We start from the raw sequence: 42362 nt of genomic DNA on the forward strand, positions 1-42362 counted from the left end.
GGCCAGCCCGTGTGGGTCACCATGACCATGCCCATCACCTTCCGGGCGCTGTGACGCTGCGCTTAATAGGGGAATGTGAATGCGCAGACGGAACGTCATGTCGAGCTTGCCGAGACATCTCGCGTGGGGGAGTAATCAAAACCGGCGCGCGATTGGATTACTCCCCCACGCGAGATGTCTCGGCAAGCTCGACATGACGTTCCGTCTGCGCATTCCTCATTCCCCTATTAAGCGCAGCGTCACAGCGCCCGGAAGGTGATGGGCATGGTCATGGTGACCCACACGGGCTGGCCGTGGATTTTGCCGGGGTTCCACCAGGGCATGAGGCGCACGAGGCGCAGGGCTTCCTCGTCGAGGCCAGAGCCGAGGCCGCGCACTACGCGTGGGTCGTGCAGGTGGCCTTCGGGGTCGACGGTGAAGGTGAGGTACACTTTGCCCGACAGGTTGCGGTCGAGGGCGGCGGCGGGGTAGTTGAGCTTGCTGCTCAGGAATTTCACCAGGCCGGCGTCGCCGCCGGGGAAGGTTGGCATCTCGTCGGCCGTGAAATAGACGGTCGGTGCGGCCGGGGCCGGCGCCGCGGCGGCCGGCGCGGTAGTCGACCGCGACGCGCCGCTGTCGGTTTGGGCCACAATGGCCACCGAAGCCGTTTGGGCCCCGGCCTGGCCCGCCGCTGCGGCCACTAGCCCACAGGCAAGAGTGAAATAGCGAAGCATGGGCAAGACCGGGTAAAAATGAAGTATCACAAAGCTACCGCATGGTTAAAATGGTCGAGCTTGGTTGAAATTATCCTTTTGTTGCGCTTTTGTTGGTAACGTGCCCGCGGGCGGCTGGGTCGGGCATCCTTTCGGGGCCGGATGCAGTACAATGACCGATTGTTTCTGCTCGCTTGACCGCTTCCCATGTCCACTGCCCTGCCCCCCGATTCTGCTGCGCCGCGCGACCCGCACCTGTCCGAAACGGCCCTGCGCCAGGCGCTCGACGAGCTGGACGCCAAAATCCGCACCCTGCACAACCGCACCCACGCCACGGCCGCCGGCTCGCCCAACACCTACGCCGCCCACGCCGCCGCCCTCGAAGCCAAACGCGCCCGGCTGGCCGAGCAGCTCGGCCAGGCCCCCGCGCCCGCCGGCGGCCCCGAGCCCAGCGTGTGGGAACAAATCCGACGCGGCATCGAAACGCTGCGCGACGACGTGCGAGCTCTGCTGTAGGCAAAGGCCCGCTGCTTCTGACGAAGCAGCGGGCCTTTGCCTACAGCAATGAGGAATGAAGAATGAGGAATGAAGAATTGTCATCTGCTAATTCCTCATTCTTCATTCTTCATTAAGCGCAGCGTCTAAGCCGGTTCGCGGAAGCCGACCCAGGTGAAGCGCTTGATGACGAACTCCGGGTTGGTGAAGCTGGCGTTGCCGGCGGGGTTGCCGCCCGTCACGTGAAAGTCGGAGAAGCCGGCGTTCTGGTTCACGTAGATGCCGCCGGTGAGGTTGAAGCTGACGGGCGTGCCGGCCAGGCTCATTTCGTCCATAATCTGCTCCTTGGTGGCGGGGTCGGTGGTGTAGGCACCGCAGGAAATGGCGCCGTGCTCGCGGGCCAGTTGGGCCGCCAGGCGAATGCTCTCCTGGGTATCCTTGGTCTTGATGACCAGCACGATGGGCCCGAACAGCTCCTGGCTGAACTGCTCCACCTTATCAGAGCTGATTTCGTGGATGCTCGGCGAGCAGGTGCGCGCGTTCTGGAACAGCGGGTTGTCCACGGTGCCGTGGGCCAGGATGCTGCGGCCGCCATCGAGGGCCAGCTGCTTCACCCGCTCGTGGGTGGCGGGGTTCTGAATGGCGCCGAACACGTGCGGCCCCGCCTTGGGGTTGGTGGCCAGGCCCGTGACGGCGGCCGAGAGCTTCTGCACCACGTCCTCGTAAGGCACCATTTCCTCGCCCACTTTCACGCCCGTTGCGGGGATGAAGAAGTTCTGCGGGGCCGTGCACATCTGGCCCGAGTAGAGGCTGACGGAAAAGGCCAGGTTCTGGACCACTTTGTCGAGGTCGTCGCAGGAGTCGAGGATGATGCTATTGACGCCGGTTTTTTCGGTGAACACGGTTTTGCCCTTCAGCCCTTCCACGTACTCGCCGAACTGCGAGCCGCCGGTGTAATCAATTAGCTTCACGGCGGGGTCTTCGGCCAATTCCTTGGCGATGAGGCGGTCGTCAGCGTCCACGGCCAGCTGGCAAATGCCAGGGTTCAGGCCGTGCTCTATCAGCACTTTCTGCACCTCGGCGATGACGATGGCAATGGGCAGCACCGCCTTGGGGTGGGGCTTGACGATGGTCGGGTTACCGGTCACGAGCGAGGCGAACATGCCCGGCACCGTGTTCCAGGTCGGGAACGTAGAGCAGCCGATGACCAGGGCCAGGCCCTTGGGCACGGCGCGCCAGGTTTTGTGCAGGGCGATGCTGTACTTGCCCATGGGCTTCTCCCAGCGGGTGTCTTCGGGGAAGCGGGTCTGCTCCTCGTAGCCGGCCGCAATGGCCTCCAGGGCGCGGTCGGCGGCGTGGGGGCCGCTGGCCTGGAACGACATCATGAAGGCCTGCCCCGTGGTGTGCATGGTGGCGTAGGCAATCTCGAAGAAGCGGCTCCTCATACCTTCCAGCGCCTCGGTGAGCAGAGCCGCGCGCAGGGCGGGCTTGAGCTTGCGCCACTCGGCGAAGGTTCCTTGAGCGTTGGCAATGAGCGTTTCGGGAGAATAAAACGGGTACTTGATGTCGAGCGACACCTGCTCGTAGGGCGACTCTTCCTGGCCGGCCCAGCCCTGGGGCTCGCCCTGGTGCAGCTCGGTGAAGTGCGGGCCGCGCAGGGCCGCGAACTGGGCGCGGCCCTGCGCGTCGGCGTCGGCCCCGTAGATATCGGGCGAAGGGTTTTCGGGGAAAGCGGCGAAGAACGTGCGCCCGTGCAGGGCCTGCACGGCGGCGTCGAGGGTGGCTTGGTGCTTCTGAATCATCGGGGTGGGACGGGTTGATTACGGGGGGAAAGGCGTGGCCGGAGGCCCGCCGCGCAAGTTACGGCGGGGCCGCCCCTTTCCCCCGCCGGCGCGCGTCTCCGACGCGCTGCCAACTGGTTCCGGGTCTCTGACGCGGTCGTTGGACGAAGCACGCGCGACTTGTTTCGGCAACGACAACGAGCCCGAAGGCTCGAAGCCAGTGGGCAGCGCGTCGGAGGCGCGGGCCAGCAGGCACTGTTGAAAACCAGCTTGGTCAGGTTTTTGTCGCCGTTGGCCGTCCAAACGCCTTGGCAATTACGTACGGAGCTTACATTTACCGTCGCTATAACCTCCACCTATCAGGCTGATGAAAAACGCGTTACGATTATTATTTTTCCTGTTATCGATTGGATTGGGCCGGCCCCTGGTGGCCGCCGCCGCGCCGCCCACCGTGCCCGGCCGCCTGGTGCTGAAGCTACGCCCCGGCCAGCAGCCCGCCGCTTTGGAAGCGGCTTTTCGCACGCTGGGGGCCCGCGATGTCCAGCAGAAATTCCCCCATACCCAGGCCCCTAACCCGGACATAGCCGGCAGCGTGGACCTGCGCGGCATCTACCAGTTTCAGATTCCGGCCACCACCCCCCTGGCCCGCGCCCGCGCCGTGCTGCTGGCCACCGGCGTTGTGGAGTACGTGGAGCCGCTCTACATCCGGCTGCCCCAGTACCAGCCCAACGACCCGATGGCCGACTCCACGCTGACCAGCCTCACGGCCAGCCAGTACTACCTCAAGCAAATCGGTGCCTACCGCGCCTGGGACGTGACCCGCGGCGACAGCAGCGTCGTCATCGCCATCGTCGACGGCGGGGCGCGGCTCACCCACGAGGACCTGCGCCCGCAGCTCAAGCACAACTACGCCGACCCCGTGAACGGCCGCGACGACGACGGCGACGGCTACGTGGACAATTTCACTGGTTGGGACCTGGCCAACAACGACAACGACGCCGGCTACGACATCACCATCGTTCACGGCTCGCTGGTGGCGGGCGTGGCCGCGGCCCGGGCCGACAACGGCGCGGGCATTGCCGGGGCAGGCAACCAGTGCCGCTTCCTGCCCCTCAACATTTACCCCAACACCCCCGGCGGCACTTTTGCCGGCTACGAGGCCGTGGTGTACGCCGCCGACCACGGCTGCCAGGTCATCAACATGAGCTGGGGCGCGCCGGGCGGCTATTCCCGCTTCGAGCAGGACGCCCTGACCTACGCCGCCGTGAACCGCGACGCCGTGCTGGTGGCCGCCGCCGGCAACACCAACGCCGACCTGCGCTTCTACCCCGCGTCCTACGACCACGTGCTGTCGGTATCGGGCGTAAACAGCACCGACCAGAAAAACGCCAGTGCCACGTTTTCTTACCGCATCGACCTGGTGGCGCCGGGCATCAGCATCCTCACCACCTACGGCTACCACGGGCCCACTTCGAGCGGGACGGCCGACGCCGACTACATTGCCGTGGGCGGCACTTCGTTTGCCGCGCCGCTGGTGAGCGCGGCGGCGGCGCTGGTGCGCTGGCAGTTTCCGCGGCTCACGGCGGCCCAGGTGGGGGCCCAGCTGCGCCAGACCACGGACAACATCGACGCCCTGCCCGCCAACGCCGCCTGGGCGGGCCGCCTGGGCACCGGCCGGCTCAACATGCGGCGGGCCCTGACCCAGACCACCGGCCGGGAGGTCCGCGTGGCCACCAGCGCCTTTGCCCCCGCCCGCGTGGCCTACGCCCCCGGCGACACCCTGCGCCTGACCGCCGACGTGCAGAACTTGCTCCAACCCGTGGCCGGCCTCACGGTCACGCTCACCTCGCTCTCGCCCTACCTCACGGTGCGGCAGGGGAGCTTCGCGGTGGGCGACCTGGCCACCCTGGGCCGGGCCACCAACGCGGCCGCCCCGTTTCGGCTGGCCGTGGCCACCAGCGGCATTCCGCTGAACACCACGGCCACGCTGCGCTACCGCCTCGCGGCCAGCGACGGCTACCAGCGCGACCAGTACGTGGACGTGCTGCTCAACCCCGACTACGTGGTGCTGGACGCCAACGACCTGGCCCTGACGCTCACCAGCCGCGGCAACCTGGCGTTTGATAACCTGGCCGGCACCGTGGGCACGGGCCTTGCCTACCGCGGCGGCGTCGGGGTTTTGTACGAAGGCGGCCTGCTGCTGGCCACCAGCCCGACCCGGGTGTCGGACCGGCTGCGCACCCGCAACGGGCAGTCGCGGGAGTCGTTCTTCAGCCTCGGCCAGGCCACCCGCCAGCAGCCCGGCCCGCGCGCCGACCAGGAAGCCCGCGTCGCGTTTCAGGACACGGTGCCGGTGGCGGGCAGCCGCGTGCGGAGCGTGGGGGTGGTCGTGCGCCAGCGGGCCTACGCCTGGGCCACGCCCGGCCGCCGCGACTTCGTGGTGCTGGAGTATTCGCTGCGCAACCTCACCGCCGACACGCTCAAGCCCCTGCTGGCGGGCCTGTTCATGGACTGGGACCTGCCCACGCCCAACGGAGCCGGCCGCAATGCCGCCGCCTGGGACAGCACCCGCGCCCTAGGCTACTGCTACGCGCTGGACCCGCCAACGGTGCCCGCCGTGCCGGCCCAATACGCCGGGGTCCGCTTGCTGCGCGGCGGCGCGGCGGCCACCTACGCCCTCGACAACAACGCCCCGGCCGGCGCCCCCGTGCGCTTGCTGGACGGCTTCTCGCTCGCCGAAAAATTCCTGACCCTGAGCAGCGGCACCGCCCGCGCGCAGCGCAGCACCGGCCTGCCCAGCGGAACCGACGTGTCGCAGGTGGTGGGCACCCGGCTGGCGCAGCTGGCACCCGGCGATTCCGCTACCGTCGTGTTTGCGGTGCTGGCCGCCCCCACCCTGCCGCAGTTGCAAGCCGCGGCCGATGCGGCGGCGCAGGTCTACGCTACCCTGCTGCCCACGCGGCCCAAGACGGCAGTAGCAGGCTTTGCGGTGTATCCCAACCCAACCGCTGGGCCGCTGCGGGTGGAGCTGCCCACGGGGTTTGGCTTGTCGGCGGTGCACGTTTTCAACACCTTGGGGCAGCAAGTTCTGCGCAAGGAAGCGGGGGGCGCTTCGGTTGGCGTAAGCCTGGCTGGCTTGGCACCGGGGCTGTACACGCTGCGGGCCCAGGGAACAAGTGGCGTCTTGACACGGGCGGTGGAGGTGCGCTAGGGCCGTTGCCAAGACAGGAATACGGTTTTGGCGAACGACGTTTTATTTGCCGGCCATCGGTGGCGGGCCATTTTGTTAGCCCAACTGCCACAGGTCATCCCAGTCGGTGGTGTAGAGCGGCGAGCGGTGGGCCGAACGTCCGGTCCAGGTCGGTGGCTTGGGCTGGCCATCGGCCGTTTTGGAAACCCCGGCGGCGGCCAGGCGCACCGTTTGGCGGCCGAAGCTTGCGTTTAGGTTGTCGAGGGCGCCCATGAGCTGCTGGCGGCGCTGCTGGTCGGCGGCACTGCCCGCAAACAGGCCGAGCTGGACCTGGCCGGCGGGTTCCAAGCCGCTGAACAGCACGCCGGCGCGGTGGTAGGCCACGCCGGGCCGGCGCAGTTGGCGCAGGCCGCGCAGGGCAGCCCGTGTGAGTTCGCGGACATCTTGCGACGCGGTACTCAGGCTGACCACCGCGGTGTGCGTTTTGGGCCCGGCCAGCGGCGCGTACTTGTCCGTGCCCAGAATCACCGTCACCAAATGGGCCGCCAGGCCGTGCCGCCGCAGCTTCTCCGCCGCTTTGGCCGCGAAGGTGGCCAGGGCTTCGGCCAGCACGGCGGGGTCGTGCTGCGGCCGGCCAAAGGAGCGGGTGCAGGTGACGCTATGGCGGCTGGTGGCATTGGACTGCAGCTGGTCGTCGTCGTCCCACTCGGCGGGGTTCCACTCTTGGCAGGGCTGGCCGTGCAGCTCACGCCACAGCCGCTGCCCCACCACCCCGCCCAGGTGGCGGCGCAGCCAGGCCTCGGGCAGGGCCGCCAAGGCGGCCCCCGTGCGGATGTCGAGGCCGTGCAGCTTGCGGGCGTAGCGCCGGCCGATGCCCCAGATGTCTTCCACCGCCGTTTGGGCCAGGGCTTCCTGCCAAGCCGCGGGCGTGCCGAGCACCAGCACCCCCTTGGTGCCGTGCTTGCCGGCCAGGCGGTTGGCCAGCTTGGCCAGGGTTTTGGTGGGCGCAATGCCCACGCAGGTGGGAATGCCAGTATCCCGCGTCACGGTATCCTTCACTTCGGTGCCGTAGGCTAGCAGGTCCGGTTGCAGCAGGCGCAGGCCCCGAAAATCCAGAAAAGCTTCGTCGATGGAATACACTTCCACGCCCACCGTGAACCGGCTCAGCACCTGCACCACGCGGCGGCTCATGTCGCCGTACAGGGCGTAGTTGGACGAAAACACGTGCACCTGGTGCTGCTCCAGCAGCGGGCGCACCAAGTGGTAGGGCTCGCCCATTTTCAGGCCGAGCATTTTGGCTTCGCGGGAGCGCGCAATCAGGCAGCCGTCGTTGTTGGACAGCACCACCACGGGCCGGCCCTCCAGGTGCGGCGCAAAAACCCGCTCGCAGGACACGTAAAAATTATTGCAGTCGACCAGGGCAAACATGGCGTTTGTTACCGGCGCACAGGCCAGTGTGAGCATGAAAGCAAGACAGAAGTCCTTGGAAAGCAGAAGTTCCTGAAACAAAGCCGCCGCCGCACCGGCCCTTGCTACACCGCGGCCACCTGGTGGTCGCCCAGGGCGTGGATGACGTGCGTGACCACGCCCCACACGGCCAGCCCCTGCTCCTCGCCCACGGCCAGGGGCGGGTAGCGGGCGTTTTCGGCCACCAGCCAGGGCCGGCCGGCCCGGTACCGCAGGCGCTTGATGGTGTGCTCGCCTTCTACCACGGCCACCACAATGCTGCCCTCCCGGGCGCGCAGGGCCCGGTCCACCGCCACCAAGTCCCCGGGGTGGATGCCCGCCCCCAGCATGGAATCGCCGCTGACGCGGGCCAGGAAGGTGGACGCCGGGTGCCGGAACAAGTGCCGGGTGAGGTCGAGCGGGGCGTCGAGGTGGTCGTCGGCGGGCGAAGGAAACCCGGCCGGTACCGGGCAACCAAACAGGGGCAACTCCCGAGTGGTGAGGTGAGCCGAGGCAATAAAATCGTGAAGGGAGGTAAGCATAAGGACGCCCGCCCGTCTGACCAGACGGCTTGGGGCTGCTATTTACTAATTAATTTAGTAAATTGTTTTCCAACCCTTGCTGAATCCAGCTTTTCACTCGCAACGTACATGAGACAGGTTCGTGGGATAGTAATGCTAACCGGCGCAAATCAAGGGAATTACCCCAAAAAAAGACTAAAATATTGTTTCCAAATTTTTTAGTCTATCGCATAATCCGTATCTTTGGCCATGTCGAAAGTTAAACTCCCCACGCCGCTGCCTTTGCAGCAATTTGCTCGTTGCGTGAACGACGCGCAGCGCCCGGCCGACTACGTTGGCGACTGGCCCGAAGCGGGCCGCGTGTATGCCGTGCGCGTGCTGCCGCACGTGCGCACCGGCCAGCCGCAGGTACACGTGCTCGGTTTTTATGCCGAGCGTCCGTACGGCGCCTTTGCCGCCCACCGCTTCGAACAAGTGGCCGACGTGTGGCTTAACTAGGCCGCGCCGGTTCGCTAATCTCGTCTTGATGGCCCCGTCGGCTCAGCGGCCGGCGGGGCCGGCTTATGTCCGGGCCAGCAGCTCACTGCGGACTGCGCACGAGTTGCCACTACCGGCCGTACTGGTGCAAAATACCTTTGTCGGAGGGTGTCCAGAGGCAGGCCCGCTGGCCGCTGGCCTTCAGGGCGTTGTTGGTCCAGGTGTTGCAGGTATACAGGAAGCTGTACACGCGGCGAGCCTCGTAGAAGGCGTCATCCGGGCCGTAGCTGTGGCCCTTGATGTGCTGCACGCGGCCGGCGGCATCGTACCGAAAACTGTTCTGGATGTAGGCGATGAGGCGGGCGTACTCGGCCCGGCTCAGGTGGAGCGGCACGGTGTCGGGACCGGGCGTGAGGCCGTGCAGGTAGGTGGCGTGCACGGCCGAAGAGCCCAGCCAGAACGCCGCCACGAACGCCGTGCTGAACTTGAGTTCGGCCCAGGTGGGCGTGTCGAGGTAGAAGCCCTTGTCGCCCCAGCCGAAGGCGATGTAGCGCATGGTGGTGTCGCCCGACGGGATGTTGCTAAACGGCAGCTGCTGGCTCCAGTCCAGCTGGTCGGTTTTGATGGGCACCACGATGTCGGTGTGCACGCCGTTGGAATGCAGGAACACGGGCACGTCGGGCGCGGCCTGGGGCTGGGTTTTGGCGACGGGGATGCGCGAAAAGACAAACGCCGAGGCCACGTACAAACCGGCTACGCCGAGGAGGGCACCGGCCGTGTAGCCGGCAGTTTTTAGCACCTTACGAGCTGCGGAGGGCATTGAAAACCGAGTGGGTGGGGACAAACGGCGGCGGGCCGCTACTGCGCGGCGCCGGCCCGCTGGGCGTCCCGCGTATTTTTCTGCACGGCAATGGCCGCGAATAGGCTCAACAAAAACGACATGGCGTAGAAGCCCTTTTCGCTCAGGGCCAACGTGGCGTTCCACAACCCGATGACCAGCAGCAGAATGCACAGCAGGGTGGAAAACCAGCTCAGCCCGTAGTAAATGTTGGTGACGGGAATGCCGTCGAGCCGGTCGCGCACGCTCTTTTGCAAAGAAATGGCCGCGAACAGGCCGTACATGAGCACCGTGAAGTAGTAGCCCTTCTCGTTGAGCGGCATCTGCGCGTTCCACAGCCCGATGACGAAGGCGGCCATGCCGGCTAATAAGGCAATCCAGGAAGCGGCGATGAAGGCATTGGACGGTTGTGGCTGAGGGTTCATGGGGCGGCGCGGTGGCGGTGAGTTTGGGCTGCCAAGTACGACAAAAATTCGGCTGGGGCCTATACCGGGTCGGCAGTTGCGCCAGCAATCACCCCTAAAATCAACGCCCGCCGGACGCGCGGGCTCGCCCGCAGAACGCAAAGCCGACGGCTCCCGGGTGCCGCCGTTGGCAATGCCGGCCACGGGCACCACGCCCGCGGTCATTCCCGCAAAACAGGGCCGTTGGGGTTGCTTAGCAGTGCGTAAAAGTCTGCTTAATGCCGCAGGAGACGACTTTTTTTGCTGAACCCTGGGCAACCCACAGCCGCAAAGGCCGGTAGAGTAGCGCAGTTCCACGCTGTTCGCCACTTTTGCGGGCTGCTCCCCTATCCCATGCACTTTTCCGTCATCACCCCCACCCACCAGCGCCGGGCGCTGCTGCCCGAAGCCGTGGCCAGCGTGCGCGCCACCGTGCGCGCCCCGCTCGATTTCTCCTTTGAACACCTGGTGTACGACAACGGCTCGCGCGACGGCACGGCCACCTACCTGCGCGAGGCCGCCGCCCAGCCCGGCCCGCCGCTGCGCCACTGGCACCACCCGGCGCGCCAGCTTGCCGGCCGGGCCCGCAACCGCCTCATCCAGGAAACCGCCCCCGACGCCTGGCTGGTGCCGCTGGACGACGACGACCTGCTGCTCCAACGCACGCTGCACCACTACGCCGCCCACATCCTGGCCCACCCCGGCCGGCCCTGGCTCGTGGCCGACTTCCTGCGCGTGGATGAGCAGGGCCGCTATTTGCCCAACGAGGACTACTACGCCTGGCAGTTCGACACGCCCGCCGCCATGCTCCAGGCCATTTTTCGGGCCGAGCACTTCATTCAGGGCAACGTGTGCTACGGCCGCGCGTTCGTGGACCAGGTGGGCGGCTACGACGCGGAGCTGCCCATGGCCGAAGACCTGGACCTGTACGTGCGCTTCCTGCTGGCCGGGCAGCTGCCGGTGGTGTGCCCGCACATCAGCCACCTGCACCGCTTCCACGCCCGCAACGTGAGCATCGGGGTGGACGCGGCCAAGCACAACGCCGACTTGCGGGTGATTTACCGGAAGTACCAGCCGCAGCTGCGGGCCCTGGGCGTGGCCGAGCCGGCGTAGCGCGCCAACGCCTGGCCCCGCGAGTGTTCGTAGTTTCGGGCATGCCTACTCACCCCCACCAACCCATGCCTTCGGACGAACAGCAGGCCCGCGCCGAGGTGCAGGCGTGGCAGCAGCAGATGCAGCGGCCGCCCTCGTTCATGAACCGCTTCACGCGCCGGGTGCAAATTCGCCTCAACGCGCTGCTGCCCGAGCGGGTGCACCAGGCTATTACCACGGCCATCAAGCAGATGGTGCGCGGAGTACTGTTTGGCTCCATTCACACCACGCGCCGGCCGCTGCTGGCAGGAACCTTGCCGGCGCGGGAAGCCGCCGTGCGCACCCAAATCATCAACTACCGCACCATGGCCACGGCCGAAGGCGCCGTGACGGGCGCCGGGGGCTTCCTGCTGGGGTTGGCCGATTTCCCACTGCTGCTCAGCCTCAAGCTCAAGCTGCTTTTTGAAGTGGCCGCGCTCTACGGCCACGACGTGCAAGAATACCCGGAACGGGTGTACCTGCTGCACGTCTTTCAACTGGCTTTCAGCAGCCAGCACGCCCGCAACGCCACCTACCGCCGCCTCGCCGACTGGGACGCCTACCGCCATACCCTGCCCGCCGACGTGCACGAGTTCGACTGGCGCACCTTCCAGCAGGAGTACCGCGACTACATCGACCTAGCCAAAATGGCCCAGTTGGTACCGGTCATCGGGGCGGCCGTGGGCGCGGTGGCCAACTACAAACTCATCGAGCAGCTCGGCGAAACGGCCATGAACTGCTACCGGATGCGGCACTTTGCGGCCGCAGCACCGGGGTTGAAGTAGGGCAGCAGCAAAAGCTCCCCGCCGCCAGCCCCGCAGATGCGGACCGGGCGACGGGGAGCCAGGACGACAAAACGTTTATCCGACTGGTTACTTGCCGGGCATCAGCACGGCGTCGATGGAATGCACAACGCCGTTGGTGGCTTGAATATCGGCCTTGTTCACGGTGGCAGAACCGCCCTTGGCGTCTGTAATCGTCACGGTGCCGTCTTGCTTTTTCACCGTCAGGGTCTCGCCCGTTACGGTCTTCAACTTTTGCCCGTCTTTGAGGGCCGCCGCCTTGTAGCTACCGGCCACGACGTGGTACGTGAGCAGGCCGCTGAGCTTGGCCTTGCTGGCGGGCAGCAGCAGCTCGTCGAGCGTGCCGGCGGGCAGTTTCTCGAACGCCTCGTTGGTGGGCGCGAACACCGTGTAGGGTCCTTTGTCTTTGGCTTTATCGGCCAGGCCGGCGGCTTGCAGGGCCTTGAGCAGCGTGGTGTGGTCGGGCGAGATGGCGGCACTGGCCGCTAAATCTTTGTTGGTTGCCTGGGCAGCGGCGGTCAGGTGGGTGCCCAGCAGCAGAAACAGGGCTAGAAAAGCGGCGAAAAATGATTGCTTGCGCATACGGAAAGGGGGGTAGGTAAAACAAAAAGTTTGGTACAAACGGCTTGTTCATACGCAATCGCCCGGAGGTAGTTGGCGTAATACCGGAAATTATGTTGACCTCCGCCTCACTGGGCTGGTCCCCAACGCGTCCGGCCAGCGCGCGTTCCGGCTGAAATCCGGGGGCTAGAGAGGCACGGCAACCGGCAGCACGGCCCGGATGAGCCAGTGCCGTAAGAAGGACGAAAAAGGTATTGCTCATCCGGCATCCGCACGCCGCGGCATCTTGCTCGCAGCAGTAGCCCAATCGACCGCAACGAAGCAGTTGGAACACCCCGCCGTTGCCTAGAAGCTGTTAGAGTTAAGTTTTAAGCCATCCGAACGGGGTAGAGACGCATCATTGCGTCTCGTCGTCCACGCCGGTTCAACGATTACCGTTCAACCGAAGGCCAGTGAAGCTAACGGCGAGACGCAAATATGCGTCTCTACCCCATTCGAAAGATAATCCAAACAGCCTCTCAGAGGAGTTCTTAAGCGAGCGGCGCATCACTAGGCTGTACTGCCACTCCATTGGAGCTGTTCTTACTGCTTCGGCTCGGGTTCTTACGGCTGGTACTGGCTGAACATGCCGCCGGCCAGCGGCGTCCAGAGCACGGCGCGCTGGCCGGCGGCCTTCAGGCCGTTGTTGGTCCAGGTGTTGCAGGTGTGCCAGAAACTGTAGGCCCACTGCCCCTGGTAGAAGGCGTCGTGCCCGGCGTAGGTGTGGCCCGGCAGGTACTGGACCCGGCCGTCGGCCGCGGGCTGGAAGCTGCCCCGCACGTAGGCCACCAGCCGGGCGTACTGGGCGGGCGTGAGGTCGAGCCGGACGCACCGCGGGCCAGGCTTCAGCTCCGCGGCCGTGTGAAACGTGGTGTGCATGGCGGCCGTGCCCAGGTGAAACGCGGCCCGGAAGGCAATGGGCGCGGTGAGGTCGCCCCAGCCGGGGATGTAGAAGAACCCCTTATCGCCCCAGCCAAAACCCAGATAATCGTAGCCGGCGCTGTCGCGGCTGGTGGTGTGCGCGTACCTGATTTGCCGGCTCCAGTTGGCCTGGGGCGAACGCACGGGCAGCACCAAATCGGTGTGCACCCCGTTGGCCGAAAACAGGTACACCGGCACCCGCGGCCCACCCGCGGCCACCGGCTCGGCTGCCACCGGCACCAGGGGCAGCGTGAAAGCCGCCGCGGCGTAGAGCACTAGAAACAGCACGAACCCGCCCAGCGCGTACAGGGTGAATCTAACGGTTTTGCGAAGAAGTGGGGGCATTGCGGTAGTCGGGGGAAATTACGTCCCGAAACTACGGCCGGCGAGCCATTCCCCGCGCGGCAAGTCCTCTGGCCCTGCGGCTGCACCCACCGGCCCTATTCCGCTACCCGCGGCGCAACGGGCGCAAATCGAGGACAACGCCCGGCGGCACCAGTTCCGCGTTTAAGGTCCGCTCGAAGCCAATCAGCTCCTCCGACGCCTGCTCAAACGCGGCCTGGCTCAGCCACGTTGCATCGGGCGAGCACACCGAGTTGTAGGGCAGCGTGAACCCGGCTGACGACTCGTAGACATGACCCAGCCAACGCTCACCGTTTCAGAGCATGAGGAAATGACCTCGCTGGACTTGCGGCTGGACTCGGCACCGACGGGAGCACAAAGATGATATTGTGTTCGGCCGCGCTCCAGACGCGCGGCGGGGTTGCGCTGGCAGAGGTCAAAGAATTCTTCCTCCCTGCGATGGGCTTCGCAGCACTACCAAGTTGTCGAGAGCGACGAGGGTCATGGAAAGAATTGCAGTTCTTAAAAAAAAATGTCGCATATTATGCAATTTGCATCACCGTTCAATAATCCCGTTGATTCTCTAATGAATTTATTTGAGTTTATAAATTGGCTCAATTATTCGAAATTTAATCACCGACGGATTAGTTATTGGATTTGTATAGCCATACTCTTCAAAAGCGCCCGCCCACAGCGTTTTTGGCTTTTTAACAAGCTTCTCAACAATCATTACGGACGCTGGATATGGTATTGTGTCCTTGATTTGATTAAAGTTAAACCATTGAAAATGACCTGCTTTTTTGAAAGCATCTTCATTGGTAAAACCAGCGAAAACCATGGTGAAATAAGGCCGGATAATCGTTTTGTATCGATTGGGATAATGGTAAGTAAATAACCCTCCCAAGCTAAACTTGGTGTATTTAATACCAAACTCCTGAGCCGCTTTGTCTGCCAGTTCTTGAAAGCTAATTGGCCCGGCGTACTGCAGCCCTGGCACTTCCCATGCTTTGCGATTCTCGTCGTACACCAATAAGAGTTGCCCTTTCTGATTGCGAACGAGAAATTTAGGATTCGTAGTACTAATACTATCAACTATAGTTTGAGCGTACAACGGATTTGTAAGGCTAAGCAAATAAAAAACCAGGGAGCTTAAGTACCCAAACAATGTGCTTTTTTGTAACATAAGTTTGTGTTTGGTTCAACAAGTCCATCTTCCTGTATTGCTTTGCGAGGCGTAATCTTAACCCACAACGGCCGCCCCAGATTCCTCTAAGGCGGCCGTTTCAATTAACCGAAAAGCGACAGAATTACTGCTGCGACAGTTGCGCGCCGCCGCTCTCTTTCAGCCGAATCAGGTTCAGCGCCGAGCCGGCCTTGAACCACTCGATTTGGCCCTGGTTGTAGGTGTGATTCAGCGTAATCAAGTCGGTGTCACCGTCGGCGTGGTGCAGGCGGGCCTGCAGGGGCTGGCCGGGGGCGAAGGTGGTCAGGCCGAGGATGTCGATGAGGTCGGCTTCTTCCACCAGGTCGTAGTCGGACTTGTTGGCGAAGGTGAGGCCGAGCATCCCCTGCTTCTTGAGGTTGGTTTCGTGGATGCGGGCGAAGCTCTTCACAATCACGGCGCGCACGCCCAGGTGGCGGGGCTCCATGGCGGCGTGCTCGCGCGAGCTGCCTTCGCCGTAGTTCTCGTCGCCCACCACCACCGTGCCGATGCCCACGCTCTTGTAGACGCGGGCGGCCTGGGGCACGGTGGTGTAGCCGTCGCCCTGGGTCACGTAGTCCTGCACCTCGTTGGCCTTACCATTAAAGGCGTTAGTGGCCCCGATGAGCATGTTGTTGGAGATGTTGTCGAGGTGGCCGCGGTACTTCAGCCAGGGGCCGGCCATGCTGATGTGGTCGGTGGTGCACTTGCCCTGGGCCTTGATGAGCAGGCGCAGGCCCTTGAGGTCGCTGCCCTCCCAGGGGCGGAAGGGTTCGAGCAGCTGCAGGCGGTCGGAGGCGGGGCTCACCAGCACCTGCACCCCGCGGCCGTCGGCGGCCGGGGCCTGGAAGCCGGCGTCCTCCACGGCGAAGCCGCGGGGCGGCATCTCCACGCCCTGGGGCTCGTCGAACTTCACGGGGCCGTGGGTGCCGGGCAGCGTGTCGGTGAGCGGGTTGAAGGTCAGGTCGCCGGCAATGGCGAAGGCCGTCACGATTTCGGGCGAGGCCACGAAGGCGTGGGTGTTGGGGTTGCCGTCGTTGCGCTTGGCGAAGTTGCGGTTGAAGCTCGTGATGATGGAGTTCTTGCGCTTGGGGTCGTCGGTGTGGCGGGCCCACTGCCCGATGCACGGGCCGCAGGCGTTGGCCAGCACCACACCGCCCATCTGCGAGAACGTGTCGAGCAGGCCGTCGCGGGCCACGGTGTAGCGCACCAGCTCCGAACCGGGCGTGATGGTGAACTCAGCATTGACGGTCAGGCCTTTGGCCACGGCCTGGGAGGCGATGCTGGCGGCGCGGGTAATGTCCTCGTAGCTCGAGTTGGTGCAGGAGCCGATGAGGCCGACTTCGAGCTTTTCGGGCCAGCCGTGCTCGCGCACGGCGGCGGCGAATTCCGAGATGGGCCAGGCCGCGTCCGGCGTGAACGGGCCGTTCACGTAGGGCTCCAGCGTGTTCAGGTCGATTTCGATGAGCTGGTCGTAGTAGCGCTCGGGCTGGGCGTACACCTCGTCGTCGGCGCGCAGGTGGGCGGCCACGGCGGCAGCGGCTTCGGCGATTTCGGCACGGCCGGTCCCGCGCAGGTAGTCGCCCATTTTCTCGTCGTAGGCAAACACCGACGTGGTGGCCCCAATCTCGGCGCCCATGTTGCAGATGGTGCCCTTGCCGGTGGCGCTCAGGCTTTCCGCACCGTCGCCGAAGTACTCCACGATGGCGCCGGTGCCGCCCTTCACGGTCAGGATACCGGCCACGCGCAGAATCACGTCCTTAGCCGACGTCCAGCCGCTGAGCTTGCCGGTCAGCTTCACGCCGATGACCTTGGGAAACTTCAGCTCCCAGGCCATGCCGGCCATCACGTCCACGGCGTCGGCGCCGCCCACGCCGATGGCCACCATGCCCAGGCCGCCCGCGTTGGGCGTGTGCGAGTCGGTGCCAATCATCATGCCGCCGGGAAAGGCGTAGTTTTCGAGCACCACTTGGTGAATGATGCCGGCGCCAGGCTTCCAGAAGCCGATGCCGTATTTGTTGCTCACCGAGGCCAGGAAGTCGTACACTTCCTTGTTTTCGGTGTTGGCTTCGGCCAGGTCGGCAGTGGCGCCGTCCTTGGCCTGGATGAGGTGGTCGCAGTGCACGGTGCTGGGCACGGCGGCCGTGGCCTTGCCGGCCTGCATGAACTGGAGCAGCGCCATCTGGGCGGTGGCGTCCTGCATGGCCACGCGGTCGGGAGCGAAGTCGACGTAGGAAACGCCGCGCTCGTAGGCCTGCTTCACATCGCCGCCGTAGAGGTGGGCGTACAGAATTTTCTCGGTGAGGGTGAGCGGGCGCGCCACGGCGGCGCGGGCGGCCTCAATGCGGGCGCCCATGCCGGCGTACACCGCGCGAATCATTTCCAGGTCGAAAGCCATAGGATATTCAAAATTGAGTGGTTGCGCAAATGTAGCACCGGCGGCAAGTCGGACCTAGCCCCAGAGCGCGAGTGCGGGCTTGAAGCCGGTTTTGGGGACGGTGTTTTGGGGGCGGCGCGGGGCCGAGTTCCCGCAGAGGGCGCGGAGGCTTGCGCAGAAGCCGCAGAAGCCGACGGCAACCTAATGGCGCGGGGCGCGGTTGTCGGGCTTCCGTTCGCATTTTTGCGGTTACTTATGAATACCACTTCCTTCCGCCTGCTGGCCACGGCCGTTGCGGGCCTGAGTCTCGCGGCCTGCCAGTCGTCGGGCACCAAGTCTGAAACCGACCGCTTCACCGTGCCCGAGGCCGACGCCAGCGGGCTGCCCGGCGGCCTCAAGCCGGGTCCTTGGCGCGGCGTATTGGCGGCGCAGGGCCAGGAAATACCGTTCCTGTTCGAAGTGAGCACCGCCGACAACAACCAGCGGCCCACCCTCACGCTACGCAACGGCGCGGAACGCCTTGTGCTCGATGAAATCAGCGCCGCCGGGGACTCCACCACCATCCGCCTGGGGGCCTTCGATGCCGCGTTGGTGGTCCGCGCCGACGGCGTCGGCAAGTTGCAAGGGGCCTGGGTGAAGTACGACGGCAAGGCCCCTTACCGGGTGCCTTTCACGGCCACGCGGGGCGGGCAGCGGCTGTTCCCGGTTGCCGCGGTTCAGCCCGCGTCCTTTGCGGGCACCTGGAAAGTGACCTTCAAAGACGAAGCAGGCACAACGTACCCAGCAGTCGGAATTTTTGAGCAAAGGGGCAACGACGTAACGGGCACCTTTCTAACGACCACCGGCGACTACCGCTACCTGGCCGGCCAAGCGGATGGCGACACACTAAAAGTCAGCACCTTCGACGGCAGCCACGGCTTCTTGTTTACCGGCATTAAGTCTTCGGACCCCCGCCCGCCCGCGGCCGCCCGCCTCACCGGCGACTTCTACTCCGGCAGGTCCGGTCACGAAACCTTCACCGCTGTGCTCGACCCCACCGCTAAATTGCCCGACGCCAACACGCTGACCTATCTCAAAAAGGGCGAAAGCCGGCTGGACTTCAAATTCCCCAGCGTGTTCGAGGGCGGGGCCATCTCCCCCACCGACCCCAAGTACCGCGGCAAGGTGGTGGTGGTGCAAATCCTGGGCTCGTGGTGCCCCAACTGCATGGACGAAACCAACTTCCTGGCCCCCTGGTACGAGAAAAATAAGGCGCGCGGCGTGGAAATCATTGGCCTGGGCTACGAACGCAGCCCCGACTACAAGGTGGCCTCGGCCCGGCTGCGCACCATGCGCGAGCGGTTCAACATCGGCTACGACCTGGCCGTGGCCGGCGTGTCCAACAAGGATTCGGCCGCGAAGTCTTTGCCGCAGCTGGCCCAGGTGCTGGCCTTCCCCACCACCATTTTCCTCGACAAGAAAGGCAACGTGCGCAAGATTCACACCGGCTTTTCGGGGCCCGGCACCGGGAAGTATTACCAGGAAGAAATAGCCGGTTTCGAGCGCACCGTGGACAAGCTGCTGAAGGAGTAGCGAAGCAGTAAATTGGAATTATCTTTGAGAAAAAGCCAGATTTATGGAAACACAAGCCATTGAGATTATCGAGACTGAAGTTGTATTAGAGGAAGCTATGTCGTTCAATCATTCCCGTTTGATTCACCGCCTAAGCCTTGCGCTCGCGCCCTTCGAGGACCGGTTTGACGTGCTTCCCGAACTAGAATTCGAGCTAAACACGGGTCGACTAAAACCCGACGTGGCGCTGCTACCCAAGCGTGCGCTGGACTGGGAAAAGGACGTCATTCGCTGCCCCGACCCACCATTCACGGCCATTGAGATTCTTTCGCCCACGCAGGCACTCAGCGGGTTGGTAACGAAAATCAGAGAATATTACTTTCCAGCCGGGGTGGCTTCGTGCTGGCTCATCCTGCCCGAATTGCAAAGCGTCAATCTCTATTTGCCCGGGCAGCCAGTAGCCAAATTCACGGACGGAAAGCTAAACGACCCGGTGAGCCAAATAGAAATCAGCATCGAGGCGCTGTTCCGCTAACCCGGCCGCGCCCGCAGCCGCACCCGGAAGTCGCCCCGCGGCCGCAGCGTGATGAGCGGTTGCATGGTCACGGGCGGCTGGCCCGGCACCCACTCCACCTCGAAGCGCCGCAGCAGCTCCAGCGTCACGAGCTGCATTTCGGTGAGGGCGAACTGCATACCGATGCACAGGCGCGGCCCGCCGCCGAAGGGCGCATAAGCGAAGGGCGGCGCGGCCTGGGCCTCGGCGCCGGGGGCGAAGCGGGCCGGTCGGAACTCCTGGGGCGCGAACCAGTTTTTGGGGTCGTGGTGCAGGCCGTAGAAGTAGAGCGAAAACAGCGTGCCTTTGGGAATGCGCAGGCCCTGGTATTCGTCGTCGGCCAGGGCCACGCGGTCGGTTATCCAGGCGGGCGGGTAGCGGCGCATGGTTTCCTGCACCGCATGTAGGGCTTTGCCGAGCTGCGGCAGGTCGTTGAACGTGAGCGGTCGGCCGGCCAGCACGGCATCGGCTTCGGCCTGAATGGCGCGCGCTTCCTCGGGGTGGTGGGCCAGCAAATACAGCAGCCAGGTGAGGGCGTTGGCGCTGGTTTCGTGGCCGGCCACGAGCAGAATCAGGGCTTCGTCGAGCACCCGGTCGGGTGTCATGGGCTCGCCGGTGTCCTCGTAGCGCGCATCGAGCAGCATTTGCAGCAGGTCGTCGGGCGGGGCCGGGGCGCCGGGGGCGGCGCTGGCCTGCTGCCGCCGGGCAATGTAGCCGGCCAGCAGGGCGCGCATCTCAGCGGCCAGCGCGTCGTGCCGCCGGAAATCGCCGCGCAGCCAAAACAGCGGCTTGAGGTAGGGCTGGCGGATGGAGCGCACGAAAAACGCCTGAATCTGCGTAATCAACCCGGCCAAACGGTCCAGCTCGGCCTCGGGGAAGCTGGTGCTGAACACCGAGCGGGCGATGATGCGGAACATGAGCCGGGTCATCAGCTCGTGCACGGGCACCACCACGGCGCCCCCCGCCCCGGCGGCTTGGGCCGCCAGCGGCGCCAGCGTGTCGGCCGTAATTTCCTGCATCAGGCCCGTGAGCCCCGCCACCCGCTGCCGGTGGAAACCGGGCTGAATGAGCCGGCGCTGGCGCAACCAGTCGGAGCCCTCGTTGGTGAGCAGGCCGTGGCCCACGTAGCGCGAAAAGCCCTGGGTGAAGCGCGACTTGGCGTAGTTGCGGTGGTTTTTCTGCAGGATGTGCTGCGTCAGGCCCGGGTCGCGGGTCAGAATGCTCTTTTCCACCCCGCCAATGAACAGCTCCACGGTGTCGCCGTAGCGGGCCAGCACCTTGTCGAGCACCGGCAGCGGGTCCTTGGCCAGCGCAAACGAGCGCAGCAAGGAGCGCCAGCGCGGCACCCGCGGCAGCCGGCAAGCGCCCTCCACGGCTTTAACAGCGAATGCAAAGTCGGCCATTTCCCCGGGCCGCAATCAGATGCGGCCACCAAAAATAACCACGGCAGGCTGTCGGCTCATCTTTTTTCAAACCGGCCGCGTACAGCCAACCGGGCCCCGGGCCCTTTTCCTTCCTTTTCCACTCACTATTCTTTTGCCTCATGTGGATTCCGCAACAGCCCAGCACGCCCGTCCCGCTCGCCGACCTGCAGGGCCGCACCGTCGGCCTCAGGTTTGAATGCGCGCACTGCCACACCGAAGTCTTCACCGACCTCATCGGCGTGCCCGCCCCCAACGACCAGGCCGACTCTCCCGCGCACGCCGAGAACCACGAAATCGAAGAAATAAAGTGCCCCGGCTGCAACATCACCCACTCCCTGGAAGTCGACAGCTCTTTCGACGGCGTCACGTTTAAGGTGAGCGACGCGCAGGACGTGAGCTACCAAGTGTCACAATAGGACCACGGATTTACCGGATTTTCACTGATAAAACGGTTTTTTTGTGGTTCGTCCTTTCCGCTCTTGACAACAGAAAAGCCACTCGAACTGAGTGGCTTTTCTGTTGAGCGACAAATAGCGCGACTTCCCCCGCTGCAAAACCACAGAAAGTTCGTTTCATCAGTCAAAATACGATAAATCCGCGATTCTATTTCTCCCGCTCGATGGTGTAATTAATTAATTGTTCGAGCGACGTGCGGCTGGCCGATTCGGGGAAGGTATGCAGGATTTCCAGGGCTTCGTCGCGGTACTGTTTCATCGTATTAATGGCGTAGTCCAGGCCACCCGATTTCTTCACGAAAGCAATTACCTGCTGCACCCGGTCGCGGTGGCCTTCGTTGTTTTTCACATTGAAAATTACCTGGCGCTTTTCCAGCCAGCTGGCCTGCTGCAGGGCATAAATCAGCGGGAGTGTCATCTTTTTTTCCTTGATATCGATGCCCACCGGCTTGCCAATTTCGGCGGTGCCGTAATCAAATAAGTCGTCCTTAATTTGAAAGGCAATGCCCACCTTTTCCCCGAATAAGCGGGCGCGCTCAATGGTTTCCTTGTCCGCGCCAACCGAGGCGGCTCCAACCGCCGTGCAAGACGCAATCAGCGAGGCAGTTTTTTGGCGAATAATATCAAAGTAAACGTCTTCGGTAATATCGAGCTTCCGGGCTTTTTCAATTTGCAATAATTCGCCCTCGCTTAATTCCCGCACCGCGTTGCTGACGATTTTTAACAGGTCGTAATCGTCGTTTTCCAGCGCCAGCAGCAGGCCGCGCGATAATAAATAGTCGCCCACGAGCACGGCAATTTTATTTTTCCACAGCGCATTGATGGAAAAGAAGCCACGGCGGTAATTGCTCTCGTCCACCACGTCGTCGTGCACCAGCGTGGCCGTGTGCAGCAGTTCGATGAGGGCGGCGCCGCGGAAGGAGGCCCCGGGGAGCGGGTCGCCGGTGGCGGGCTCGGCGCGGGCGGCGCGGGCCGTGAGAAACACGAACATCGGCCGGATTTGCTTGCCTTTGCGCTTCACAATGTAGCCCATTATCTTGTCGAGCAGCAGCACCTTGGTGCGCATCGACTGGCGGAACTTGTGCTCGAACTCCTCCATTTCGGCCGCGATGGGGGCCTGAATCTGGTCGAGGGAGAGAGTGGGAGTGTGGGGCATTGCGGCGACAATATTACGGCGGAACGGGGGAGATGGGGAGGCCGGAAGGTGGGGGGATGGGGGAAAGCAATGGACCTTTCTTTCTTTCCGAGTTTTACATACTTCCCGCCTCCCCCCGTCCCCATCTCCCCCGCCCCTACCTTCGCCCCCATGCTCACCCATTCGCCCATGCTGCTCACCGGCGCGCGCCACGGCCGGGCCTTCGAAGCCGACGCCACCTACCGCGCCGATGGCCGGCCCAAGCCGGTGGTGGTGTTCGTGCACGGCTTCAAGGGGTTCAAGGACTGGGGCCACTTCCCGGTGCTGGCCGATTTCTTCGCTGAGCGGGGCTTCGTGTTCGTGAAGCTCAACCTCTCGCACAACGGCCTGGTGGTGGGCGGCACCGGCGATTTGGAGGACCTGGACGCGTTTGGCCGCAACAACTTCAGCATCGAGTTGGATGACATCGGCCAGCTCATTGACGCGCTGTGCACCCCCGGCGCCACGCCCGTGCCCGCCGCCGAAATGGAGCTGCGCTGCCTGTTTCTGGTGGGCCACAGCCGGGGCGGCGGCCTGGTGCTGCTGAAAGCCGCCGAGGACCCGCGCGTGCGCGCCGTGGCCACCTGGGCCGGCATCGCCGACGTGGACCAGCGCTGGCCCCAGGCCCTGCTGGACGAGTGGCAGCGCACCGGCGTGCTGCACGTGCCCAACGCCCGCACCGGCCAGGAGTTGCCGCTGCACTACCAAATCGTGGAGGACTACCTCGCCAACCGCCCTCGCCTCGACATCCCGCACAACGTGCGCCGCCGCCTGCGCCAGCCCCTGCTGCTGGTGCACGGCGACCAGGACGAGACCGTGCCGTTGGCCGCCGCCCACGCCCTGCGCGCGCTCCGGCCCGACGCCGAGCTGCTCCTGGTGCCCGGCGCCACGCACATGTTCGGCGGGGCCCACCCCTGGCCCGCGGCCGCGCTGCCCGAGCCGGCCCGGTTCGTGGCCGAGCGCACGGCGGCATTTTTTCAGCGCCAGGCGTGAGCAACTCCGTAACGGCTTACCTGCTGCTGGGCGGCAACCTGGGCGACCGGGCCGCGCTGCTACGGGCTGCCCAGGCCCAATTAGCGACTGCTGCGGGTGAAATAGCCGCCGCCTCGGCCCTTTACGAAACCGCCGCCTGGGGCCGCGAAGACCAGCCCGCTTTCCTCAACCAGGCCCTGGCAGTGCGCACTGCCCTACCGGCCGCCGAGCTGCTGGCGCAGTGCCTGGCCACTGAGCGCCACGCCGGCCGCGAGCGGCTGGAGCGCTGGGGCAGCCGCACGCTCGACGTGGACATTCTGCTTTACGGCGACGCCCTGGTTGACCAGCCCGGCCTCACCGTGCCGCACCCCCGGCTGGCCGAGCGTCGGTTTGCGCTGGTGCCGCTGGCCGAAATCGCGCCTCAACTGCGGCATCCGCGGCTGGGCCTGACTGTGGCCGAGCTGCTGGCCCGCTGCTCCGACCCGCTGCCGGTGCGGCCGTGGCCGGGCAAGTAACATGGAGCAGCACCTGCCAGCCGAATACCGTGAAAAATGAGGGGCAGAGCTCACGCAAACAGTTCGGATTTTAGCCCCGCCGGGGTTTAGGGTTTGGTGAAGTGCGTAAGTCCTGCGAGAATATCGGGGCTCAAGCTACTGGCTGGGCCGGGCGGCACCGAAACGGGCGGTAGCCGCTGGCCTCCGTCGCTATTCAGCCATTGCCTGGTGCAAACCTAGCCGGCCGTGCGTAGCTTTAGCTTTACTGAAACCGGCTGGCAGCGCTTTTTAGCAATAATTGACCATCCGGCTCCGTTTCTTAAGGGCGGCGCGCGGCACTTTTTTTTCCGAGTCGCGCTTACCTGTCCGCCTTCTTACCCATTCCACTATGCCCGCAGAGCTACCGCATCCTGCCCTGTCCAGCCCCAACGTTTATTCCCTGCATATGCCGGAGTCCGGCCCGCCGGCCCGCGTCGGCCGCCGGTGCCCGGCCCAACGGGCGCGACCGGCGGCCGGCTGGCTGCTCGCGTTGCTGCTCCTGCTGCTGAGCGGCGCGGCCACTACGGCCCTGGCGCAGGGCACGCCGCCCCCGGAGTGCGCGGCCGATGAGAAGTTTGCCAACACTTGGTACTTCGGCTTTAAGGCGGGGCTGGACTTCAACCAGGCCTCTGCCGACTCCCTTCCGAAGGTGCTCACCGATGGGGCAATGGATGCCCCCGCGGGCTCGGGGGTGATGTCGGATAAGGACGGCAAAATTCTCTTTTACAGCAACGGCGAAACCGTTTGGAACGGCGACGGCACCGTGATGACCAACGGCACGGGGCTGGCGGGCAACCGCTTCACCACCGACGGCCCCCTGCCCCTCAAGATGCCGGGCATACCTCTGCCGGGCCAACCGACGCGCTACCTGCTCTTCACCCTGGATAGCACCGTGGGCCTAAGCTATTCGGAAATAGAGATTCCCGCGGGTGGTGGGCCGGGCACCGTTATACCCACCACCAAAAACACGCCCCTGGCCCGCGGCACGGCGGAGAAAATAACGGGTGTATTCCATAAAAACGGCTGCGATATCTGGGTTATCACGCACGGGTGGGGCGATGCGACAACCGGCAATGACAACCGGGGCGACGCCTTTCTGGCCTACCGCGTAACGCTGGCCGGTGTACAGCCTACTCCCATTATTTCAGTCATCGGCAGCCTGCACGCGCCGAGCGTGGCGACCCTGGGCTACAAAGGCCAGATGAAAGTAACCCCCGATGGCCGGCAACTGGCCCTGGCCCGCTACAGCGAAGCGGTAGGCGACAGCAGCAGCACCGTCGAACTGTTTGGGTTTGATACCGACCTGGGCCAGGTTAGCGCCAACCCACTGGTTCCGTACATCGTGGACAGCGGCGAAGGGAAATACTATGGGGTGGGGTTTTCGCCCGGCAGCTACCTCTACGCCACGGTGCGCAACCCGCCCAAGCTGCTGCAATTCGATATCAGCGGCACCGGGCCGGTTACCAGGCAGGACATTCCGCTCAATCAGAATACCCCTGCCGACCTGGGCTCGATGCAGGCCGCGCCCGATGGCAAGATTTACGTGGCCCGCGACAACCAGCCCGCGCTGGGCTTCATCCCCTACCCGGACTCGCTGGGGGCCAAGGTCGGCTACGCCGACGATAGCCTGCAGTTGGGCGGCCGCCTGAGTGGCCTGGGCCTGGTCAACTTCAACCAAAGCTCCCTGCTGCGCGTGGGCCCTAGTGCGCAGATAACGGGTTGTCGGCAAATTACATTCAGGGCCCCGCCCATTGAATTTGATGGGAAGACCTATGCCTGGAATTTTGGCGACGGTACCACCTCAAACCTTGAGAATCCCCCTCCTCATATTTACGCCACGCCCGGCAACTACACCGTAACGCTACGCATCACGACCGCGTGCTTTTGCCGCGAAAGCTCGGGCACTATCCAGGTACCAGACTTGCCGGTGCCGGGTAGCATTGCGGGCCCTCAAACGCTGTGCGCCGGCACAGCGCCGGCCCCACTTACCAGCACCGCCAGTGCTTCAAGCGACGCCGGCCTGCCGATTACTTACCAGTGGGAATCTTCGTCAGACAATGCCACTTTCACGGCTATAGGCGGAGCTACTGGTCTTGGCTACCAGCCATCAAACTCGCTACCGGTTGGCATAACCTACTTCCGGCGGCGCGTTCAACTGCTGCTGCCTAATTTACCAGGGCCTTACTGCGAATCCAGGGTTACCGAGACCGTAGCCATCACCGTAACGCCGGCCCTGACAACGGGCAGCATCGCCGACAACCAAACGGTGTGCGCTGGCAGCCCCGTCGCGCCGCTGACGAGCACGGCCCCGGCCACGGGCGGCACGGGCACGTTTGCCTACCAGTGGGAGTTTTCGCTGGATAACATCGCCTGGACGAACGCGCCCGGCGCCGCCACCGGCGAAACCTACGCGCCCGGCCCGCTCACCGCCAACACCTTTTTCCGCCGACAGGTTAGCTCCGGTCCTTGCACTGCTACTCCCTCCAACGTGGTGACGATAACCGTGGTGCCCGCCCTGGCAGCCGGTACCATTGCCGCTGACCAAGCTCTCTGCGCCGGCGTCGCCCCGGCCCCCCTCACCAGCGAAACCTCGGCCACGGGCGGCACGGGTAGCGTCGACTATCAGTGGGAGTTTTCGCTGGATAATATTACCTGGACGCTCATCGGCGGGGCCACCGGGCCAGCTTACGCGCCGGGCGCGCTGAATGCCACCACCTATTTCCGGCGCCAGGTGAGCTCGGGCACCGCCTGCGCCCCGGCCTTCTCCAATGTCGTTACCATCACCGTGACGCCGGCCCTGGCCGCCGGTACCATCGGCGCCGACCAAACCGTGTGCATCGGCGGCCCCGTCGCGCCGCTGACGAGCAGCGCCCCAGCCACGGGCGGCACCAGTACGTTTGCTTACCAGTGGGAGTCTTCACCGAACAACTCGCTTTGGACGGCCATTGCCGGCGCTACCGGCGCCGACTACGCGCCCGGCCCGCTCACGGCCACTACCTACTACCGGCGCCGGGTGAGTTCGGGGTCTTGCGGGCCGGAGTATTCGCCCTCCGTCGTCGTGACGGTGTTGCCGACGCTCACTGCCGGTACCATCGCCGCTGACCAGGCTCTCTGCGCCGGCGTCACCCCTACTCCCCTCACCAGCATCAGTGAGGCCGGCGGCGCGAGCAATATTGGCTACCAGTGGGAGGCATCTGCGGATAATACAACCTGGGCGCTCATCGGTGGGGCCACCGGGCCGACTTATGCGCCCGGTGCGCTTACGGCAACCACCTATTACCGGCGCCGGGCGAGTTCAAGCAGCGCCTGCGCTCCCGTTTTGTCCAATGTCGTCACCATTACCATAACACCGACGCTGACGGCCGGCAGCATCGACGCCAACCAGCTGCTGTGCCTGGGCGCTACCCCGGCGCCGCTCACCAGCACGGCCCCGGCCACGGGCGGCACGGGCGCCTTTTCTTACCAGTGGGAATCTTCGCTCAATAACGCTACCTGGAGCGACATTGGCGGCGCTACTGCCGAAACCTACGCGCCCGGCCCGCTCACAACCACTACCTACTACCGCCGCCGGGTGAGCTCAGGGCCCTGCGGACCAGAGTTTTCGCCCCCCATCACCCTGACGGTGCTGCCGGTCCTGGCCCCGGGCGGCATTGTCTCCGACCAGGACATCTGCGCGGGGACCGCGCCCACCCCCTTCTCCAGCACCAGCGGGGCCAATGGCGGCACGGGCACGTTTGCCTACCAGTGGGAATTTTCAACGGATAACGCCACCTGGACGAACGCGCCCGGCGCCGCCACCGGCGAAACCTACGCGCCCGGCCCGCTCACGGCCACCACTTATTACCGCCGCCGGGTGAACTCGGGCACCGGCACTTGCTCTTCGGCGGTTTCCAACGTGGTGACGGTGCGGGTGGAGCCCCTTGTGACGACCGGCGTGAGCCTGGCGGCCCCGCCCACGCAGTGCCCCGGCACGCCCCTGACCTTCACGGCCGTGCCGACCAACGCGGGCACCGCGCCCACGTTCCAGTGGTTCGTCAACAACGTGGCGGTGGCCAGCGGGGCCGCATTCAGCAGCAGCACGCTGGTTACCGGCGACCAGGTCCGGGTGGAGGTGACGCCCACGGCGGGGCTGTGCAGCACGGGCCCGGCCGCGGCCACCGTCGCGGTGACGCGCACGCCCACGCCGGCGCCCACGCTCGCCATCGACGCGCAACCGAACGGTCCCGTCTGCCTGGGCGAGCCGCTGTCGTTCGGCATCGCGAACGTGACCGAACCCGGCCCGGCCCCCGAGTACCAGTGGCAGGTCAACGGCACCGACGTGGCGGGCGCCACGGGCCCGGTCTTCACCAGCACGACGCTGCGCGCGGGCCAGACCGTGACCCTGCGCCTGCGCACGACCAACGCGTGCGCGCAAGCCGTTACGGCCGTTTCCAATGGCATTGCGGTGCGCATTCAGCCGCCGGTGGACGTGGATGCCGGCCCCGACAAGGAGATTCTGGCCGGCACTTCCGTGACGCTGGAAGGCCGCGCCGATGGCACCTACCCCGTGACGTGGACGCCGACGGCGGGGCTGACTTTCCCGGGCAACAACCGGCTGCGGCCCGTGGCCTCGCCCACGGTGACCACTACCTACACGCTCTCGGCCGGGACGGGCGGCTGCGCCGACTCCGACCAGGTGACGGTGACCGTGCGCCCGGCCATTCGCATTCCCAACGCCTTTACGCCCAACAACGACGGCCGCGACGACACCTGGCAGATTGAGTTCATCGAGCAATTCCCCGACAACACGGTGAGCGTGTTCAACCGCTGGGGCAACCGAATATTCTCGGCCAACAACTACGGCCGGGCCAATGAGTGGCGCGGCGACATCAACGGCCAGCCCGCGCCGGTCGGCACCTACTATTACGTCGTCGTCACGAAGGGCACGCTGGGCAAGTCCTACAGCGGGTCAATTACGATTCTGTATTAACACAATTTTCTGCTCATCCGACATCTACTTGTCGCGGCAGGACCATCTTCCCGCAGCGGTTTCGCGTGTGAGAAGTTAAAAGTTGAAAGTTAAGCACTCGTGCATAAATAATTCAGATGACATAGCACGTTCTGCTTCGGCAAGCTCAGCAGAATGTTCAATTTATTTTTCGGATAGATTCTAAATTCCAAAACGTACTCAGACCTGAAAACTGCTCTGGACAGACAATAAGAAAACAACCGCTATGAAAAAAGCTCTAACTATACTACTGCTCCCGCTGCTGCTGGCCGCCGCGCCGGCCCGGGCCCAGCAGCAGGCCCAGTACAGCCAGTACATGAACAACAACTACATCCTCAACCCCGGCGCTACGGGCGTGGAGGACTACATCGACGTCAAGCTCAGCTACCGCACCCAGTGGACGGGCCTGGAAGGGGCGCCCAAAACCTACTACGCCAGCGCCAGCTCCTCGCTGGGCAAGTGGCGCAGCACCGGCAAGCGCACCCTGCGCGACCGGCGCCGGCCGTTCCACGCGGTGGGGGGCATTGTGTACAACGACGTGACCGGGCCCACGAGCCGGACCGGTGCCTACCTTTCCTACGCCTACAACATGGTGCTCCGGCCCAACCTCCGAATGGCGCTGGGTGTGTCGGCGGGCATGCAGCAGTTTGCCGTGGACGGGCAGCAGCTGCAATTCTTCGACCGCACCACCCGCGCGGCCAGCGCCGCCTCGCGGGTGCTGGACGGGTCGGTGGGCCTGTGGGTGTACAGCTCCGATTTCTACCTGGGTGTGTCGGGCGCGCAACTGCTTGGCAACCAGCTCAACTTCTCCTACGGCCCCAACCTGCTGGGCGAGGGCGCGCCCGGCAACTCCCTCAAGCGGCACTACTTCGCCACGGCCGGCGTGCGACTGCCGCTCAACGACGACTGGTCGCTGGTGCCGTCGGTGCTGGTCAAGGCCGTGAACCCGGCCCCGCTCTCGCTCGACCTCAACGCCAAGCTTAAGTACCAGGACCTGCTGTGGGCCGGCGTGTCCTGGCGTGCCTTCGACTCGGCCGTGGCGATGGTGGGCCTGAGCTACGAGCAGTACACGCTGGGCTATTCCTACGACGCGGGCCTCTCCGAGCTGGCCGGCTACAACGGCGGCAGCCACGAGGTGCTGGTGGGGCTGCGCATCAAGAAAAAGGCCCAGGTGGTGTGCACCAACCGGTTCTGGTAGGATGCGGGGGCGGCCCTCCTCAACCCACGGAACTCGCCGCCGCGGCGGGCGCAATCTTCTTTACGAGGCCCTGCAGCACCTTACCGGGGCCGCACTCCACAAACTCGGTGGCGCCATCGGCAGCCATTTGCTGCACCGCCTGGGTCCAGCGCACGGGCGCGGTGAGCTGGCGCAACAGGTTGGCCTTGATTTCAGCCGGGGCCGAGTGGGGCCGCCCGTCCACGTTCTGGTAGACCGGGCAGCGGGCTTCGGCGAAAGCGGTTTTTTCGATGGCCGCGGCCAAGGCCGCGGCGGCGCTCTGCATCAGCGGCGAGTGGAAAGCCCCGCCCACGGGCAGCGGCAGGGCGCGCTTGGCCCCGGCGGCTTTTAGCGCCTCGCAGGCCCGGGCCACGCCCGCGGCCGAGCCGGAAATCACCAACTGGCCGGGGCAGTTGTAGTTGGCGGCCACCACCACGTCGCCCGCGGTGGTAATTTCCTCACAAATGCGCTCCACCGTGGCGTCGTCGAGGCCAAGAATAGCAGCCATGGTGCCGGGCTGCTCCTCGCAGGCGGCTTGCATGGCCTGGGCCCGGCGGGCCACCAGCAGCAGTGCGTCGTCGAACCGCAGCACGCCGGCCGCCACCAGGGCCGAGAACTCGCCCAGGGAATGGCCCGCCGTCATGGCCGGCACCAGCTCGGGCCGGGCCACGAACTGCGCCACCGAATGCACGAAAATGGCCGGCTGGGTAACGTCGGTGCGGCGCAGGTCCTCATCCGAGCCGTTGAACATAATGTCGGTGAGGCTGAAGCCCAGGATGTCATTGGCCTGGGTGAGCAAGGCGCGGGCTTCCAGGTTGTGGTCGAACAGCTCGCGGGCCATGCCCGGAAACTGACTGCCCTGGCCGGGGAAGAGGATGGCGGTTTTAACCACAGGAAAAGAGGTTGAAAAGACAATGGATGGAGCGCGAAAGTAAGCCAACAATTATTTCAACCGAATCCACCCCACGCGGCCGTTCGTGCTTTTCAACCCCATGATGACCTTGCCCGGCTCGCCGCCGCGCCGCGTAGGAATTGTTACCAGCCAAACTTTCCCGCTCGGCTTTACCGACGCACTATCCAGAAAATAGCGTGCCGCAGCGCCTTCTTTCCGAATTAAGTATTGAATGGCCGCCTCACGGGCCGCGGCCGGAGACCCAATGGAGGCTTTGCTTCCCGTTGCAAAATCCCGCTGCCAGCGCACCAGCGAGTTTGCGCAGCTACTCAGCAACACCAGCAACATGCAAGTTAGACAGCGCTTCATACAAACAAAACAAGGCGAACCCAACGGCTCGCCTTGTGCAATAAAGCATTAAAATGCGCCCGCCTTACCGGACGATTTCAACCCAGCCCTTGTAAGTGCGCCTGGTGTTGGCGAAGTCGGCAAACTCCACCTCGGCCAGGTAATAGTAAATGCCCTCGGCCACCCGGCTACTGGACCCACCGCTGGACTCGCCCACCGGCCCCCCGCCGTCCCAATTGATAAGGATTCGGTCGGCCGCGGTAGTCGTGTTCTGGAAAACTTTTACGCCCCAGCGGTTGAAGGCTTGGAAGCGGATGCTGCGGATGGGGCTGCTGTTCTTGGGCCGGAACACCGCGTTCTGGTTGTCGCCGTTGGGCGTGAAAATATTGGGCAGCTTGAAGAACACGCAGTTGTCCTGGCAGGCCACGTTGCTCGTGTCGCTCACCAGCCCGGTCGGGGCCACGGCCTGCACGGCGTAGCATCCCCCCGAAAAGGCCAGGTCGGTGTGCACAAACCGGGGCTGGGTGGTGGTGGCCAGCAGCGTGAAAGGGCCCGTGAGCGCGGGGCGGTAGTACACCCGGTAGCTGGCAATGGTGGCGTCACAGCCCTCGGGGCGGTTGCTCAGCGTCCAGGCCAGCCGGTTGGTGTAGCGCTCGTTCAGGCGCGGGAACTCCTGCAGCGCGGCCAGGCTGTCGCAGTTGGTGGTTTGCAAGGCCAGCACCGGGGTGCACGGCGGGCTAACGAGCACGAGGCATTGCCGCTGGCTTTTGTTCAGCAGATTATCTAGGAAAGCAAAGTTGGCGTAGCGGCCACTCGTTTCCACGTAGTAGCAGTACGTTTCGCCCTTGGTCAGCCCCGGGTCGGTGTAGGTGCCGCCGGTAGCGGTGGTAGGCGCATTGCCGATGCGCACGTAGGGCGCGCTGGCGTTCGTGCCCACCCGCCGGTAAATGGTGGCCGGCCGCGTGGTGTTGTCCCAGGGCACATTGTAGGTCCAGCTCACGGTGACAGCGGTGGCCGCCGGGCTAGACGGTACCGCGCTGGTGCGCACGCTGCTGGCCGTGGGCGAAACCTCGGGCACGGAAACGCCGCCTTTGGTTAGGATGAACTCCAGCTTGTACGTGTACTGCTTGGTTTCAGTGTCGAGCTTCAGGTCGACGTATGATGTATCAGTCAGGGCCGTGAAGGGAGCCCGCACCGGCGTGAACACGGTGGGGTTCAGCCCCTCGCCCCGCGACAGCACGTACGACGGCGTGCCGTCAAACGTATTGCCGACCGCCGGCTTGGGCTGCGTCCAGCGCACCGTAATCTCCCCGTCCGTGGGGCTGGTGGTTTCCACGTCCACGTTGGTCAGCAGGGCCGAGCGGCCCCCAAAGGTGGCGCAGGCTTCCTGCGAGGCGATGCTGGCCCCGCCCGCCGGCAGCGGAAATTCGGCGTAGATGCGGTAGCAATACGTCTTGCCGCGGTCCAGGCCCTGGTTCGCGCCGCTGGCCGACCGGTTGGCATCGATGAAAGACGTCTCGGTGGCGGGCACGGAGGCAATGCGTACGTAGCCCGTCGAGGCCGGAATGCCGGTGACGCAAAACTCCGGGTCGGGTCCCGAATTTTCTTTGCGGTAGATGTGAATCAACGAGGCATTGGCGCACCGGTAGGTGTCCCAGTTGAGCTGGGTGGTGTTGATGCCGGTATTCACGGGCACGGCCCGCAAGTTTTGGGGCGGGGGGCCAACAACGGTGATTCGCCAAACCTGCTCGTCAATCAGCGGTGGGTTAGCGGGCGTGATGGGGGTAGGGTTGTCCTGGGCCTTGAACAGCACCTGATAGGGCAAGCGGGCCACGTCGTTGCATTCGGTCAGCCAGCTGAAGGTGCCCCGCGCGATGGGCGGGCCCGTTTGGTTCTGGACGAAGGTGGCCGGGGGAATAATGCCCGAATAGGCAAACAAAGAAACCGGCGTCTGGGGCGTGCTCGTGGCCGACACCCCATCCACGGCCGTCACCACGCCCGTGACCCGCTCCCCGGCGATGACGCAGATGTCCAAGGGAATGGTGAGGATGGGCCGCAGATTGTTGGTCGCGGTCACCGTAATCTGCATGTCCCGAATCACACTCCCGATTTTTTGCCTGCCTGGCCTCCCCGGCGTGCGGCGCCACTCCTCCACTATCATCGCCACATTGTAGAGGCCGGCCCGGGCTGGGGCGTTCCAGACAATCTGCCCATCGTTGACATCCATTACAAAAATGGCCGGGGCACCCGGCACACCCACCGGCGGGCCAGGATACGGCACCTGCACGGCTCCCGGCGCAATGCTGGGGTCGGCCGGAAAACGGTAGTTTGTGCAAGGTTTAGGGTCAGGTGTATTATTGCCGGTGGCACCCGCGCAGGGCAAGCCAACGATGCTCTCGACTGGCCGGGTATCCTGTTGGCTGCTGAGCAATTTGTAAGCTAGCGAATCGCCATCAGCATCAAAAGCCCCGGGATTGTGCTCAAACACCTGGCCTATTGCCGCTTTATCTATCGCCGGAGCGGTCAGAATTGGTGCATTGTTGCGCCCCAGGGCTGCACTTATGGTAATGGTAGTACTGATGAAAAATCTCTGATCTCTGGAATCACTCATATTTACTACCCCCTCATTGCGGTTCTCACCCACAAAGCTGATTGTGTAGCCAATGTCCGCAGGAAATGTATGCTCGAAAAGGTAGAGATTGGAACTGGTGTCGCCGTTGTTGCCGGGAATAGGCCGCTTGCCCCCTACCCTTGGTATGGCGCCGTCGATACAAGTGGAGGTGCCATCCCCAAAGAAAATCGTCACCTTTTCTTGGTCCACTACCTGGCCACCATTTCCGATGTTATCCAAATACAGAATCATCCTGAAGAATATCCGGCGCCGGTTACGGTTCTCCACGGGCAATGTGGTATCCGTTTTGGCCTGGATGTCGCCGGCGCGGATGTGGGAGGCCCAGGCGGCGTCCGGCCGCAGGCTCAGCCCGGCGGCCAGCACGAATAGCAGCAGCGCCACCCGCCGCAATAACCTGACCCGAAATGGAGAAATCTGTATCATACCAGCTTGCTGACAGGAGAAAAAAGAAGAACGGTTGTAAACTCGGCTCCGACCGCCGGGAAGCGGCAAAAACTAAACATCTGGCACCTCTGGGGGTTGTTTAATGGCCACGCCTGGGCGTGTAAACGATGCCGGCCAGGGATAGATTCACCACGCCCGGCAATTGTTTACCGCGGGCAAATTGCCCTGGCAAAAATCGGGCCCGCTCGTTGGCCGATTAGCGGGCGGGGCCTACCTTTGAGTCTTATAAACGTACTTCCTCACTTCCATATTTTGGCTACTTTATGAGTTGGATAACAAAAACTTTAACCAGCAGCATCGGCCGGAAGATAATAATGTCAGTCACGGGGCTGTTTCTGTGCACCTTTCTGGTGGTTCACCTCGTGGGCAACCTGCAGCTCTTCAAGCACGACCAGGGCGCCGCTTTCAACACCTATTCGCACTTCATGGGCACCAACCCCATCATCCGCACCATCGAGTGGGGTTTGGTGCTGGGCTTTGGCTTCCACATTTACGAGGCCTTTGCCTTGTCGCGCCGCAACAAAACGGCCCGCGGCCAGGGCTACGTGACCAACCACTCCGAGCAGAACAGCGAATGGACCTCGCGCAACATGGGCATTCTGGGCACCATCATCCTGATTTTCCTGCTGGTGCACCTCTACAATTTTTTCTGGCGCGCCCGCTTCGGGGGCCTGGACAAGATTGGCGGCGAAAACCTCGAAACCCGCGACCTCGACAACCTATACCTGGCCGTGGTGTCGTCATTCCACATCTGGTGGTACGTGCTGCTGTACGTGGCCGCGCAGATTAGCCTCGGCTACCACCTCTGGCACGGCTTCCGCTCGGGTTTCCAGACCCTGGGGCTCAACCACCGCAAGTACACGCCGGTAATCAAATGGGCCGGCTACGCCTTTGCCGTGGTGGTATCGGCCGGTTTTGCCTCGATGCCGCTGTATTTTTTCCTGTTCACCGACAACCAGGGCGAATTGGCCTCCGGCGCGCCAGCGTTTCTGCAATCCGTGGCCTCGATTTTTTAAGTCCGATTTGATTGTGCGCCGGAAAATAGCCGCCCGTTGGGCAACACCTGCGTCCTTTGGCTGTTCTACCGGTCCTTAACCACTCCATCACTCCGTCCTCTATGCTGTTGGATTCCAAGATTCCCGAAGGCCCCCTCGCCGAAAAGTGGGAGAAGCACAAGTTCAATGTCAAGCTCGTGAACCCCGCCAACAAGCGGAAGTACGACGTGATTGTGGTTGGCACGGGCCTGGCCGGGGCTTCGGCCGCTGCCTCGCTCGCCGAGCTGGGCTACAACGTGAAGGCCTTTACCTACCACGACTCGCCCCGCCGCGCGCACTCCATCGCCGCGCAGGGCGGCATCAACGCCGCCAAGAACTACCAGAACGACGGCGACTCGGTGTTCCGCTTATTCTACGATACCATCAAGGGCGGCGACTACCGCGCCCGCGAGGCCAACGTGTACCGCCTGGCCCAAGTGTCGGTCAACATCATTGACCAGTGCGTGGCCCAGGGCGTGCCCTTCGCCCGCGAGTATGGCGGGTTGCTGGCCAACCGCTCGTTCGGCGGCGCCCAGGTGAGCCGCACGTTTTACGCCCGCGGCCAGACCGGGCAGCAGCTGCTGCTGGGCGCCTACTCGGCTCTGAGCCGGCAGATTGCCTACGGCAAGGTGAAGATGTACACCCGCTCGGAAATGCTCGACCTGGTGACGGTGGACGGCGTGGCCCGCGGCATTGTGACGCGCAACGTCATCACCGGCGAGATTGAGAACCACGCCGCCCACGCGGTGGTGCTGGCCACCGGCGGCTACGGCAACGTGTTCTACCTGAGCACCAACGCCAAGCAGTGCAACGTGACGGCCGCTTGGCGCGCCCACAAGAAAGGCGCCTACTTCGCCAACCCCTGCTTCACCCAGATTCACCCCACCTGCATTCCGGTGAGCGGCGACTACCAGTCGAAGCTTACGCTCATGTCGGAGTCGTTGCGCAACGACGGCCGCGTGTGGGTGCCCGCCACCAAAGAGACGGCTGAGAAGCTGCGCAAGGGCGAAATCAAGGTGGCCGACATCAAAGAAGAGGACCGCGACTACTTCCTGGAGCGCAAGTACCCCGCCTTCGGTAACCTGGTGCCGCGCGACGTGGCCTCGCGCAACGCCAAGCAGATGTGCGACGAGGGCCGCGGCGTGGGCAGCACCGGCCTGGCCGTGTACCTGGATTTCGCCGAGATTATCCAGCGCACTAGCGCCGAGGCCGTGAGCCAGAAGTACGGCAACCTGTTTGCCATGTACGAGAAAATCACCGGCGAAAACCCCTACGAGCTGCCCATGCGGATTTACCCCGCGGTGCACTACACCATGGGCGGCCTGTGGGTGGATTATAACTTGCAGACGACCATCCCGGGCCTCTACGCCACGGGCGAATGCAACTTCTCGGACCACGGCGCCAACCGCCTCGGCGCCTCGGCACTGATGCAGGGCCTGGCCGATGGCTACTTCGTGATTCCGTACACCATCGGCGACTACCTCTCGCAGAATGCGCCCAAGCCGGTTGACATCAACCACCCCGCTTTTGCCGAGGCCAAGGCCGGGGTGCAGGCCCGCACCGAAACGCTGCTCAACATCAGGGGTACCCGCACGCCCGATGACTTCCACAAGGCCCTGGGCCACCTGATGTGGGAGTACTGCGGCATGAGCCGCAACGAAGAGGGCTTGCGCCACGCCAAAGCCGAAATTCAGAAGCTGCGCCAGGAGTTCTGGCGCGACGTGAAAATTGTGGGCAGCGGCGAGGAGCAGAACCAGACCCTGGAAAAAGCCGGCCGCGTGGCCGACTTCCTGGAGCTGGGCGAGCTGATGATGGACGACGCCCTGGCACGCAACGAGAGCTGCGGCGGCCACTTCCGCGAGGAGTACCAGACCCCCGAGGGCGAGGCCCTGCGCGACGACGAAAACTTCGCCTACGTATCGGCTTGGGAATACCAGGGCGACAACCAGCCGGAGAAACTTAACAAGGAAGAACTCACGTTTGAAAACGTGAAGCTCACGCAGCGGAGCTACAAATAATTAATTAAAAATTAAGAATTAAGAATTGAAAATTAACCGTTGGTAATCGGCTGTGCTGGGTTTCCAATTCTTAATTTTTAATTCTTAATTTTTAATTCAAAAGACATGGCTGGAAGCAACCCCAACGCAAAACCGATGAACCTGACCCTGAACGTGTGGCGCCAAGCGGGCCGCAACACCAAGGGGAAGATTGTGGAGTACAAAGTGAAGGACATTTCGCCCGAGATGTCTTTCCTGGAAATGCTCGACGTGCTGAACGAGGACCTGCTGCGCAAAGGCGACGAGCCGGTGGCCTTCGACCACGACTGCCGCGAGGGTATCTGCGGCTCGTGCGACCTGTTCATCAACGGCCGCAGCCACGGGCCGGAGAAGGGCACCACGACCTGCCAGCTGCACATGCGCAAGTTTTCGGACGGCGACACCATCACCATCGAGCCCTGGCGCGCCAACGCCTTTCCGGTGAACAAGGACCTGAGCGTGGACCGCTCGGCCTTCGACCGCATCATCCAGGCCGGGGGCTACGTGAGCGTGAACACCGGCGGCGCGCCCGACGGCAACGAGATTCCAATTCCCAAGGAAATAGCCGACCGCGCCTTTGAGGCTGCTACCTGCATCGGTTGCGGGGCCTGCGTGGCCGCTTGCAAGAATGCTTCGGCCATGCTGTTCGTGTCGGCTAAGGTGTCGCAACTGGCGCTGCTGCCGCAGGGCCACGTGGAGCGCCGCACCCGCGTCGAGAACATGGTGGCCCAGATGGACAAGGAAGGCTTCGGGGCCTGCTCCAACATCGGCTCCTGCGCCGCCGAATGCCCGGTGGGCATTTCGCTGGAAAACATTGCCATCCTGAACCGCGAGTTTCTGGCGGCCAAGGCTACGTCGAACAACCTGGCGTAGAAAAATAGTTAAAAGTTGAGAATTAAAAGTTAAGACACTGCCCGTAGGATTTTTAACTATTAACTCTCAACTTTTAACTTCTTTGTCACAAAGCGCGGCGGTTACTCGTCGCGCTTTTTTTATTCTCCTATGAAAGACTTACTGCTTACCGGGCTGGGCCGCTTACGGCTCGTCGCTCTTTTGGAAGGCATTTCGCTGCTGGTGCTGCTTTTTATTGCCATGCCTTTGAAGTACCTGGCCGGGCAGCCGCTGGCCGTGAAGCAGGTGGGCATGGCGCACGGGCTGCTGTTTGTGCTGTACGTGTTTCTGCTCATTCAGCAGACCATCGAACGCGGCTGGGCATTCAAAACCGCTGCTTTGGGCTTTATCGCCTCCGTGGTGCCCTTCGGCACTTTTTGGGCCGACCGCAAGCTGTTTCGGCCGGTGGCGGAATAGGTCAGTGGCTTGCCCGCGGGGCAGCCGTAATTTTGGCCAACGACTGCTTCCATGCCCGCCCCTGCCGACCGCCGCTTGCCGCTACTCTATGCCATCATCCTGGTCGACGTAATTGTGGGGGCGGCGGTGGGCCCGGTGATGCCGGAGTTTGTGCGGGGGCTGCGCGAGCCGCAGCTGTGGCTCTCGGCGGGCACGGGGCTGTTCCTGGGGGTGCAGTTGTTTTCGGCCCCGCTGCTGGGGCGGCTGAGCGACGGCTATGGGCGCCGGCCCATTTTCATCCTGTCGGCCGTCGGCACGCTGCTGGCCAACGTGCTGCTGCTGCCGGTGCGCGCGGGGCTCTACTTCGCCAACCGGGCCTCCGACGGCTTCACCAACGGCATGTACGCCACCGTACGCTCGGCCATCACCGACATTTCGCCGCCCGAGCGGCTGTTTCGCAACCTGGGCATTGAGGGAGCCGTCATTTCACTGGGCTTTGTGCTGGGGCCCATGGCGGCGGGGCTGCTGCTCACCGGGCTGCGGGTGCCGCCCGCCCAACAGGCCACCTACGTGGTGGGGCTGGGCGTGGGCCTGGCAGCCCTCAACGTGCTGCTCAGCATCTGGCTGCCCGAAACCCACACCCGGCGCAACGGCGTGCGCGGCGCCGAGCTGCGGGCCGAGCTGGCCCTGAGCGTGAACCCGCTCACGCTGTGGACGCGGCTGCAAGCCAAAAACGCCAGCAACCCCGGCGTGCGCCGCATTGTGCTCACACAGGTGGCCCTCACGCTTAGCACAGGCTATTATTTCTACTTTGTGCCCTTCGTGAGCATGGGCCCACTGCGGCTGGATGCCCGCGGCATCGCCTACCTGTTCATGTTCTTCGGCGGACTGAGCATCGCGCTCAACTTTGTGTTTTACACCTACTTCGCCGACCGGCTCAACCAGCGGCGCGCCATCGTGTGGCTGGCGGTGCTGGGCGCGCCGGTGCTGCTCGGCTACGGGCTGGTGGGCACGTCCAAAACGGCGTTTTACGCACTAGTCACCCTCGACTGCCTCACGCTCTCGCTCATTCAGGGGCTGCTGGAAGGCCGGCTGGCCCGGCACACCACCGAAGTGGACCGGGGCGAGATTTTTGGGTTGAACCAGGCGTTTCAGGGCTTGGCCAGCTTCGCCACAGCCCTGGTGTTCGGGGGGCTGTCGGTGCTGGATTTGCGGTTGCCGTGGGCGTGGTTTGCGCTGTGCCTGGCGGCGGTGGCCGTGCTGGCGGCGCGGAAACAGCCGGCTCGGGCCACCCAACGGCAGTAGCGCTCCCGCGGCCGCTCCCGCCTCCAAACCCTGTCTCAACAGTGCAGATGACCGCCTGGCAACCGCTCCGGCCGAGGGACTTAGAATCTATCCGAAAAATAAAAAGAACGTCCTGCTTACTTTTTCGGATAGTCCCCTCGTTCGGGTGCGCCACCTGTTGCGGCGATGCTCCGCTTAATGATGCTCGTTGCCTCCCAACCCACCAAGCCGGAATAGTTATATTATCTTTCCTTATCAATTCGATTAATGCGCGCATTTTTTCATCTTCAGCCCGGTTTGCAAGGAAACTTACCCCGCCTGATGCAACTCAGGCTGGTCGTATCGTGGTTGAGCGGGGCCGTCCTTCCCGGTTTCTTCTGCTTCACTTTCTGAGCCGCCGGGCAGGTGCGCCCCGGGCGTGACGCCGCCATCCGGGCCTTTTCCGTTTGCGCTTATTTTCCAAGCTGCTATTCTTTTTCCGGCTATTGTTTTCTTGTTATGAAGCTCCTCACTATTTCCGTGCTGGCCTTGCTGCTGCCGGCCGCCGCCCGCGCCCAGCAGCCGGTAGTTCCCCCCGACTCGGCACAGGCCGCCACGGAGCCCGCGGCCCCAACCGCTCCCCCCGCCCCAACCGTCCCCCCCGTGCTGGCCTGCCAGGTGCTCACCGGCCGCATAACCGATGCCTTTGCTCACCCGCTGACGGGAGCCACGGTGATGCTGCGCACTCCCGACAAGGGGTTCCGAACCGACCCGTCCAGCACCAACGCCGAAGGCCAGTACCTGCTCACGTCCCCGCAACCCATTCCCCGCAACTCGGTGCTGGAATTCACGGCCGCGGGCTACAGCAGCGTTGAGCTGCCGCTGGCCAACTGCCAGCCCCTCGACATCACCCTGGAGCCCCTGCCCGGCACCCGCTTCAAAGCCAGCGGCCGCATCAAGAAGACCCGCGCCTCCGGCAAGATTCGTTAGCCCGGCCTTCCCTCCGACGCCGCGCCCGAGCCGTGGCGCGCCGCCCGTCGTGCAGCAACTGAACTGGCCACGGGCCAGCTCAGCGTAACGGCCCCCGTGGCGGGCGCCGCCTACCAGTGGCTGCGCAACGGCGCCCCGATTGCTGGGGCAACCCAAGCCATTTACCCGGCCACGGGCGCGGCCCCCCAGCTGTCGTGCTGGCTGCGAAGACGGCCTCGGCGCAAGCGCTGCGCCTCTACCCGAATCCGGCCCGCACGACCGTTTGGTTAGAGCGTCCGGCATCGAATAGCTCGGCCACGGTCGAACTGTTCGATGCCGTGGGCAAGTGCCAGTGGCGCGGCGAGTGGCGCGGCACGCAGCTCGCAATTCCCGTGCAGCAGTTGCCCGCGGGCCTGTACTTGGTGCGCGTGCTGACGGCGAACGAAATGCCATTTGTTGAGCGCGTAATGGTCGAGCATTAGGCGACGAGCATTTCCCGCCTTTTCTTGAAGCCCTACTAGCAGTCTTCTTGCTTGATTTGCTCTGCTACTCCGGGGCGACGGGCAGGCCAAAGCGAGTGCGCATGGGGGCCCCTGTGTGCCTGTGGTAAGAAAGCTTCGAAGTCGCCGAAGAAGGCCGTACTTAACCAATGGCTGGGCTTGTGGGTTAACCGCAGATTCTTACCTCGTTCCCCTTCGTTTTGATAACCCTGCTCGTCGGTACCAACCGACCCAACTCCCGCGCCCGCCGCATTGCCAACTACTACCGCACCGTGCTCACCGAGCTGGGTGCCGAAAGCCAGATTCTGGATTTAGCCGAGCTGCCCGCCGACTTCACCAGCACGGCGCTGTACGCCCACGCCGGCACCAACCCGGAATTTAACCGCCTGGCGGGCCTGCTTGATGCGGGCAACAAGCTGGTTATTATCATCCCCGAGTACAACGGCTCCTTTCCCGGGGTGCTGAAGGCTTTTATTGACGGCTTGGCCTATCCCGGCGGCATTCAGGGCAAGCGGGCGGCGCTGGTGGGGCTGAGCAGCGGCGGCCAGGGCGGCTTGCTGGCCATGGCCCACCTCACCGACGTGCTCATGTACCTCGGCACCACCGTGCTGCCCCAGCGCGTGCGCCTGCCGTTCATCAACCAGGACCTCAACGCCGAGGGCGGCCTAAACCACGACCTCTCGCGCCAGCTGCTGCGCGAGCAAGCCGTGGCCTTGGTCAATGAGCAGTGAACAGTGAGCAGTGAGCAGTGAGCAGTGAGCAGAAAGAACGTCATGTCGAGCTTGCCGAGACATCTCGCTCGCTTCGTTGCACGATTGAGTTACTTCCCCAAGC

37 protein-coding genes are annotated in these 42362 nt (G+C 64.0%); 21 read left to right on the plus strand and 16 right to left on the minus strand.

Annotation, left to right across the window (positions count from 1 at the left end; translation table 11 throughout):
* Window positions 1-239: 239 nt before the first annotated feature.
* Complete coding sequence (locus RMO51_RS08930) at window positions 240-713, minus strand: energy transducer TonB (protein WP_310393928.1); 474 nt, start codon at window positions 711-713, stop codon at window positions 240-242.
* Between the two features lie 186 nt (window positions 714-899).
* Here RMO51_RS08930 and RMO51_RS08935 point away from each other — a divergent pair, with 186 nt between their 5' ends.
* Window positions 900-1208 (plus strand): hypothetical protein, encoded by a 309-nt coding sequence (locus RMO51_RS08935; protein WP_310393930.1) that lies wholly within the window; start codon window positions 900-902, stop codon window positions 1206-1208.
* 125 nt (window positions 1209-1333) lie between these two features.
* On the opposite strand, the gene paaN is transcribed toward RMO51_RS08935, so the two are convergent.
* On the minus strand, window positions 1334-2989 hold the full coding sequence (gene paaN / locus RMO51_RS08940; protein WP_310393932.1) for a phenylacetic acid degradation protein PaaN: 1656 nt from the start codon (window positions 2987-2989) through the stop codon (window positions 1334-1336).
* Between the two features lie 346 nt (window positions 2990-3335).
* On the opposite strand from paaN, the gene RMO51_RS08945 reads away from it, so the two are divergent.
* Window positions 3336-6179: a S8 family peptidase gene (locus tag RMO51_RS08945; RefSeq protein WP_310393934.1), complete on the plus strand. Its 2844-nt coding sequence runs from the start codon at window positions 3336-3338 to the stop codon at window positions 6177-6179.
* 75 nt (window positions 6180-6254) lie between these two features.
* Here RMO51_RS08945 and RMO51_RS08950 read toward each other — a convergent pair whose 3' ends face one another.
* Both RMO51_RS08950 and RMO51_RS08955 read right to left on the minus strand, forming a co-directional pair.
* Window positions 6255-7622 carry a Y-family DNA polymerase gene (locus tag RMO51_RS08950; RefSeq protein ID WP_310393935.1) on the minus strand — a complete coding sequence of 456 codons (1368 nt, stop codon included), beginning with the start codon at window positions 7620-7622 and terminating at the stop codon, window positions 6255-6257.
* Between the two features lie 68 nt (window positions 7623-7690).
* Window positions 7691-8146 carry a translesion error-prone DNA polymerase V autoproteolytic subunit gene (locus tag RMO51_RS08955; protein ID WP_310393937.1) on the minus strand — a complete coding sequence of 152 codons (456 nt, stop codon included), beginning with the start codon at window positions 8144-8146 and terminating at the stop codon, window positions 7691-7693.
* A 228-nt stretch (window positions 8147-8374) separates the two neighbouring features.
* On the opposite strand from RMO51_RS08955, the gene RMO51_RS08960 reads away from it, so the two are divergent.
* Window positions 8375-8623, plus strand: coding sequence for a hypothetical protein (locus RMO51_RS08960; protein WP_310393938.1), 249 nt, complete (start codon window positions 8375-8377; stop codon window positions 8621-8623).
* 109 nt (window positions 8624-8732) lie between these two features.
* Here the strand turns inward: RMO51_RS08960 and RMO51_RS08965 are convergent, their stop codons facing one another.
* A complete protein-coding gene (locus RMO51_RS08965) occupies window positions 8733-9401 on the minus strand; it encodes a TIGR02117 family protein (protein WP_310393939.1) in 669 nt (222 codons plus the stop codon).
* A gap of 59 nt (window positions 9402-9460) precedes the next feature.
* Complete coding sequence (gene yiaA / locus RMO51_RS08970) at window positions 9461-9865, minus strand: inner membrane protein YiaA (protein WP_310393941.1); 405 nt, start codon at window positions 9863-9865, stop codon at window positions 9461-9463.
* A gap of 372 nt (window positions 9866-10237) precedes the next feature.
* Here yiaA and RMO51_RS08975 point away from each other — a divergent pair, with 372 nt between their 5' ends.
* The gene (locus RMO51_RS08975) at window positions 10238-10996 is read left to right on the plus strand and encodes a glycosyltransferase (protein WP_310393943.1); all 759 of its coding nucleotides are present in this window, start codon (window positions 10238-10240) and stop codon (window positions 10994-10996) included.
* 65 nt (window positions 10997-11061) lie between these two features.
* Window positions 11062-11799: an EcsC family protein gene (locus tag RMO51_RS08980; RefSeq protein WP_310393944.1), complete on the plus strand. Its 738-nt coding sequence runs from the start codon at window positions 11062-11064 to the stop codon at window positions 11797-11799.
* Window positions 11800-11886: 87 nt separating this feature from the next.
* On the opposite strand, the gene RMO51_RS08985 is transcribed toward RMO51_RS08980, so the two are convergent.
* The 5 genes from RMO51_RS08985 to RMO51_RS09005 form a co-directional block, all read right to left on the minus strand.
* Complete coding sequence (locus tag RMO51_RS08985) at window positions 11887-12399, minus strand: fasciclin domain-containing protein (RefSeq protein ID WP_310393946.1); 513 nt, start codon at window positions 12397-12399, stop codon at window positions 11887-11889.
* Between the two features lie 582 nt (window positions 12400-12981).
* Complete coding sequence (locus RMO51_RS08990; protein ID WP_310393948.1) at window positions 12982-13683, minus strand: DUF2459 domain-containing protein; 702 nt, start codon at window positions 13681-13683, stop codon at window positions 12982-12984.
* 103 nt (window positions 13684-13786) lie between these two features.
* Window positions 13787-13930 carry a hypothetical protein gene (locus RMO51_RS08995; RefSeq protein ID WP_310393950.1) on the minus strand — a complete coding sequence of 48 codons (144 nt, stop codon included), beginning with the start codon at window positions 13928-13930 and terminating at the stop codon, window positions 13787-13789.
* A 342-nt stretch (window positions 13931-14272) separates the two neighbouring features.
* Window positions 14273-14863 (minus strand): hypothetical protein, encoded by a 591-nt coding sequence (locus RMO51_RS09000; RefSeq protein WP_310393952.1) that lies wholly within the window; start codon window positions 14861-14863, stop codon window positions 14273-14275.
* Between the two features lie 124 nt (window positions 14864-14987).
* Entirely contained in the window at window positions 14988-17279 is a 2292-nt protein-coding gene (locus RMO51_RS09005) for an aconitate hydratase (protein ID WP_310393954.1), read from the minus strand.
* A gap of 234 nt (window positions 17280-17513) precedes the next feature.
* Between RMO51_RS09005 and RMO51_RS09010 the strand changes: the two genes are divergently transcribed.
* Both RMO51_RS09010 and RMO51_RS09015 read left to right on the plus strand, forming a co-directional pair.
* Entirely contained in the window at window positions 17514-18830 is a 1317-nt protein-coding gene (locus RMO51_RS09010; protein ID WP_310393956.1) for a TlpA disulfide reductase family protein, read from the plus strand.
* A gap of 43 nt (window positions 18831-18873) precedes the next feature.
* Window positions 18874-19344: a Uma2 family endonuclease gene (locus tag RMO51_RS09015; protein WP_310393958.1), complete on the plus strand. Its 471-nt coding sequence runs from the start codon at window positions 18874-18876 to the stop codon at window positions 19342-19344.
* On the opposite strand, the gene RMO51_RS09020 is transcribed toward RMO51_RS09015, so the two are convergent.
* A complete protein-coding gene (locus RMO51_RS09020) occupies window positions 19341-20765 on the minus strand; it encodes a cytochrome P450 (protein ID WP_310393960.1) in 1425 nt (474 codons plus the stop codon). The two genes, RMO51_RS09015 and RMO51_RS09020, sit on opposite strands and share 4 nt — an antisense overlap.
* A gap of 140 nt (window positions 20766-20905) precedes the next feature.
* Between RMO51_RS09020 and RMO51_RS09025 the strand changes: the two genes are divergently transcribed.
* Window positions 20906-21202, plus strand: a complete 297-nt coding sequence (locus RMO51_RS09025) for a hypothetical protein (RefSeq protein ID WP_310393962.1) — start codon at window positions 20906-20908, stop codon at window positions 21200-21202.
* A gap of 187 nt (window positions 21203-21389) precedes the next feature.
* Here RMO51_RS09025 and RMO51_RS09030 read toward each other — a convergent pair whose 3' ends face one another.
* Window positions 21390-22397, minus strand: a complete 1008-nt coding sequence (locus RMO51_RS09030) for a polyprenyl synthetase family protein (RefSeq protein ID WP_310393964.1) — start codon at window positions 22395-22397, stop codon at window positions 21390-21392.
* A gap of 150 nt (window positions 22398-22547) precedes the next feature.
* Here RMO51_RS09030 and RMO51_RS09035 point away from each other — a divergent pair, with 150 nt between their 5' ends.
* From RMO51_RS09035 to RMO51_RS09050, 4 genes are all read left to right on the plus strand, one after another.
* Window positions 22548-23408 (plus strand): alpha/beta fold hydrolase, encoded by an 861-nt coding sequence (locus RMO51_RS09035; RefSeq protein ID WP_310393966.1) that lies wholly within the window; start codon window positions 22548-22550, stop codon window positions 23406-23408.
* Window positions 23405-23902 carry a 2-amino-4-hydroxy-6-hydroxymethyldihydropteridine diphosphokinase gene (gene folK / locus RMO51_RS09040; protein WP_310393967.1) on the plus strand — a complete coding sequence of 166 codons (498 nt, stop codon included), beginning with the start codon at window positions 23405-23407 and terminating at the stop codon, window positions 23900-23902. The genes RMO51_RS09035 and folK overlap by 4 nt, the downstream gene beginning before the upstream one ends.
* Before the next feature lie 367 nt (window positions 23903-24269).
* Entirely contained in the window at window positions 24270-28889 is a 4620-nt protein-coding gene (locus tag RMO51_RS09045) for a gliding motility-associated C-terminal domain-containing protein (RefSeq protein ID WP_310393969.1), read from the plus strand.
* A gap of 244 nt (window positions 28890-29133) precedes the next feature.
* Window positions 29134-30105 (plus strand): type IX secretion system membrane protein PorP/SprF, encoded by a 972-nt coding sequence (locus RMO51_RS09050; RefSeq protein ID WP_310393970.1) that lies wholly within the window; start codon window positions 29134-29136, stop codon window positions 30103-30105.
* A 19-nt stretch (window positions 30106-30124) separates the two neighbouring features.
* Here RMO51_RS09050 and fabD read toward each other — a convergent pair whose 3' ends face one another.
* The 3 genes from fabD to RMO51_RS09065 form a co-directional block, all read right to left on the minus strand.
* Entirely contained in the window at window positions 30125-31015 is an 891-nt protein-coding gene (fabD, locus tag RMO51_RS09055) for an ACP S-malonyltransferase (RefSeq protein ID WP_310393972.1), read from the minus strand.
* Window positions 31016-31066: 51 nt separating this feature from the next.
* Window positions 31067-31363, minus strand: a complete 297-nt coding sequence (locus tag RMO51_RS09060) for a hypothetical protein (protein ID WP_310393974.1) — start codon at window positions 31361-31363, stop codon at window positions 31067-31069.
* An 85-nt stretch (window positions 31364-31448) separates the two neighbouring features.
* A complete protein-coding gene (locus RMO51_RS09065; RefSeq protein WP_310393976.1) occupies window positions 31449-33590 on the minus strand; it encodes a gliding motility-associated C-terminal domain-containing protein in 2142 nt (713 codons plus the stop codon).
* A gap of 249 nt (window positions 33591-33839) precedes the next feature.
* Between RMO51_RS09065 and RMO51_RS09070 the strand changes: the two genes are divergently transcribed.
* From RMO51_RS09070 to RMO51_RS09110, 9 genes are all read left to right on the plus strand, one after another.
* Window positions 33840-34364 (plus strand): hypothetical protein, encoded by a 525-nt coding sequence (locus RMO51_RS09070; protein ID WP_310393978.1) that lies wholly within the window; start codon window positions 33840-33842, stop codon window positions 34362-34364.
* A 338-nt stretch (window positions 34365-34702) separates the two neighbouring features.
* Window positions 34703-35455, plus strand: a complete 753-nt coding sequence (locus RMO51_RS09075; protein ID WP_310393979.1) for a succinate dehydrogenase cytochrome b subunit — start codon at window positions 34703-34705, stop codon at window positions 35453-35455.
* A gap of 101 nt (window positions 35456-35556) precedes the next feature.
* Window positions 35557-37491, plus strand: a complete 1935-nt coding sequence (locus RMO51_RS09080; RefSeq protein WP_310393980.1) for a fumarate reductase/succinate dehydrogenase flavoprotein subunit — start codon at window positions 35557-35559, stop codon at window positions 37489-37491.
* A gap of 135 nt (window positions 37492-37626) precedes the next feature.
* Window positions 37627-38382 carry a succinate dehydrogenase/fumarate reductase iron-sulfur subunit gene (locus RMO51_RS09085; RefSeq protein ID WP_310393983.1) on the plus strand — a complete coding sequence of 252 codons (756 nt, stop codon included), beginning with the start codon at window positions 37627-37629 and terminating at the stop codon, window positions 38380-38382.
* 129 nt (window positions 38383-38511) lie between these two features.
* A complete protein-coding gene (locus tag RMO51_RS09090; protein WP_310393985.1) occupies window positions 38512-38817 on the plus strand; it encodes a DUF3817 domain-containing protein in 306 nt (101 codons plus the stop codon).
* Between the two features lie 51 nt (window positions 38818-38868).
* Entirely contained in the window at window positions 38869-40101 is a 1233-nt protein-coding gene (locus RMO51_RS09095) for an MFS transporter (RefSeq protein ID WP_310393987.1), read from the plus strand.
* 477 nt (window positions 40102-40578) lie between these two features.
* Window positions 40579-41049: a carboxypeptidase-like regulatory domain-containing protein gene (locus RMO51_RS09100; RefSeq protein WP_310393988.1), complete on the plus strand. Its 471-nt coding sequence runs from the start codon at window positions 40579-40581 to the stop codon at window positions 41047-41049.
* Between the two features lie 194 nt (window positions 41050-41243).
* Complete coding sequence (locus RMO51_RS09105; RefSeq protein WP_310393991.1) at window positions 41244-41510, plus strand: T9SS type A sorting domain-containing protein; 267 nt, start codon at window positions 41244-41246, stop codon at window positions 41508-41510.
* A gap of 218 nt (window positions 41511-41728) precedes the next feature.
* Entirely contained in the window at window positions 41729-42259 is a 531-nt protein-coding gene (locus RMO51_RS09110) for an NAD(P)H-dependent oxidoreductase (protein WP_310393992.1), read from the plus strand.
* Window positions 42260-42362 lie beyond the last annotated feature (103 nt).

Origin of the sequence: Hymenobacter sp., from assembly GCF_031398885.1 — a bacterium.
Classification (GTDB): Bacteria; Bacteroidota; Bacteroidia; order Cytophagales; family Hymenobacteraceae; genus Hymenobacter.

Bases quoted from the DNA above. Each gene is read 5' to 3' on its own strand.
- RMO51_RS08930 (WP_310393928.1), bottom strand. From the start codon at position 713: ATGCTTCGCTATTTCACTCTTGCCTGTGGGCTAGTGGCCGCAGCGGCG.
- RMO51_RS08935 (WP_310393930.1), top strand. From the start codon at position 900: ATGTCCACTGCCCTGCCCCCCGATTCTGCTGCGCCGCGCGACCCGCAC.
- paaN (WP_310393932.1), bottom strand. From the start codon at position 2,989: ATGATTCAGAAGCACCAAGCCACCCTCGACGCCGCCGTGCAGGCCCTG.
- RMO51_RS08945 (WP_310393934.1), top strand. From the start codon at position 3,336: ATGAAAAACGCGTTACGATTATTATTTTTCCTGTTATCGATTGGATTG.
- RMO51_RS08950 (WP_310393935.1), bottom strand. From the start codon at position 7,622: ATGCTCACACTGGCCTGTGCGCCGGTAACAAACGCCATGTTTGCCCTG.
- RMO51_RS08955 (WP_310393937.1), bottom strand. From the start codon at position 8,146: ATGCTTACCTCCCTTCACGATTTTATTGCCTCGGCTCACCTCACCACT.
- RMO51_RS08960 (WP_310393938.1), top strand. From the start codon at position 8,375: ATGTCGAAAGTTAAACTCCCCACGCCGCTGCCTTTGCAGCAATTTGCT.
- yiaA (WP_310393941.1), bottom strand. From the start codon at position 9,865: ATGAACCCTCAGCCACAACCGTCCAATGCCTTCATCGCCGCTTCCTGG.
- RMO51_RS08975 (WP_310393943.1), top strand. From the start codon at position 10,238: ATGCACTTTTCCGTCATCACCCCCACCCACCAGCGCCGGGCGCTGCTG.
- RMO51_RS08980 (WP_310393944.1), top strand. From the start codon at position 11,062: ATGCCTTCGGACGAACAGCAGGCCCGCGCCGAGGTGCAGGCGTGGCAG.
- RMO51_RS08985 (WP_310393946.1), bottom strand. From the start codon at position 12,399: ATGCGCAAGCAATCATTTTTCGCCGCTTTTCTAGCCCTGTTTCTGCTG.
- RMO51_RS08990 (WP_310393948.1), bottom strand. From the start codon at position 13,683: ATGCCCCCACTTCTTCGCAAAACCGTTAGATTCACCCTGTACGCGCTG.
- RMO51_RS09000 (WP_310393952.1), bottom strand. From the start codon at position 14,863: ATGTTACAAAAAAGCACATTGTTTGGGTACTTAAGCTCCCTGGTTTTT.
- RMO51_RS09005 (WP_310393954.1), bottom strand. From the start codon at position 17,279: ATGGCTTTCGACCTGGAAATGATTCGCGCGGTGTACGCCGGCATGGGC.
- RMO51_RS09010 (WP_310393956.1), top strand. From the start codon at position 17,514: ATGAATACCACTTCCTTCCGCCTGCTGGCCACGGCCGTTGCGGGCCTG.
- RMO51_RS09015 (WP_310393958.1), top strand. From the start codon at position 18,874: ATGGAAACACAAGCCATTGAGATTATCGAGACTGAAGTTGTATTAGAG.
- RMO51_RS09020 (WP_310393960.1), bottom strand. From the start codon at position 20,765: ATGGCCGACTTTGCATTCGCTGTTAAAGCCGTGGAGGGCGCTTGCCGG.
- RMO51_RS09025 (WP_310393962.1), top strand. From the start codon at position 20,906: ATGTGGATTCCGCAACAGCCCAGCACGCCCGTCCCGCTCGCCGACCTG.
- RMO51_RS09030 (WP_310393964.1), bottom strand. From the start codon at position 22,397: ATGCCCCACACTCCCACTCTCTCCCTCGACCAGATTCAGGCCCCCATC.
- RMO51_RS09035 (WP_310393966.1), top strand. From the start codon at position 22,548: ATGCTCACCCATTCGCCCATGCTGCTCACCGGCGCGCGCCACGGCCGG.
- RMO51_RS09045 (WP_310393969.1), top strand. From the start codon at position 24,270: ATGCCCGCAGAGCTACCGCATCCTGCCCTGTCCAGCCCCAACGTTTAT.
- RMO51_RS09050 (WP_310393970.1), top strand. From the start codon at position 29,134: ATGAAAAAAGCTCTAACTATACTACTGCTCCCGCTGCTGCTGGCCGCC.
- RMO51_RS09060 (WP_310393974.1), bottom strand. From the start codon at position 31,363: ATGTTGCTGGTGTTGCTGAGTAGCTGCGCAAACTCGCTGGTGCGCTGG.
- RMO51_RS09065 (WP_310393976.1), bottom strand. From the start codon at position 33,590: ATGGATGTCAACGATGGGCAGATTGTCTGGAACGCCCCAGCCCGGGCC.
- RMO51_RS09075 (WP_310393979.1), top strand. From the start codon at position 34,703: ATGAGTTGGATAACAAAAACTTTAACCAGCAGCATCGGCCGGAAGATA.
- RMO51_RS09080 (WP_310393980.1), top strand. From the start codon at position 35,557: ATGCTGTTGGATTCCAAGATTCCCGAAGGCCCCCTCGCCGAAAAGTGG.
- RMO51_RS09085 (WP_310393983.1), top strand. From the start codon at position 37,627: ATGAACCTGACCCTGAACGTGTGGCGCCAAGCGGGCCGCAACACCAAG.
- RMO51_RS09090 (WP_310393985.1), top strand. From the start codon at position 38,512: ATGAAAGACTTACTGCTTACCGGGCTGGGCCGCTTACGGCTCGTCGCT.
- RMO51_RS09095 (WP_310393987.1), top strand. From the start codon at position 38,869: ATGCCCGCCCCTGCCGACCGCCGCTTGCCGCTACTCTATGCCATCATC.
- RMO51_RS09100 (WP_310393988.1), top strand. From the start codon at position 40,579: ATGAAGCTCCTCACTATTTCCGTGCTGGCCTTGCTGCTGCCGGCCGCC.